General features: G+C 65.8%; 44 protein-coding genes (1 of these 44 only partly in view). 10 read left to right on the top strand and 34 right to left on the bottom strand.

Annotated elements, in window-relative coordinates; translation table 11 throughout:
• From JMF82_RS04805 to JMF82_RS04760, 10 genes are all read right to left on the bottom strand, one after another.
• Positions 1-247, bottom strand: a 247-nt coding sequence (locus JMF82_RS04805) for a cupin domain-containing protein (protein ID WP_201313392.1), incomplete at its 3' end; no start/stop codon positions are given.
• A gap of 13 nt (positions 248-260) precedes the next feature.
• A complete protein-coding gene (argH, locus tag JMF82_RS04800; protein ID WP_201313391.1) occupies positions 261-1556 on the bottom strand; it encodes an argininosuccinate lyase in 1296 nt (431 codons plus the stop codon).
• 71 nt (positions 1557-1627) lie between these two features.
• Positions 1628-2584: an N-acetyl-gamma-glutamyl-phosphate reductase gene (argC, locus tag JMF82_RS04795; protein WP_201313390.1), complete on the bottom strand. Its 957-nt coding sequence runs from the start codon at positions 2582-2584 to the stop codon at positions 1628-1630.
• Between the two features lie 3 nt (positions 2585-2587).
• On the bottom strand, positions 2588-3904 hold the full coding sequence (locus JMF82_RS04790; protein WP_201313389.1) for an acetylglutamate kinase: 1317 nt from the start codon (positions 3902-3904) through the stop codon (positions 2588-2590).
• Between the two features lie 15 nt (positions 3905-3919).
• Positions 3920-5053: an acetylornithine deacetylase gene (locus tag JMF82_RS04785; RefSeq protein WP_201313388.1), complete on the bottom strand. Its 1134-nt coding sequence runs from the start codon at positions 5051-5053 to the stop codon at positions 3920-3922.
• 81 nt (positions 5054-5134) lie between these two features.
• Positions 5135-6328, bottom strand: coding sequence for an argininosuccinate synthase (locus tag JMF82_RS04780; protein WP_201313387.1), 1194 nt, complete (start codon positions 6326-6328; stop codon positions 5135-5137).
• Between the two features lie 40 nt (positions 6329-6368).
• Positions 6369-6848 carry an OsmC family protein gene (locus tag JMF82_RS04775; RefSeq protein ID WP_201313386.1) on the bottom strand — a complete coding sequence of 160 codons (480 nt, stop codon included), beginning with the start codon at positions 6846-6848 and terminating at the stop codon, positions 6369-6371.
• The gene (locus tag JMF82_RS04770; RefSeq protein ID WP_201313385.1) at positions 6845-7486 is read right to left on the bottom strand and encodes an FMN-binding negative transcriptional regulator; all 642 of its coding nucleotides are present in this window, start codon (positions 7484-7486) and stop codon (positions 6845-6847) included. The genes JMF82_RS04775 and JMF82_RS04770 overlap by 4 nt, the downstream gene beginning before the upstream one ends.
• Positions 7487-7493: 7 nt before the next feature.
• Positions 7494-8501 carry an N-acetylornithine carbamoyltransferase gene (locus JMF82_RS04765; RefSeq protein ID WP_201313384.1) on the bottom strand — a complete coding sequence of 336 codons (1008 nt, stop codon included), beginning with the start codon at positions 8499-8501 and terminating at the stop codon, positions 7494-7496.
• A 312-nt stretch (positions 8502-8813) separates the two neighbouring features.
• Positions 8814-9359 carry a glycine zipper 2TM domain-containing protein gene (locus JMF82_RS04760; protein WP_236585293.1) on the bottom strand — a complete coding sequence of 182 codons (546 nt, stop codon included), beginning with the start codon at positions 9357-9359 and terminating at the stop codon, positions 8814-8816.
• Between the two features lie 245 nt (positions 9360-9604).
• Between JMF82_RS04760 and cysS the strand changes: the two genes are divergently transcribed.
• On the top strand, positions 9605-10990 hold the full coding sequence (gene cysS / locus JMF82_RS04755) for a cysteine--tRNA ligase (protein WP_201313383.1): 1386 nt from the start codon (positions 9605-9607) through the stop codon (positions 10988-10990).
• A gap of 64 nt (positions 10991-11054) precedes the next feature.
• On the top strand, positions 11055-11489 hold the full coding sequence (locus JMF82_RS04750; RefSeq protein ID WP_201313382.1) for a SufE family protein: 435 nt from the start codon (positions 11055-11057) through the stop codon (positions 11487-11489).
• Positions 11490-11658: 169 nt separating this feature from the next.
• Here the strand turns inward: JMF82_RS04750 and dksA are convergent, their stop codons facing one another.
• The gene (gene dksA / locus JMF82_RS04745; RefSeq protein WP_201313381.1) at positions 11659-12738 is read right to left on the bottom strand and encodes an RNA polymerase-binding protein DksA; all 1080 of its coding nucleotides are present in this window, start codon (positions 12736-12738) and stop codon (positions 11659-11661) included.
• A 125-nt stretch (positions 12739-12863) separates the two neighbouring features.
• Here dksA and yidD point away from each other — a divergent pair, with 125 nt between their 5' ends.
• Positions 12864-13124, top strand: coding sequence for a membrane protein insertion efficiency factor YidD (yidD, locus tag JMF82_RS04740; RefSeq protein WP_201313380.1), 261 nt, complete (start codon positions 12864-12866; stop codon positions 13122-13124).
• Positions 13114-14451, top strand: coding sequence for a dihydroorotase (locus JMF82_RS04735; RefSeq protein WP_201313379.1), 1338 nt, complete (start codon positions 13114-13116; stop codon positions 14449-14451). The genes yidD and JMF82_RS04735 overlap by 11 nt, the downstream gene beginning before the upstream one ends.
• 21 nt (positions 14452-14472) lie before the next feature.
• Here JMF82_RS04735 and JMF82_RS04730 read toward each other — a convergent pair whose 3' ends face one another.
• From JMF82_RS04730 to efp, 8 genes are all read right to left on the bottom strand, one after another.
• Entirely contained in the window at positions 14473-14931 is a 459-nt protein-coding gene (locus tag JMF82_RS04730; RefSeq protein WP_201313378.1) for a YbaY family lipoprotein, read from the bottom strand.
• Between the two features lie 65 nt (positions 14932-14996).
• Positions 14997-15950, bottom strand: a complete 954-nt coding sequence (gene folE2 / locus JMF82_RS04725; protein ID WP_201313377.1) for a GTP cyclohydrolase FolE2 — start codon at positions 15948-15950, stop codon at positions 14997-14999.
• Positions 15951-16244: 294 nt separating this feature from the next.
• Positions 16245-17084: a squalene/phytoene synthase family protein gene (locus JMF82_RS04720; protein WP_201313376.1), complete on the bottom strand. Its 840-nt coding sequence runs from the start codon at positions 17082-17084 to the stop codon at positions 16245-16247.
• Positions 17081-17752, bottom strand: coding sequence for an HAD-IA family hydrolase (locus tag JMF82_RS04715; RefSeq protein WP_201313375.1), 672 nt, complete (start codon positions 17750-17752; stop codon positions 17081-17083). The genes JMF82_RS04720 and JMF82_RS04715 overlap by 4 nt, the downstream gene beginning before the upstream one ends.
• Positions 17749-18495: a bifunctional 2-polyprenyl-6-hydroxyphenol methylase/3-demethylubiquinol 3-O-methyltransferase UbiG gene (gene ubiG, locus JMF82_RS04710; protein ID WP_201313374.1), complete on the bottom strand. Its 747-nt coding sequence runs from the start codon at positions 18493-18495 to the stop codon at positions 17749-17751. Before ubiG ends, JMF82_RS04715 begins: the two co-directional genes overlap by 4 nt.
• A 31-nt stretch (positions 18496-18526) precedes the next feature.
• The gene (locus JMF82_RS04705) at positions 18527-18781 is read right to left on the bottom strand and encodes a YciI family protein (RefSeq protein ID WP_201313373.1); all 255 of its coding nucleotides are present in this window, start codon (positions 18779-18781) and stop codon (positions 18527-18529) included.
• Positions 18782-18790: 9 nt separating this feature from the next.
• Complete coding sequence (locus JMF82_RS04700; protein ID WP_201313372.1) at positions 18791-20131, bottom strand: TRZ/ATZ family hydrolase; 1341 nt, start codon at positions 20129-20131, stop codon at positions 18791-18793.
• Between the two features lie 262 nt (positions 20132-20393).
• Positions 20394-20963, bottom strand: a complete 570-nt coding sequence (gene efp / locus JMF82_RS04695; RefSeq protein WP_201313371.1) for an elongation factor P — start codon at positions 20961-20963, stop codon at positions 20394-20396.
• An 83-nt stretch (positions 20964-21046) separates the two neighbouring features.
• On the opposite strand from efp, the gene epmB reads away from it, so the two are divergent.
• Positions 21047-22057: an EF-P beta-lysylation protein EpmB gene (epmB, locus tag JMF82_RS04690; protein WP_201313370.1), complete on the top strand. Its 1011-nt coding sequence runs from the start codon at positions 21047-21049 to the stop codon at positions 22055-22057.
• A gap of 163 nt (positions 22058-22220) precedes the next feature.
• On the top strand, positions 22221-24263 hold the full coding sequence (locus JMF82_RS04685) for an EAL domain-containing protein (RefSeq protein WP_201313369.1): 2043 nt from the start codon (positions 22221-22223) through the stop codon (positions 24261-24263).
• Positions 24264-25169: 906 nt separating this feature from the next.
• Here JMF82_RS04685 and rplS read toward each other — a convergent pair.
• From rplS to JMF82_RS04655, 6 genes are all read right to left on the bottom strand, one after another.
• Positions 25170-25559, bottom strand: a complete 390-nt coding sequence (gene rplS, locus JMF82_RS04680; RefSeq protein WP_201313368.1) for a 50S ribosomal protein L19 — start codon at positions 25557-25559, stop codon at positions 25170-25172.
• 26 nt (positions 25560-25585) lie between these two features.
• Complete coding sequence (gene trmD, locus JMF82_RS04675) at positions 25586-26353, bottom strand: tRNA (guanosine(37)-N1)-methyltransferase TrmD (RefSeq protein ID WP_201313367.1); 768 nt, start codon at positions 26351-26353, stop codon at positions 25586-25588.
• A 33-nt stretch (positions 26354-26386) separates the two neighbouring features.
• Positions 26387-26902 carry a ribosome maturation factor RimM gene (rimM, locus tag JMF82_RS04670; RefSeq protein WP_201313366.1) on the bottom strand — a complete coding sequence of 172 codons (516 nt, stop codon included), beginning with the start codon at positions 26900-26902 and terminating at the stop codon, positions 26387-26389.
• Between the two features lie 2 nt (positions 26903-26904).
• On the bottom strand, positions 26905-27159 hold the full coding sequence (rpsP, locus tag JMF82_RS04665; protein WP_038616072.1) for a 30S ribosomal protein S16: 255 nt from the start codon (positions 27157-27159) through the stop codon (positions 26905-26907).
• A gap of 142 nt (positions 27160-27301) precedes the next feature.
• Complete coding sequence (ffh, locus tag JMF82_RS04660) at positions 27302-28684, bottom strand: signal recognition particle protein (RefSeq protein ID WP_201313365.1); 1383 nt, start codon at positions 28682-28684, stop codon at positions 27302-27304.
• 60 nt (positions 28685-28744) lie between these two features.
• Complete coding sequence (locus tag JMF82_RS04655) at positions 28745-30013, bottom strand: alpha/beta fold hydrolase (RefSeq protein ID WP_201313364.1); 1269 nt, start codon at positions 30011-30013, stop codon at positions 28745-28747.
• 187 nt (positions 30014-30200) lie between these two features.
• On the opposite strand from JMF82_RS04655, the gene ccsA reads away from it, so the two are divergent.
• Genes ccsA through JMF82_RS04640 form a run of 3 tightly spaced genes read left to right on the top strand, consistent with a single transcriptional unit; the run spans position 30201 to position 32482 of the window.
• The gene (gene ccsA / locus JMF82_RS04650; RefSeq protein WP_236585292.1) at positions 30201-31004 is read left to right on the top strand and encodes a cytochrome c biogenesis protein CcsA; all 804 of its coding nucleotides are present in this window, start codon (positions 30201-30203) and stop codon (positions 31002-31004) included.
• Positions 31001-31861 carry a formyltetrahydrofolate deformylase gene (gene purU / locus JMF82_RS04645; RefSeq protein ID WP_201313363.1) on the top strand — a complete coding sequence of 287 codons (861 nt, stop codon included), beginning with the start codon at positions 31001-31003 and terminating at the stop codon, positions 31859-31861. The genes ccsA and purU overlap by 4 nt, the downstream gene beginning before the upstream one ends.
• A gap of 12 nt (positions 31862-31873) precedes the next feature.
• Complete coding sequence (locus tag JMF82_RS04640; RefSeq protein WP_201313362.1) at positions 31874-32482, top strand: glutathione S-transferase family protein; 609 nt, start codon at positions 31874-31876, stop codon at positions 32480-32482.
• A 604-nt stretch (positions 32483-33086) separates the two neighbouring features.
• Here the strand turns inward: JMF82_RS04640 and radA are convergent.
• From radA to JMF82_RS04595, 9 genes are all read right to left on the bottom strand, one after another.
• Positions 33087-34466, bottom strand: a complete 1380-nt coding sequence (gene radA / locus JMF82_RS04635; protein WP_201313361.1) for a DNA repair protein RadA — start codon at positions 34464-34466, stop codon at positions 33087-33089.
• 72 nt (positions 34467-34538) lie between these two features.
• Entirely contained in the window at positions 34539-35627 is a 1089-nt protein-coding gene (gene alr / locus JMF82_RS04630) for an alanine racemase (RefSeq protein ID WP_201313360.1), read from the bottom strand.
• 183 nt (positions 35628-35810) lie between these two features.
• On the bottom strand, positions 35811-36032 hold the full coding sequence (locus JMF82_RS04625; protein ID WP_201313359.1) for a hypothetical protein: 222 nt from the start codon (positions 36030-36032) through the stop codon (positions 35811-35813).
• Between the two features lie 10 nt (positions 36033-36042).
• Positions 36043-36195: a DUF3309 family protein gene (locus JMF82_RS04620; RefSeq protein ID WP_038616052.1), complete on the bottom strand. Its 153-nt coding sequence runs from the start codon at positions 36193-36195 to the stop codon at positions 36043-36045.
• Between the two features lie 161 nt (positions 36196-36356).
• The gene (locus JMF82_RS04615; RefSeq protein WP_201313358.1) at positions 36357-37784 is read right to left on the bottom strand and encodes a replicative DNA helicase; all 1428 of its coding nucleotides are present in this window, start codon (positions 37782-37784) and stop codon (positions 36357-36359) included.
• A 209-nt stretch (positions 37785-37993) separates the two neighbouring features.
• Positions 37994-38443 (bottom strand): 50S ribosomal protein L9, encoded by a 450-nt coding sequence (rplI, locus tag JMF82_RS04610; protein WP_038616048.1) that lies wholly within the window; start codon positions 38441-38443, stop codon positions 37994-37996.
• A gap of 221 nt (positions 38444-38664) precedes the next feature.
• On the bottom strand, positions 38665-38895 hold the full coding sequence (rpsR, locus tag JMF82_RS04605; RefSeq protein ID WP_111983860.1) for a 30S ribosomal protein S18: 231 nt from the start codon (positions 38893-38895) through the stop codon (positions 38665-38667).
• A gap of 16 nt (positions 38896-38911) precedes the next feature.
• Complete coding sequence (rpsF, locus tag JMF82_RS04600) at positions 38912-39313, bottom strand: 30S ribosomal protein S6 (RefSeq protein ID WP_111983861.1); 402 nt, start codon at positions 39311-39313, stop codon at positions 38912-38914.
• Positions 39314-39519: 206 nt separating this feature from the next.
• Complete coding sequence (locus JMF82_RS04595) at positions 39520-39846, bottom strand: iron-sulfur cluster assembly accessory protein (protein WP_201313357.1); 327 nt, start codon at positions 39844-39846, stop codon at positions 39520-39522.
• Positions 39847-39980: 134 nt separating this feature from the next.
• On the opposite strand from JMF82_RS04595, the gene asnS reads away from it, so the two are divergent.
• Positions 39981-40658, top strand: partial view of an asparagine--tRNA ligase gene (gene asnS / locus JMF82_RS04590; RefSeq protein ID WP_201313356.1) — the 5' portion only. Its footprint extends 723 nt past the window's final position; 678 of the gene's 1401 nt are visible here — the first part of the coding sequence; the start codon lies at positions 39981-39983; its stop codon lies beyond the right edge, outside the window.

The following is a 40658-nucleotide window of genomic DNA, read 5'->3' as shown; positions in this document are numbered from 1 at the left end:
CGGGAGGAACGTGCAACCCCTCGCCCTTGCGCAACCGGTGCGTATCGCCCGCCAGCTCGATGCTGAGCTCGCCTTCGAGCACGTAGAAAAACTGCCGTGCCCGCGCGTGCCGGTGGCGGACCTCGCTCGCGCCGCCGGGCATGCGCTCCTCGATCACGCTGAGGTCCGCACCGGCCAGCAGATGCCAGCCGTCGCAACCCCGTCCCCACGTGTAGTGCTCGGCATTCCCTGTGCTGACAGTCCCCATGCCGAATCCTCGTTTAGCCGTCCAGATGACTCAGCCGATCGTGCAATTCGCCCAGGCGCAGGTCGTTGCCCGAGCCAGGCGAGACGCGTGCCGCCAGGCTGCCTTCGGGCGTACGCCCCTCGCCTGCCGATGCCGCGGCGTCCGCCGCCGCGCGATAAGCGTCGCGGAAGGGCACGCCGGCCGCGGCCTGCTCGATCGCCACGTCGGTGGCATACATGGCGGGCTCGATCGCCGCGCGCATGGCCGGCTCGTTCCAGGCCAGGCGGGCCAGCAGATCAGGAACCAGCTCCAGCGCGGCCAGGCCGTGGCGGCAGCCGTGGAACAGCGAACCCTTGGAGAACTGCAGGTCACGCTGGTAGCCCGAGGGCAACGACAGCAGTTGTTCGATCTCCGTACGCGCCGCCGCCACGCTGGCGTAGCTGGCGCGCAGCAGTTCCACCACGTCGGGGTTGCGCTTGTTCGGCATGATCGAGCTGCCGGTGGTGTATTCCGAAGGCAGCTTCACGAAATCAAACTCGGCCGTGGTGAACAGCGAGAGATCCCACGCGAGGCGGCGGACGTCCAAAAGCGCACCGGCGATCGCCTCCAGCACGGCCATTTCGAACTTGCCACGCGAGAGCTGCGCGTAGATCGGCGACACCTGCATGCGGGCAAAGCCCAACGCCTGCGTGGTGTGTTCGCGATCGAGCTTCAGGTTGACGCCATAGCCGGCCGCCGTGCCCAGCGGATTGGCATCGATCAGCGCCGCGGTCTGCCGTGCGCGCAGGGCATTGTCGATGAAGCCTTCGGCAAAACCCGCGAACCACATGGCCGTGGACGACACCACGGCGCGTTGCAGGTGCGTATAGCCCGGCAGCGGGATCGATGGCTGCGCTGCGCGATCGAGGCACACCTGGGCGATGGCCTTGCAGTGCTGTTCCAGCGATGCCAGCTGCTCCTTCAGCCACAGGCGCGTGGCAACCAGGATCTGGTCGTTGCGGCTGCGCCCCGTGTGCACGCGACGTCCCGCGTCGCCCAGGCGCTCGGTCAGGCGCGCCTCGATGGCCGAGTGGCCGTCTTCATAGCGCTCATCCAGCACGAAGTTGCCTGCACGGAAGTCCTCGGCCAGCACGTCGAGCTCGCGCTTGAGCGCAGAGGCCTCGTCCGTGCTGACCACGCCGATATTGGCGAGTCCTTCGACATGCGCCTTGCTGGCCGTGATGTCGTGCAGGAAGAACTCACGATCCAGCAGCACGTCATCACCCGCGAGGAACTTCATGATGCGGGCGTCGATCTTGATGTTGGATTTTTGCCAGAGGGGTTGGGTCATGGAAAGTGTCCCGCAAACGTTGGGTAGTGCGACCCGCTTGCCCACCATTCCGGCGCAGGCCGGAATGACGGTCAGGCAAGCGGAATCGCGGTGTACTCGTCCACGCCAATGGCGCGATTGATGTTCTGCATGGCCTGCGTCGCGGCCCCCTTGAGCAGGTTGTCCAAGGTCGCCACCACCACCACGCGCTTGCCATCGTTGGACACGGCGAAGCCGCCGATATCGACATGGTGCTTGTGCGCGATGTGGCTGACCCACGGCGCTTCGTCGACGACATGCACCAGCTTCTCGCCATCATAGGCACCATGGAAGCGCTTGACGATGTCTTCGCGCTTCACCTGGCGGGCGAGATACAAGTTGGTGGTGACGGTGAGGCCACGGAAATGCGGCGCCACGTGCGGCATGAACTCCACCGGCACGCCGAGGTGGCGGCTCGCCTCCTTCTCGTGCATGTGTCCGGTGAGCGAGTACGGCATCAGGTTGTCGCGCAGCTTTTCAGGATCATTGCGATCCGACGGCGTGGTGCCGGCGCCAGAGTAACCCGACACGCCGAAGCTCACCGGCGGCGCAGCCAGCAGGTCCTTCAACGGCGCAATGGAAAGCTGCACGGCAGTGGCGTAGCAGCCCGGGTTGCTGATGCGCTTTTCGCCACGCCAACGTTCGCGAGTCAACTCCGGCAGGCCGTAGTACCACTTCTCGTTGAAGCGATAGTCGGCGGAAAGATCGACGATCAGCGTTTCCGGCCTGGCCTTGTCGATCGCTTCCACGTACGGCGCCGCCTTGCCGTTCGGCAAGGCCAGCACCACCACGTCGGCGCCCTGCGCCGCCACGGCGTCGGCGTCAAGGCTGGCGTAGCGCAGCTCGCCCTGGAAGCCCTCCACCTGATCGGCCACGCGCTGGCCATCGAGTTCGCGCGAGGATACGAAGGCCAGCTCAAGCTCGGGATGCGCCGCCACCAACCGGATCAGTTCGGCGCCGGTATGGCCACGCGCACCGACGATGCCAATGCGATGCTTGGGTCTACTCATGATTCAGTCCACCAAAGTCGGCAGGCGTTGGGCGCAATGCGCCACGCAGCGTGCGATCGTGTCGAAGTCTTCGATGCCATACCAGAACACCTTCCAGCGCGGCTGCTTGAGGCAGCCATCCGATTCGGCATAGTAGAAATGGTTGACGTTGTTGCCATGGCGCGAGCGCCAGAACAGCTGCGGGTTTTCCTCGCGCATCACCTGCCATACGGCGCGGCCGAGGCCTTCGCCCTGCGCGTCGTCCAGCACGGCGAACTTGTCCAGGTACGGCAGCCCGTCTTCCAGGGTGAGGATCATCGCCGTGCGATAGTTCTCGCTCACATACACGCGGAACGGCCTGGTGCGCTCGAAGTAGTCCGCTACCAGGGTGCGGCCGAAGCTGGACTCGATCAAATCGCGCATGCGCGCGAGGTCGATGCCCTCCCACGACTCGAAGCGCTTCACCTTCTCGCCGCGACGCACCAGCGTGCCCGAACCCTTGTGGGTGAACAGCTCCTTGGCCAGTTCCGACGGCTGGGTGATCGACACCGACGAGGTGAGTGGCAGGTCGTTCAACAGGTCGGCGATCTGCTCGATCTTCACGCGCATGCCGCCGTTGATCCACGGCTGCGACATGAGGTGTTCGAACTCGGTGCTGAGGTTGATCGAGTCGATGATGCGCCCCTGGTCGTCCAGCAGGCCACCCGTGCCGGTGAGGAACACGATCTTGTACGGCTGCAGCACGCGCACCAGCTCGTTGGCGGCGAAGTCGGCGTTGACGTTGAGGATCTGGCCTTCTTCCGTCTCGCCCATGCTGGCGATGACCGGGATCGAGCCCGCGCGCAGGCTCGCCTCGATCGGCGCCAGGTTGATGCGGCTGACCTTGCCGACCAGGCCGTAGGTGTCGCGATCCAGGTAGGTCGACGTGAATACGCCCGACAGCACCGAGGTGGCGCGCGTATCCATGGTCTGCAGCGCCTCGACCAGGCGCAGGTTCTGTTCCTGGAACACCTTGCGTACGATGGCCAGCGCCTTCGGCGTGGTCACGCGCAGTCCATTCACCGTGTGTTTCTCGATGCCGGCAGCGGAAAGCTCCTCGTCCAGCTGCGGACCCGCGCCGTGCAGCACGATCGGCGTCAGGCCCACCTGCTGCAGGAAGGTCAGCGACGAGGTCAGCGCCGGCAGGTCGTCGCGCAGCACGGCGCCGCCGACCTTCACCACGGCGAAGCGCTTGGCGTCGAGCTGCGAAAAGCGCTTGAGGTATTGCTGGATCTCCTTCGCGCTGCCCATGCTCGAAAGCAGGCGGACGATGGTTTTCCTGGTGTGCTTGTGGGATTCCATAGTTATCCTTTGCGCTCATCCATGAGCGCGGGAATCAAAAAGTGGCCTTCCCTGGCCACGCTTTCCAACGATGCGGTAAATGGTGTCGGCGTAGTGCTTCAGTTGATCGAGCGAAACCCACTCGTCGGCGGTATGCGCCTGTGCGATGTCGCCAGGGCCGTAGACGAAGCTGATGTAGCCGGCGGCGGAGAACAGCGCCGCTTCCGTCCAGAAGTCCACGGCATTGCCGATCGGGATGTCCAGCTCGTCGGCCAGGTCGCGCGCGGCGAGGCGACGCGCCTCTGCCGTGGCCGTGTCGCCGGCCGGCAGCGAATCGCCGCGGAACAGTTCCTCGAATTCCACCGGCTGCGGCTCGACCAGCGTGCGGAAAGCGTGCAGCAGCTGATCCGGCGCCATGGTCGGCAGCGGACGGAAGCCGAAACGCACATCTGCCGACGGGGCGATCATGTTCGCCTTGATGCCGCCATCCACGCGACCGATGTTGAAACGCAGGCCGGTCAGGCCACCGAAACGTTCGTGCGCCTGCTTCTCCACGTAGTCGAGCGCGGCGCCGCCCCAACGGATGGCCTGGTGAACCGCACTGTCGCTCGGCTTCTGCTCGCCCGATGCGTGCCCGGCACTGCCCTTGAAGCGCATCTGCACCGAATGGATGCCGCGATGCGCAAGCACCGCCTCGCCCTTGGTCGGCTCGGCCACGATCACGGCGTCGTACGACGGCTTGTCCTTGAGGAAGCCGGCGATGCAGCGCGGGTCGTTGGCCTCTTCGTCGGTGGACAGCAGCAAGGCCATGTCACCATCGGTTGCATGGGCCACCGCAAGCAACGCGGCCGCGGCACCCTTGATATCGCAGGCACCCAGGCCGATGGCACGGTCTTCCGTCACGCGCAGCTCGTGCGGATTGGCCGTCCAATGCGGTGAGTCGGGCACGGTATCCAGGTGCACGTTGAACAGTACCCTGGGGTTGCCGCGCACGGCGTACAGGGTCACGGCGCCGGCGCCGTAATCGGTCACGCTGACGTCGAAGCCCGGCAGGTTGTCACGCAGGTAATCGAAAATGCCGCCCGTGCCGATCTCGCGCGGCGGATTGCGCGTGTCATGGCTGACCAGCGCGCGAAGATGTCGGAGGGTGTCGTCCAGTAGTGCGCTCATGCGATCGTCTGTTGAAAGGATGACCTCGAGGGCCAAACCGCCGTCCTTCCGGCTTTCGCCGGAAGGACGATGGCGCCCGGATCAGCTGCGGTTGATTTCCGCCCACAGCGTGCTGCTCATGCCGAACAGCTTGATGAAGCCCTCGGCTTCTTCCACGCCCCAGTCCGCCGACTGCGCGTAGGTAGCGCCCTTCGCGTTGAGGATATGCGGCGAGCGCACTTCCACCGCGGTGACCTGGGCGCCGCTCGTTTCCAGCACGACTTCGCCGTTCACCTGGCTCTGGCTGGAAGCCAGGTACGCCTCGAGATCGGTCTTGATCGGGTCGTGGAAGAAGCCTTCGTACACGACCTCGACCCACTTGCGCGCCACCTCCGGCTTGAAGCGGTTCTGCTGCTTGGTCAGCACCGCCTCTTCCAGCGCGCGGTGCGCGGCAAGCAGCGAGATCAGGCCCGGCGCTTCATACACGATGCGGCCCTTGAGGCCGATGGTGGTGTCCCCGGTGTACATGCCGCGGCCCACGCCGTACGGCGCGAACAGCTCGTTGAGCTTCGCCAGCAGCTTGGCGCCCGGCAGCTTCTGGCCATCGAGCGACACCGCCTCGCCCTTCTCGAAGCCGATCGTCACCGACAGCTTTTCGGACGGCCATTCGGCGCGCGGCTTGCACCAGCCACGGGCGCCGTCGCCCGGCGTCTTCCAATGATCGATCTCGCCACCGGACAGCGTCACGCCCAGCAGGTTCTCGTTGATGGTGTAGCTCTTCTGCTTGGCGCGCACGTCGAAGCCGCGCTCTTCCAGATAGGCCTGCTCGTAGGCGCGGGTCTGGGTGTGCTCCTTCTGGATCTCGCGGATGGGCGCCACGATCTCGTAGTCACCCAGCGCCTTCACGGCCAGGTCGAAACGGACCTGGTCGTTGCCCATGCCGGTGCAGCCGTGCGCGATGGCCTTGGTGCCCAGCTCCTTGGCGCGCGCGATCGCGGCGTCCACGATCAGGTAGCGGTCGGACACCAGCAGCGGATACTGGCCCTGGTAGGCCTCGCCGGCCTGCACGAAGGGCTTCACGAAACCGTTCCAGATGGCCGGGCCGCCGTCCACGGTGACGTGGCTCGCCACGCCCAGTTCCTTGGCGCGCTGCTCGATGTAGGCGCGCTCCTCGGCGTCCACGCCGCCGGTATCGGCGAACACGGTGTGCACGGCCCAGCCGCGCTCCTTGAGGTAGGGCACGCAGAAGCTGGTGTCGAGGCCGCCGGAGAAGGCGAGGACGATGTCTTTGCTCATGGCTTGCAGATCCTGATTTGGATGGCTAAACGGTAGACGGTCAAACCGATTCGACAATGATGCGCGGTTCGCAGCGCACGGGGAAGTTCACGGAATTGGCGATGAAGCAGCCATGGTGGGCGGCGTCGTGCGCTGCCCCGGCCTTGGCCGCATCGCTGCCGGCGGTGATGGTGACGACGGGGCGAAGCACCACTTCGGTGAAGTGGCCGCCGTGCACGTCCGTCTCCATGGTGCCTTCGGCGCTGTCGGCATAGGCGGTGACGACCACGCCGGCGAGCACCGCCTGGTGCAGGTACGACAACATGTGGCAGGTGGACAGCGCGGTGACCAGCATGTCCTCCGGGTTGTACTTGCTCGCATCGCCACGGAACATGGGGTCGGACGAGCCCTCGATGGCCGGCTTGCCCGCGATGCGGATCTCGTGCCCGCGACCGTAACCCTGGTAGGTGCTGGTGCCGGTGCCCTGGTTGCCGGTCCAGGTCACTTCGACCTTGTAGTGATGCTGGTGCGTATGGCTCACGGCCTGCCCCTTTCCTGTGGAGAGATGTGCTGTTGCGACATGAGTTCGGCCAGCGCCCCGTCGGCGCGGCGAGCGCGCTGTTGCAGGCCGGCCATCACGCCCGCGCGATTGGCGGCCGGATGGTTCTGGCTCAGCTTGAACTTGCCTTCGATGCGTTCGATCCGGATTTCCAGGCCGGTGATCGCGTGCAGCATCTTTTCGATGTGATCTTCCGGCGCTTCGGACACGCGCCACGGCTCCGGTTGCCCGGCTTCATGGCGATCGGTCAGCCGCTCCAGCAGGCCGCGCAGCCACGCCGCCTCATGGGTGACGCGCAAGCGGCCATGGACATGCACCACCGCGTAGTTCCAGGTCGGCACCTCGCGGTGGGTTTCCCGCTTGCTCGGGTACCAGTTCGGGCTCACGTAGCCGTCGGGACCACGGAAGACCACCAGGACCTCGGCGCCGTCCAGCTTCGCCAGCTCATTGCCGCGCGCCACGTGGCCGTGCAGCCGTGTCTCGTCGACCAGTTCCAGCGGCAGGTGGTTGGCGCATGGGCCGTCCTCGCCCCACGCGATCACGGTGGCGAACGGATACTCGCGCATCAGCGCGTGCAACTTCTCGCTGCGTGTTTCCTTGAAATGCGCGGGCAGGTACATCCGGGACTCAGCCCCGGCCGATCAGCGAAGCCATCACGGCCTTCTGCACGTGCAGGCGATTCTCGGCTTCATCGATGGCGATGCACGCCGGGGAATCCATCACCGCGTCGGTAGCCTTCACGTTGCGACGCAGCGGCAGGCAGTGGCTGAACAGGCCGTTGTTGGTCAACGCCATCTTCCGCTCATCGACGATGAAGTGCTTGTGCGCGTCGCGGATCGGCTTCTCCTGGTCCCAACGGCCAAAGAACGGCAGCGCGCCCCAGCTCTTCGCATAAACCACGTCGGCGCCGCTGTAGGCTTCCTCGATGTCGTGGCTGACCTTGAGCGAGCCGCCGTTTTCCTTCGCGTTCTGATAGCCGAACTCCATGTAGCGCTCGTCGAGCACGTAGTCCGGCGTCGGGCACAGCAGGGTCACGTCCATGCCCATCTTGGTGGCGATCAGCAGCGCGGAGTTGGCCACCGCGGTGTTGAGCGGCTTGGGGTGATAGGTCCAGGTCAGCACGTACTTCCTGTTCTGCAGGCTGCCCAGGTGTTCCTTCATCGCCATCGCGTGCGCGAGCTCCTGGCACGGATGCGTGATGGTCTCCATGTTGATCACCGGCACCGTGGCGTACCTGGCGAACGCCTTGATGACGTTGTCCTCGCGATCCACCGACCAGTCCTGGAACTTGGGGAAGGCACGCACGGCGATCAGGTCCACATAGCGCGACAGCACGCGCGCCACTTCGGCGATGTGCTCCTCGGTATCGCCATCCATCACGGTGCCCACCTCGAACTCGATCGGCCACGCATCCTTGCCCGGCGCCAGCACAATGGCATGGCCGCCCATATGGAACGCACCGAGTTCGAAACTGGTGCGCGTGCGCATCGACGGGTTGAAGAACATCAGCGCCACCGACTTGCCGGCCAGCTGCTGGCCGCGGGGCGAGCGCTTGAAGGCAGCGGCCTGTTCAAGCAGCGCATCGATCTCGGCGCGGCTGTAGTCCTGGGTGGTCAAGAAGTGGCGAAGAGTCATGATCGTGGATGCCTTTGTCGAATCTCGGATTCCGGAAACAAAAAAACCCGGCTGCAGGCCGGGTTTTGTCGTCGATACACATGAAACGCGTGCGACAGCCTACCCGGCCAGATGTCGGACCAGCGGTCGGCGAGCACGCGACGTCATGCCAGCGGCCATGCGGGCGCTGGTAAGGACAGTGGCGGTATAGACGGCTGCGGACATGGGTGTTCCGGGTGGTAGAACGCTCATCATGACGGGATTTTCGCTGCCATGCAACAACGGATGGGGCCTGGACGTCAAAACGCCGCCCGGAGGCGGCGTTCTGTGATCTCAGTCGGCGGGAGAAACGCTTACCCGCACCCTAAGGCGCTCGCCAGGATCATAGTTGAGGCGCGATACGTAGACCTCGCCGCGATAACGGTATTCCACGTCGTATCCCATGATGCGACGCTGCTCGCTGACCGCGGCGACCTGCCGGCAATGGGTCTCGGTGCTCTCGTATTCGCCGCCGCCCGAACGGGACACGCTGTTGCCGACGGCGCCACCGGCAACCGCGCCGGCGACCGTGGCCGCGGTGCGCCCATCGCCCTTGCCCACGGTGCTGCCCAGCACGCCACCCACCACGGCGCCGAGGATGGTGCCGGCCGCACTGCCCTGCGGCGGCGCCGAACGCACCACCGGCTGGTCGTAGCATTCCTGCCGCGGCACCTCGGTGCGGGCCACGCCATACACAGGATCGACGCGCAGCACATCGGCCCACCCGTAATGGGTGTTGTCGTCATTCTGCTGGTATTGCTGCTGGTACCTCGCATCCTGCGCGGACACGCCGGCGGCCATCAAGGACAGCACCAGCGCGGGGAACAACCATCGGGTCACTGCGGCCTCCGCTTAAGGCAATCGGGCGCATCTTTGCGCCTCTTACCATCCATTGCAGCAAATTCACTCTGAATCGACGCTTAGAACCTCGCCTCAAGCCTGACCGTTTCCCGGCGCGGTTCACCCCCCAGCCTGGCGGGGAGGCGACCGGGGCGCCGGCCTGCGCGGCGCCCGGCGGCTTGTTAAGATGCGCGACCGGCTTGCGCTGCCTGGCGCCTGCTTCCACCGTCCGGACCTCCTGACCGATGCCCATTTCGCTCCACAACAGCCTGACGCGCCGCGTCGAACCGTTTGCCCCGCTCGATCCGAACCGGGTGACGATGTACCTGTGTGGACCGACGGTCTACAACTACGTGCACATTGGCAACGCTCGCGGCCCGGTGGTCTTCGACGTGCTGGTCCGGCTGCTGCGCCGCCACTATCCGCACGTGGTGTACGCCCGCAACATCACCGACGTGGACGACAAGATCAATGCCGCCGCCCAGCAGCTGGGCGTGGGCATCGAGAGCATTACCGGCCGCTATGCCGAGGCATATCGCGAAGACATGGCCGCGCTGGGCATTGCGCCGCCGGACGTGGAACCGCACGCCACGACGCATGTCCCGCAGATCATCGCGATGATCGAGCGGCTCATCGCCAGCGGCCACGCCTATGCCGCGGAAGGCCATGTGCTGTTCGAAGTGGAGTCCTACCCCGCCTATGGCGCCCTCTCGGGCCGCGACCCGGAAGAGCTGCTGGCCGGCGCACGCGTCGAAGTGGCGCCGTACAAGAAGAACCCGGGCGACTTCGTGCTGTGGAAGCCCTCCACGCCCGAACTGCCCGGCTGGGACAGCCCCTGGGGCCGCGGCCGCCCCGGCTGGCACATCGAATGCTCGGCGATGAGCGAGGCCCACCTCGGCGAGACCATCGACATCCACGCCGGCGGCGTGGACCTGCAGTTCCCGCACCACGAAAACGAAATTGCCCAGTCCACCTGCGCCCACGGCGGCAAGGTGTTCGCGCGCTACTGGCTGCACAACGGCATGCTGACCTTCAGCGGTCGCAAGATGTCCAAGTCGCTGGGCAACGTGATGCTGGTGCACGAGCTGCTCAAGATGCACCCGCCGGAAGCGCTGCGCCTGTTGCTGCTGCGCGGGCACTATCGTCAGCCACTGGACTGGTCCGACGCCGCCGTCGCCCAGTCGATCAGCACGCTTGATGGCTGGTACCGCGTGCTGCGCGATCTGGCGGACGTCGAGGTGGACAACGATCTTCCGGTACCGGAGGCGGTCGAAGCCGCACTGTGCGACGACCTCAACACGCCCCAGGCACTGGCCGAGCTGTCCCAGCTTGCGGACCTGGCTCGCCAGGCCGGCGATGCGCAGGCGCGGCGCGCCGCCAAATCCGCGCTGCTGGGGGCAGGCGCGATCCTGGGCCTGCTTCAGCAGGATCCGGAGTCGTGGTTCAAGCAGGCATCTGGCGCCACCGAGGTCGACGAGGCGCGCATCGAGGCCTTGCTCGAGGAGCGCCGTGCCGCGCGCGCCGCGCGCGACTTCAAGCGCGCCGATGCGATCCGCGATGAATTGACGTTGATGGGCATCGTCATCGAGGACGGCGCACAGGGCACGCGATGGAGCGTAGCGAAAGGTTGAACAGGCACGCCTTGTCGCCATGACGTGAAAAGCGGCGATCCGGCAAACGCGCGATAATGAAAGCATGAACGCTATTGCCACATCGAGCGCCGAGCAGGCGCAGCAGGACATCGTCGAGGAATTCGGCTTCTTTGGTGACTGGACCGAGCGCTACCAGTACCTCATCGACCTGGGCAAGCAATTGCCGCCCTTTCCCGAGGAGCTGAAGACCGAGGATTACCGCGTGCACGGCTGCCAGTCGCTGGTCTGGCTGGTGCCCAGCGGAAATGTGGAGAAGCTGCATTTTCAGGCGGCCAGCGATTCAGCCATCGTTTCCGGCCTTATCGCGCTGGTGCTGCGCGTCTACTCGGACCGTTCCGCCCGCGAGATCGTCGCCACCGAGCCGCGATTCATCGAAGCCATCGGCCTGGCCAAGCACCTGTCGCCCACGCGCTCGAACGGCCTTGCCGCCATGCTCGCGAAGCTCAAGGCATACGCAGCGGCAACGCTGAACGCCTGAATCCCGGCCGCCGCTGCTTTCGGAACGACCGCGACATGCACGGTTGCGCATGCGGCCGGCGGCATCCGCGACCCTGGCTGCGGACGATGCGCCGGCAAGGGTCGGCCACAAGACAAAAAACAAAGCCCCGCCATGAGCGGGGCTTTGCCTGTCCGGATGTCCGGGCTGATCAGTCGCCCATCTGCTTCTGCAGATGTTCACGGCGCTCCTGCGCGTCCAGCGACAGCGTGGCGATCGGACGGGCGTCGAGACGCTCCAGGCCGATTTCCTCGTCCGTTTCTTCGCAGTAGCCGTACCGGCCTTCTTCGATACGACGCAGGGCCTTGTCGATCTTGGAGATCAGCTTGCGGTAGCGGTCGCGCGTGCGCAGTTCCAGCGAATTTTCTGTTTCGCGGGTGGCGCGCTCGGCCTCGTCGCCCACGTCACGAACTTCGTCACGCAGGTTTTCCATGGTCTGGCGCGACTCTTCCACCAGCTGTTCGCGCCATTCGCGAAGCTTGTTGCGGAAGTAGGCCAGGTGCTTGGGGTTCATGTACTCCTCGTCATTCGAGGGGCGATAACCCTTGGGCAGGTCGATCGTGGTGGTCGAAGGCAGCGCGTAGCGACCGTCTTCCCGTGTAATGCCGTTATCGAGGGTTGCGGATTTGTTCATCGAGGACTGCTGGGCTTTCTGCTTCTTGAGGGGGGTATGACGGGCGGTGGCACTGGCCACCTTGCCGGCAAAGGGTGGAGCTGCCGGCTTGGCCGGCGCCGGAGGTGGCGCCTTGGCCGGTGCCGGCGCCGCGACCTTGGCGGCAACGGGTTGCTGCTTGGCCGGAGCCTCCTTGGCAGCCGGCTTGGCCGGCGCCGCCTTGGCGGGCTTGGCCGGTGCCGCGACCGCCTTGGGCGGCTGCTTCTTGGCCGGAGGGGCCGCCTTCTTGGCGACCGGCTTGGCTACGTGCTTTACCACGGCCGGCTTCTTGGCCGGTGCGGCTTTCTTCGCCGGCGGCTTGGGAGCGGCCTTCTTGACTGCCACGGGCTTGGCGGGGGCCTTGGCGACCTTCTTGGCGACGGCCTTCTTTGCCACCACCTTCTTGGGCGCAGCCTTCTTGGCGACCGGCTTCTTGGCCGGGGCCGCTTTGGCTGTCGCAGCCGGCTTCGCCGCGCGCGCAGTCGCAGTCTTCTTGCTGGTCTTGACGTCCTTCACCTTACCGGCAGGCTTTCCCTTCTGCGGCTTGGTGGCTGTCGCACTACGCGTCGTTTTCGCCATTTCCCTTCACCATTTTGGCCTTGGCGGCCGGGTGTTATAGCCCATGTATCTAACACCGGCAACCTTGCTTCTGGAATACTTGCGACACTACATGCCGCAAACTGTTTCGGCAGCGTAAAACCGTCGTGACCCGACTAATACTTCTACTGCTCGGCTTCTACAAGCGCTGGCTAAGCCCCCTGCTGGGTCAGCACTGCCGCTTCCACCCCAGCTGCTCCGATTATGCACGGATTGCCGTTGCACGCTTCGGACCGCTGCGTGGCGGCATGCTGACCGGCTGGCGCCTGCTGCGCTGCCAGCCATTGTGCGAGGGGGGCGAAGACCCCGTACCCGAGCAGTTCACCTTCCGCCGTTGCGGTTCCGCTGGAGCAAACCATGTCCACTGAGTGGCTGATCAAGAACGCCGAACTGGTCAATGAGGGCCGTCGTTTCCATGCCGACGTGCGGGTCAAGCAGGGCCGCATCGACGCCATAGGCGGCGACCTCGACGCCCGTCCCGGCGAGCAGGTGATCGATGCCAGCGGCCTGTGGCTGTTTCCCGGCATGATCGACGACCAGGTGCATTTCCGCGAACCGGGCCTGACCCAGAAAGCCGACATCGCCCATGAATCGCGCGCCTGCGCCGCCGGCGGCATCACCAGCTTCATGGAGATGCCCAACACCAAGCCGCCGGCACTCGATCGCGACACGCTGGAGGCCAAGTACGCCCGCGCGGCGGAAACCTCGGCCGTGAACTACGCCTTCTACATGGGCGCGAGCAACGACAACCTGGAAGCCATCCGGCGCCTCGACCCGCTGGCGGCGCCGGGCATCAAGGTGTTCATGGGCGCCTCCACCGGCAACATGCTGGTGGACAACCCCGAGGTGCTGGACGGGATCTTCCGCGAGGCGCCCACGCCGATCATCACGCATTGCGAAGACACGCCGATGATCGACGCGAACCTGGCCAAGGCGCATGAGAAGTACGGCGACGACATTCCTGCCCGCGAGCATCCGCTGATCCGCTCGCGCGAGGCATGCATCAAGTCGACCCGCCTGGCCATCGAGCTGGCCCGGCGCCACAACAGCCGGCTGCACGTGCTGCACATCTCCACGGCGGACGAGCTGGCGCTGTTCGAGCCGGGCCCGGTCAAGGGCAAGCGCATCACCGCCGAAACCTGCGTGCACTTCCTGCACTTCGACGACCGCGACTACGAACGCCTGGGTTTCCTGATCAAGTGCAACCCGGCGATCAAGACGGCTGCCGACCGCGAGGCGATCACCCGGGCGCTCGCCGAAGGCCGCCTGGATGTGCTGGCCACCGACCATGCCCCGCACCTGCTGGACGAAAAGGGGCAGCTCTACGACAAGGCGCCGAGCGGCCTGCCGCTGGTGCAGTTCGCCTTGCAGGCGGCGCTGCAGCGCGTGTTCGAGGGCAAGCTGACGCTAGAGCGCGTGGTGGAGGCCGTCACTCATGCGCCGGCCACCCTGTTCGACGTGAAGGAGCGCGGCTTCCTGCGCGAGGGCTACGCCGCCGACCTGGTGCTGGTCGATCCGAACAAGCCGCACACCGTGCGTCGCGAGGAGGTGCTGTCCAAGTGCGCCTGGTCGCCGTTCGAGGGCTATACGTTCAACAGCTCCATTGCCGCCACGTTCGTCAACGGACAGCGCGTATGGGACGGCCAGAACGTGGATGGCAGCGTGCGCGGCCAGCGACTGGCCTTCGCGCGCTGATTTCCCTGCAGGGGCAGTAAATTACGGAACGGCCTTGAGCGTGATGCTCACCGGTCCGTTCTCGCCCGACCGCCCCAACACGCTCGTGCGCGTGTCGTTGATGGCCAGCAGCTTGTCGCCCTGTTGCAGCCGCACGTTGATGGCAAAATCCACGCCATCGCGCAGCTCGGACGGGTCGTAGCTGATCAGGAAATCCACCGGCGAAGCGCCGACAGGCTGGATGCGCTCCTCGGACACGGTACGCGCGGGTGCGTCCTGCCGGCTGACATCGGCCAGCGTCACCAGCAGGTAGGCGTCAGCGGGCACCGCCTGCGGCAGTTCGTAGCGGATGTCGCCCGTGATCGACTTCATCAGCGACTGGTGCACGGGCGCGGGCGTCGCCTTCGCGGCGGGCGCCTCGTCCTTGGCATGACGGGAAAACATCGAACAGCCAGCGAGCGCGAGGACGGCAACGGCCAGCAACGAAAGACGGGACAGCATGAAAATCTCCTGCGGAGCTCGATGAGAGCTCCGGGAATGCTAACAGGCGACGGCGGAACCCTGGCTCAGGCGCAACCCTTGCCCGCGTAGCCGCCTTCGACACCCTTGCTGGCATAGGCCACGGCGTCGTGCGGGTGCAGGCTCTCCTGATGTTCCACGCGGATGTGGAAATCGCTGAGCGCGTCATCGGCATCGAGCGCCTTCTGGATGCGGCGGGCCGCGTCTTCGCAGAACATCAGGTTGCCGCCGTTGGCGAGCGCAAAGGCCTGTTCGTCCTCGCGCTTCACCGCGGTCTGTACCGGCGTACCGAGCGCCTGCTCGGTACGATCGATCAGGTCGATGAGATCGAACTTCGCGCCCTCCGCGGGCCGCACGCGAAGACGCGCGACGCTGCGTTGCGCATGCGGCGTGGCGACGATGCCCTTCTCGCTGCCCAACCACGCAAGCACGGCGGCGTGGTCGATCGGCCGCCCGGCATCGAAATCCTTCGAGAACTGCTCCTGGATCAGCTGGCGCGACAAGGCGGCGGACGCGGGACAGGTCGACGAGTAGACCACTTCGGTGCCCAGCTCGAGCAGGAACGCATCGCCCACCAGGCTGGCCTCGATCGAGACCGGATACGCGCGCCAACCACTGTTGCCGCTGCGCAAGGCCGGGCGCCGCACCAGGTGCTCGAAGCGGATGCTCAGGCAGGCGCGATCGGAAAGATCCTTGTGCGAGTCGAGGAAGCCGCGCAGCAGCTCCCGCAACGACGTGGCGCTCAAGGTCTGCGTGCTCAACGCCTGCTCCACCTGCAGGTACAGGCGGGACATATGGATGCCGCGCTTGTCGGGACGGCGCAGGTTGACGAAGGCGCCGACACGGGCGCTGGCGCGCTGCACGTCGCCGTCTCCTGCATCGAAGCGCACGGGCACTTCGATGCCATCCATGCCGACCCAGTCCAGTTCGCCCGCCAGGTGCGGCTGGGCATGGACGGCCACGTCGGGCATCAGGCGGGCGGTGTTTTCCTCGGTATACATGGTGAATCCTGTGATCCGGCAGGCGCCTGGGCGCCGTGGCCCATCAATCTTGGGGCAGGCTGGTGCCGCCGCAATAGTGGCGTGGGAGAAACGCTGCGTCTTCAAGGATGCCCTGCCCCATGCCACGGGGGCGGCATGTGGCCCAGGAAGCCCGCACGATGCGGGGTGTGACGCCGTCCACGCCGGCCAGCAGTGCCCCGCGACCCGTGGGCTTTCTGGACATCATCCGAAAGGCCGTGCTACCCATCCGCGGACAGCATCGGCGATGCCCCTGCGGCATGGAACGGGGCATCCCTATTCGACCTGCTTTCGCCAGGCCCGCGCCGCCTGCCACGCCTGCCAGACCACGGCCGGACCCTGACGGCCCTGGCCCTGCCGCAGCACGGCCAGCGGGTCCGCCGCCTTGCGTGCCTTGGCGACGAGCGCGCGGCCATGGCGGGATTCCAATCCGCGAAAGGCGCTGAGCGGCCCCGGCAGGCGGTCAGCCTCCCGCCACGCCGCGTGCAGGTCTTCAAGCTGGGCCCGAATGGCGTCCTCGCGTGCGGGGCTGGCCATGCGCAGCTCGTTGCGACTCAGGCCGTGACGAGCCAGGCGCGCCATGGGCAGCGCCAGGCGATCGCGTTCGGCGTCTTCTTCCAGCCGCAGCAGCGAAAACAACAGGTGGGACAAGGTGGCAACACGCGCCGCCCGTGCCGAGAACGCGCCATTGCCGAACCACCACGTGGTTTCCAGTTCGGCGATCGCGCCGTGCAGCAAGGAAGCCGCAGCCACCTGCGCCTCGAAATCGGCGGCGGTGCCCTCCTCCAGCTGAGCCATTGCGCCCAGCACGGGCGCGACCCAGAACTCGGTGGGCAATGCGTGCGCCCGGTCGTCATCGAACAACACCTGGGTCAGCGGATGACGCCCGCCGCTGGCCGCGGCGCCCGAAAGCTCCTCGGCCCACCAGTTCAACTTGGTTGCCGCCACATGGGGCTCGCGAATGCCATACGCGGCGGCGAGCCACTCCTGCTCGAGCGCCGCCAGCGCGATATGGCCGGGGTACTTCTTCGAATCGACGAAGGCCAGCGCAATGCGCTGCTGCGGCTGCACTGCCAACCACTTGTCGATGTAGCTCTGCAGCGCGGTATCGCTCATGCCGCCACCCGGAGCCGGTGGGTGAGATCGGCCGGATGATCGATCACCAGGTCGGCGCCCCACTCTGCCGGATCGCCACCGTCGAGGTACCCCCAGCGCACGGCAACGGTATAAGCCCCCGCCGCACCACCGGCCAGCACGTCGCGACGATCGTCGCCGACGAACAGGCAGCGCGCCGGATCGAGACCCGCGCGTTCGCAGGCAAGCAGCACCGGCGCGGGATCGGGTTTCTTCACCGGCAGCGTGTCGCCCGACACCACGGCGACCATGCGATCGGCCCAGCCAATCCGCTTCACCAGGTCATCGGTGAGGAAGCCGGGCTTGTTGGTGACGATGCCCCAGGCGATGCCCTGGGCTTCGAGCACGGCAAGCAGTTCGTCGACGCCGTCGAACGGACGCGTGTGCTCGGCCATCACGGCCTGGTAGAGCTCGAGATAGCGAGGCAACAGCGGAGCCAGCGCGTCGTCGTCCAGGCCGGGAAACGCGCAGCGCAGGATCGCGCGCGAACCACGCGACACGACTTCGCGCACCATCGCAAAGGGCGGCGCAGGCACCTGCATTTCGTCGCACTGCTTTACCAGGGCGATATACAGGTCCATGGCGCTGTCGAGCAGCGTGCCATCGAGATCGAACAGCACGCCCTGGATGTCTTGGGGGAAAGGCTTCATGCGGGCTTGCGATCGAAGGGCGTCCCCGTGGAACGGGCGCTGATCAGGTAATTCACCGACGTGAAGCGGCTGATCCACGCCTTGCGATTGACCGGGTTGTAGCCAAGGCCGGAAACGTCTTCCACTTCGAGCCCTGCGTGGCGCAGCAGGCGCCCCAGTTCGGACGGCTTGAGGAATTGCGCGTAGTGATGCGTGCCGCGCGGCAGCATGCGCATGAGGTATTCGGCGCCGAGGATCGCTGCGCCGAACGCGGCCGGCGTGCGGTTGAGCGTGGACATCACCACCACGCCGCCCGGCTTCACCATGCGCGCCAGGTCGTTGACCAGCGCGGCGGGATCGGGCACATGCTCGATCAGCTCCATGCAACAGACCGCGTCGAAACCCTCCGGCTCGGACGATGCGAGTTCAGCCGAGGATTGCACGCGATAGTCGACGTGCAGGTTCGGGGCTTCCAATTTCGATTCATGCAGATGCAGGCGCGCGATCTCGATCACCTTCTCGCCCATGTCGATGCCGGTGACCTGTGCGCCCGACTTCGCCAGCGCTTCGCTGAGCAGCCCGCCGCCACAGCCGACATCGGCTACGCGCGCGCCCGGCAGCTTCACGCGTGCCGCCACATAGGCAGCGCGCACGGGATTGAGGTCATGCAACGGACGAGATTCGCCGTCCGGATCCCACCAGCGCGCGGCAAGCTTGCCAAAACGCGCGATTTCCTCGGGGCTGACATTCGCAGCTGCTTGCATCGGTTGCATCCTCAATGACTGACGACAGAGCTTAACGCGCCTGCCATTCGTAGACCGTGATTTCCCAGCCGCCGCTGGTATGGGCCGGATCCTGGTGAGCGATCGAAAGCGCTTCAGCCATGCTCTGCGCGAGCAAGAGATAAGCTCCACCGGACTTGTCGCTGAAACCGCCCGACAGTTCCAGGCGGCCACCCGCGCGCAATCCCTGCAGGAAGTCCACGTGCGGCTGCACCATCGCCGGATCGAAATCCGGGCGGCGCATCGCCATGACGAGATAACGGTTCATGTCGTTGCCTCAGTCCGCATCGATCGCCGCGATGCGCTCGCGCCACGCATGCGTCTTCGCCAGCACGGCGCCGGTGTCGATATCGGTGAGCACGCGTCCCGCGAGCTTGCGCACGCCATGGATCCACACGTCGGTGACCTGGTGGCGGCCCGTCGCATAGGCCAGCTGCGATGCGATGTGGAACAGGGGCTGGGTTTCGAGATCGGACAAGCGGATGGCCGCGAGATCGGCGTGCTTGCCTGTCTCGATGGAGCCGATCTTGTCCTCCAGGCCCATCGCACGGGCGCCATTGAGCGTCGCTGCACGCAAGGCATAGGCGGCATCGAAGGCTGCCGCGTCGTTCGCCACGGCCTTGGCCAGCAGCGCCGCGGTGCGCATCTCGCCGAACATGTCCAGGTCGTTGTTGGACGCGCAGCCATCGGTGCCGATGGCGACGTTCACGCCGGCCTGGCGCAGCTTTTCGGCCGGGCAGAAGCCCGAGGCGAGCTTGAGGTTGGATTCGGGGCAATGCACGACCGATACGCCCGCCTCCGCACACGCGGCGATTTCCGCGTCGGTCAGCTGGGTCATGTGCACGGCAATCAGGCGATCGTTGACGATGCCGAGCTTCTGCAGGCGCTGGAACGGGCGCAGGCCGCTCTTGGCCTTCTCCTCATCCACCTCGTGCGCGGTTTCGTGCGTATGCAGGTGCACCTGGATGTCGAGCTGGTCGGAGAGCACGCGGATGCGCTCGAAGCTCTCGTCCGACACGGTATAAGGGGCGTGCGGGGCGAACGAGGTGCCGATCAGCGCATCACCGAGGAAGCTGTCATGCACTTCGATGGCGCGGTCGAAATATTCGTCCTGCGTCTTCGCCCACGCCGTGGGGAATTCGATCACCGGCAGGCCGACCACCGCGCGGAAGCCCATGCGCTTGTAGGTCGCGCCGATGACGTCCGGGAAGAAGTAGTTCTCGTTGGCGCAGGTGGTGCCGCCGCGGATCATCTCCGCCACCGCCAGCTCGACGCCATCGCGCACGAACTCATGGCCGATCACCTGGCCCTCGACCGGCCAGATGTGCTTCTGCAGCCACACCATCAATGGCAGGTCATCGGCCAGGCCGCGCAGCAAGGTCATCGGGTTGTGCGTGTGGGTGTTGACCAGGCCTGGAATCAGCACGTGCTCGCCCAACTCGGCGCGTTCGCGCGGGGCGTACCTGGCGCGGGCCTCGCTGATGGGCAGCAACGCCACGATCGCGCCCTGGTCGACGGCCACGGCGTGATGCTCGAGCACGACGCCATGCGGTTCCACCGGCACGACCCAGCGGGCTTCGATCAACAGGTCGATGGTTTGCGGATCGGTCTGGCTCATCCTCAGGCTCGCTTTTTCGATGATGGATACGACATGGGGCGGATCACCTCGCGGTGGCCGCCCCATGATGCTCAACCTCTACGTCTCAATCACGTCATTCCGGCGTCGGCCGGAATCCAGCGCTCTGCCGTATGAGGGCGCGAAAGCGGATTCGTGTGCTTCGCACGGCGTATTTCACTGGATGACTCGCTGCGCCTGCCCCTTCGGGGCCGTCCCAGGGACGTTCTTCGCGCTGCGCGCTCGTCCTGCCTTCGCCGGTTCGTCACTTGCCGACGCGGCTGACGTACTCGCCCGTGCGGGTGTCGACCTTGATCACTTCCTCGGTGCTGACGAACAGCGGCACGCGCACCACGGCACCGGTTTCCAGCGTGGCCGGCTTGCCGCCGCCGCCGGAGGTGTCGCCGCGCAGGCCCGGGTCGGTCTCGGTGATCTTCAGTTCGACGAAGTTCGGCGGCTGCACGGCGATGATTTCGCCGTTGAATAGCGTCACCACGCACTCTTCCTCGCCCTTCAGCCACTTGGCGGCATCGCCCATGCCGACCTTGCCGGCCTGGTGCTGCTCGAAGCTTTCCTGGTGCATGAAGTGCCAGAACTCGCCGTCCGAATACAGGTACTGCATGTCGGTATCCACGACGTCGGCGACTTCGAAGCTGTCGCTGGACTTCATGGTCTGCTCGGTGGTGCGGCCGTTCTTCAGGTTGCGGATGAAGATGCGGGTGAACGCCTGGCCCTTGCCGGGCTTGATGAAGTCGGCGTCGGTAATGACCCACGGGTCATTATTGTGAAGGATCTTCATACCCTTCTTGACGTCGTTGAGACCGACGGTGGCCATGCGCTCTGCTCCAGATGTAGCGCCGCCCACGGGCGGCTAGAATAGGGGGTTTCCCGGGCCGTGGGCCCGATTCAAGACCCACTATGATAACCGCAAGCCAAGCCGCCCGCCTATCTCCGCCTGGAACCGACTGGCGCACGCTGTGGCGCGAGGCCGTCACGGACGCCCGCCAATTGCTGGCATGGGTAGGCCTGGAACACCTGGGCGATGCGCTGCCTGCCGGTGACGCCGGCTTCAACGTGCGCGTTCCGCATGGCTTCGTGGCCCGCATGCGGCACGGCGATGCCCGCGATCCCCTCCTGCTGCAGGTCCTGCCGCAGCTGGCGGAAACGCAGCGGGTCCCTGGCTACAGCATCGATGCGGTGGGCGACATGGCTGCGCGCTCGGCCCAGGGCGTGCTGCACAAGTACGAGGGCCGCGCCCTGCTGATCGCCAGCGGCAGCTGCGCCATCAACTGCCGGTACTGCTTCCGACGCCATTTCCCCTACGGCGACGAGATGGCCGCCGCCGGCCAGTGGCGCAAGGCGCTGGACCATGTGCGACAGGATGCATCGATCGGCGAGCTGATCCTCTCCGGCGGCGACCCGCTGTCATTGGCCACGGCCAAGCTGGAAGAGCTGAGCCGCGGCCTGGAAGCCATCCCGCACGTCACCCGCCTGCGCATCCACACCCGCCTCCCGGTGGTGCTGCCCGAACGCGTCGATGACGGCCTCGTCGATTGGCTGGCCAGCCTGCCGCTGCAGAAAGTGGTGGTGCTGCACGCCAACCACGCCAATGAATTCGATGCCTCCGTGGACGCCGCCTGTGCTCGCCTGCGCGAGGCCGGCGTGACGCTGCTCAACCAATCGGTCCTGCTCCGGGGCATCAACGACGAGGCGGACACCTTGGTGGCGCTGTCCGAGCGCCTGTTCGCCGCCGGCGTGCTGCCCTACTACCTGCACCAGCTCGATCGGGTGCAAGGCTCGGCCCATTTCGAAGTGGACGACGCGCGCGCCCTGGCCCTGGTGGAAGCCGTACGCCACCGGCTTCCCGGCTACCTCGTGCCCAGGCTGGTGCGCGAGGTGGGCGGCGAGGCATCCAAGCGGCCGCTGTGATGCAGCCGGCATCTGCGCCGGCGCGCAGTGTGGGCAGGGTCACTGCAGGAATATTTTACGCTAGCCGTAACCGGCGGAATCCGCTAAAACCACGAATGGCCCGCGCCCTGCTGTCCCGGCAGGTTCCACAGCAGCGGCGAACAATGGATAGCTCGACGTGCCCATGAAAACTGACCAGGTCATCAAGATCCTTTTCATCGAAAAGTCAGTCGAAGACGCGGAACAGATCATCAGCCTGCTGCGCAACAACGGCATTGCCGTCCGTCCCGCGCGGGCGACCACCGCGGAACAGATCACCGCCGCGCTGGACGAACTGGGCCCTGACATCGTGCTGTTCGACCCCGCCGTGGGCACGCTGGAGCTGCGCGAAGTGTCCCGCATGCTCGACGCCCACGGCCGCGATCTTTCGCTGGTCGCCCTGGTCGGGCAGGTGGACAACACGGGGGTCACCGAGCTTTTCGTCAACGGCGCGCGCAGCGTGGCCCTGCGCTCGCAACCGCGCCAGCTGATGGCGGTGATCCAGCGCGAGTTCGATGCCCTCAACACGCGGCGCCAGCTGCGCCGCCTGGAAATGGCGCTGCGCGAATCGGAGCGCCGCTGCGACGCCCTGCTCGACTCTTCGACCGACGCCATCGCCTATGTGCACGAAGGCATGCACGTGCGCGCCAACCAGGCCTACCTGGATACCTTCGGCTATACCGAATTCGACGACCTGCTCGGCCTGCCCGTGCTGGACATGGTCGGGCCCACCGACGCCGACGAGTTCAAGAACACGCTCAAGGGGCTCTCCCGCGGCGAGAAGCCCAGCGGTCCGATCGAGCTCCAGGCCCGTCGCGCCGATGCCACCAGCTTCAAGGCAAGCGTCGAGTTCGCCCATGCCACGTTCGAGGGCGAGCCCTGCCTGCAGGTGGTGTTCCGTCGCCAGCAGGTCGACGCCAGCGTGATCGAGCAGTTGCAGCGCGATCCCGTCACCGGCCTGTTCAACCGTTCCCGCATGCTCGAGTGCATCGACCAGGCGGTGGCCGCGGCGACCGAAGGCACCAAGGGCCAGTCGCTGCTGCTGATCGAGCCGGACAACTGGCAGGCGATCGTGGGCGGCGTCGGCCTGGCCAAGGCCGACGAATTGCTCGCCGCCTTCGCCAACCGGGTGGAAGGCCAGCTTGGCGCCCACGACACCGCCGGCCTGCTGGCGGAGCACACGGTCGGCGTGCTGCTGCATACGCGCAACGACGAGGCGATCAAGCAGTGGATCACCGGCCTGCAGCAGGCCATCGCCGGTGGCATCTTCGACCTGGGCAGCCATTCGATCACGGTCACCGCCAGCATCGGCGGCAGCCTGCTGGGCGAGCGCAACGCGAACACCGAGCTGCTGCTCAACCAGGCCAGCCAGTCGTTGCGCAATGCGCAGAGCCAGGGCGGCAACCGCAGCGAGCTGCACGACCCGGCCGCTCGCGAGAAGGCCGAGGAAGAGCGCGAGCGTTACTGGCTGGGCGTGCTCAAGCAGGCGCTCACGCAGGACGACTTCGTGCTGTACCACCAGCAGACCATCAGCCTGCAGGACGCCGAAGGCGAGTTCTCGGAAATCCTGCTGCGCCTCAACGGCCCGCAGGGCGAGGTGCTGCCGGGCTTCTTCATGCCCATCGCCGAGAAGCACAACCTCACCCCGGCAATCGACCGCTGGGTGCTGAACCAGGCCATCGAACACCTGCGCGCCCGCGACCGCAGCGGTTCGCCCAGCACCTTCTTCGTCAAGCTCACCTCCCGCTCGCTGGAAGACACCAAGCTGTTGCCGTGGCTGGGCGAACGCCTCAAACAGGCGGGCCTGAAGAACGGCAAGCTGGTGCTGGAGACCACCGAGAGCAAGGTGGTCACGGCGCTGCGCCCCGCACAGGAGTTCATCAAGGCCTGGAAGGAGCTGGGCGGGCAGTTCGCGCTGGAACAATTCGGTTCGGGCCTCAACTCGTTCCAGCTGCTCAACCATATCGACGCCGACTACCTGAAGATCGACCGCAGCTACATGGCCGACCTGCCGCAACAGGCGGAAAGCCAGAAGAAGGTGGCGGAGATCTGCCGCCAGGCGCGCGAGCTGAAGAAGCAGACCATCGCCGAGTGGGTGGAGGATGCCGCGAGCACGTCGCTGTTGTTTGCCTGCGGGGTGGACTTCGTGCAGGGCAACTTCCTGCAGGAGCCGCAGCGGTTGGCGTGATGGGGCCCTGCCCTGACGCTGGCGTTGGAAGGTTTTTTTGCGGCTGGATGCCTGGCCCCAGGCCGGATGGCCTCGTCTCGCTCCTGCTCCCATCGAGGGACGCGGTTTTGAGGAGCGAGGAAATGGCTGGGGTGAGCACGACGACGTTACCTACTGCCTGCAGGAGCGCACCCAGTACGCGACCGCCGCGTTGCGACGCAGGTTGACCCTGCGCCGTCGCGACCACCGCAGGCGGAGGCGACCATGTCAGCCTGCGGTCGCGCACTGGGTGCGCTCCTACAACGGACGACGGCTTTGAGCTCCTCCGAGCGAAGTGCCGCGTAGCGGCACGAGCCTTCAACCATCCCCTGTGTGGCGGTGAAGGGGGCGATCAGGCCCCAGGGTCCCCGACAGGACGTCATCTTTCGTCCGGACAGGAGCCCTGTCGAAAAGCCCGGCCAGCCCTCACGGACTCGCTAGGCATAGCCAGACAGCGCCCTTTCTCCTTGGCATTGCCACCATCTCGGTGGTTACGTTCTCTTGGGCAAGCAAGAGAACGTGACCGGGCCTTTCCACGGGGACTAGCTACGCGTCGCCCCACGGGACTAGCTACGCGTCGCCCCACGGGACTAGCTACGCGTCGCCGGCATGAGGCCGGAACACCCGCCGCGTAGGCGGCCTGGTCGCTGGAGCGCATGAGGCGGCAACCGGCCACTCACGCTGCTGGATGACCAGTCTTCTACTGTCGTGAAGAGCCCCGGCCTGCGCCGGCATGACGGCAGAGAGGGAGCCATGAGGCAAGCATTCGCCCCTCATCCCACCCCTCCCTTCGAAGGGGAGAGTGAGAAAACCCCGAGCGCACGCCCAAAAGAAAACCCCGCGGATCGCTCCGCGGGGTTTCCAGCAAACCGATAAGAGGCGACCGGGTTACTCGGCAGCAGCCTTCTTCGCAGCCTTGGCGGCGGAGACGGCGGCGACGTCTTCCTTGATGCGGGCAGCCTTGCCTTCCAGGTTGCGCAGGTAGTACAGCTTGGCGCCGCGCACCTTGCCCTTGCGCTTCACTTCGACCGAATCGATGGCCGGGCTGTGGGCCTGGAACACGCGCTCCACGCCGGTGCCGTGCGAGATCTTGCGCACGGTGAAGGCCGAATGCAGGCCGCGGCTGCGCTTGGCGATGACGACGCCCTCGAACGCCTGGACGCGCTCGCGGTTACCTTCCTTCACCTTCACGTTGACCACCACGGTGTCACCAGGGCCGAATTCCGGCAGCTGGCGGGTGATCTGCTCGGCTTCGAACTGTTCGATGATCTTGTTCATGGCAACACCTGTCTAATTTCTCGCCCTTAGTGGGCCGTATCGTCGTGCCGCGACTGCTGAGCATGTTCGCGGCGGAATTCATCCAACAGCGCTCGGGATTCCGCATCCAGCGCGCGCTGCGCCAAAAGATCGGGACGCCGCAACCAGGTCCGTCCCAGCGATTGCTTCAGGCGCCAACGGCGGATCGCCGCGTGGTCACCGGAAAGCAGTACGTCCGGTACGTCGCCCAGTGCGTCATGCACCGGTTTTGCATAGTGCGGGCAATCCAGCAGTCCGTCCGAAAACGAATCCTGCTGCGCCGACTGCGCGTCGTTCAACGCGCCGTCCTGCAAGCGGCCCACGGCATCGATGATCACTGCCGCACCCAGCTCGCCGCCGGACAACACATAATCGCCGATGGAAATCTCCTCGTCGACCTCGTGCGCCAGCAGACGCTCGTCCACACCCTCGTAACGCCCACAGAGCAAGGCGATGCGCGGCAGCTTCGCCAGCGCTTCCACCCTGCCCTGCGTCAGCCGCGCTCCCTGCGGACTGAGGTAAATCACGTGCACCGGTTCCGGTGCGGCCTCGCGCACGGCCTTGAGGGCCTCGCGCAAAGGCTGGATCAGCATCACCATCCCGGGCCCGCCGCCGCAGGTGCGGCCGTCCACGGTGCGGTAATTGTCGGTGGCGAAGTCGCGCGGGTTCCAGGTTTCCACCTGCAGCAACTCACGCTGCTGCGCACGTCCCACGACACCAACGGCAGCACACTGGCGCATGAAGTCGGGAAACAACGTGACGACGTCGATGCGCATGATCCTCAACCCTTGTGGCGGCGCTTGGCGCGCTCAGAATTCAGGATCCCAGTCCACCACCATGCGTTCACCGGACAAGTCCACCGAACGCACATACGAACCCTGGATAAAAGGAATCAGCCGCTCGCGCGTACCGTCCTTCACCACCACGACATCGTTGGCGCCGGTCGCGAACAGATGACTGACCCGTCCCAGTGCCACGCCTTCCGTGGTGACGACCTCCAGACCCTCGAGGTCGACCCAGTAATACTCATCCTTGCCGGGAGGCGGCAGCAGTTCGCGGGCGACATGGATGTCACGTCCCACCAATGCTGCTGCGGCGTCTCGATCGTCGACTCCAGGCAGTTGGGCAACGAGCCCCTTGCCTTGCGGACGACCTTTGACTCCCGTGATCTCCGTTTCCACACCCGGCGCCGATGTGAGCAGCCAGGGTTGGTAGGTGAAGATCTTCGTGCGGGGCTCGGTCCAGGATTCGATCTTGAGCCAGCCCTGCACGCCATACAGCCCGACGATGCGTCCCACGAGGACGCGCCGGCCGGCTGCCGTCATGCTCAGGCAGCCTGCTGCTTGCCGGCTTCCTTGACGAGGGACGCGACCTTGTCGGTCAGCTGCGCACCCTTGCCAATCCACTCCTGCACGCGGGCGACGTTCAGCTCAAGGCGCTTGTCCTTGCCCGAAGCCACCGGATTGTAGAAACCCACGTTCTCGATGCTGCGACCGTCGCGCTTGTTGCGCTGATCGGTGACAACGATGTGGTAGAACGGACGGCCCTTGGCGCCGCCGCGCGAAAGACGAATCTTGACCATAAATAAAAGCTCCAGAGTTGCCGGAATGCCGGCAGCACGCACGTGGCCGTGCGCGGTGAACGCGACATTTTAATGAATTTTGGGGAAAAAGGAAGAGCTGACAGGCAGATCCGACCGAAGTCGCCGGCCGGGGCGTTCAGCCTCAGCGCATCGGCGGGAAACCGCCGCCCATGCCGCCCATGCCCTTCATGGCGCCACGCATCTGCCGCAGGAGACCCTTGGTGCCTCCCTTGGAAAGCTTGGACATCATCTTTTCCATCTGCATGTACTGCTTGAGCAGACGGTTCACGTCGGCCGGCTGCGTGCCCGAACCGCGTGCGACGCGGGCGCGACGCGAGCCATTGAGCAGATCCGGGTGGCGACGCTCCTTCTTGGTCATCGACTGGATGATCGCGACCATGCGCTTGATCTCGCCGTCATTGACCTTGGATTTCACGTTCTCGGGCAGCGCGGACACGCCGGGCAGCTTGTCCATCAGGCCGGCCAGGCCACCCATGTTGCTCATCTGCTCGAGCTGGTCGCGCATGTCGTTGAGATCGAAGCGCTTGCCCTTGATGACCTTCTCGGCGAGCTTCTGTGCCTTCTCCTGGTCGACCTTGCGCTCCACTTCCTCGACCAGCGACAGCACGTCGCCCATGCCGAGGATGCGCTGCGCGACGCGGTCGGGATGGAAGGGTTCCAGCGCATCGGTCTTCTCGCCCGCACCGAGGAACTTGATCGGGCGACCGGTGACATAACGCACCGACAACGCCGCGCCACCGCGCGCATCGCCGTCGGTCTTGGTCAGCACCACGCCAGTGAGCGGCAGCGCCTCGGCGAAGGCCTTGGCGGTGTTGGCCGCATCCTGGCCGGTCATGGAGTCCACCACGAACAGCGTTTCGACCGGCGTGATCGCGGCGTGCAGCGCCTTGATCTCCGCCATCATCGCCTCGTCCACGTGCAGGCGGCCGGCGGTGTCGACCAGCAGCACGTCGACCACTTCGCGGCGGGCGGCCGCGATCGCGTTCTTCGCGATGTCGACCGGGTTCTGGCCCGCCTCGGACGGGAAGAACTTCACGCCGACCTGCTCGGCCAGCGTACGCAGCTGCTCGATGGCGGCCGGACGGTACACGTCGCAGCTCACCACCATTACCTTTTTCTTCTTGCGCTCGGTGAGGAAGCGGGCGAGCTTGGCCACCGTGGTGGTCTTGCCGGCGCCCTGCAGGCCCGCCATCAGCACCACGGCCGGCGGCTGCTGGGCAAGATTGAGTTCCGTATTGGCCGTGCCCATCAGCGCGGTCAGCTCATCGCTGACCACCTTCACCAGGGCCTGGCCCGGCGAGAGGCTCTTGAGCACTTCCTGGCCCACCGCGCGCACCTTCACGCGCTCGACCAGCGCCTGCACCACCGGCAGCGCCACATCGGCCTCGAGCAGGGCGATGCGCACTTCGCGCAACGATTCGCGGATGTTTTCCTCGGTCAGGCGACCGCGGCCACGCAGGCGGTTGACGGTGGCGGAAAGGCGTTGGCTGAGCGATTCGAACATGGCAGACAGGAGTCCAGGGACAAGCCAGTAAATATAGCAGAGGCACGGATCACCACGGGATCAGCCCCGCGGGGGCTGGGCCTTGATCCAGTTCGCGATGTCCTGGATGACCTTCCCGTCCACGTGCGCCGGCGCCTGATAGTCGGCCGGCGTGCCGCTGCTGCCCGAGGGCATGAACAGGTGGCTGAGACCGTCGTAACGGCGGAAGGCCACGTGCTTCTGCCCCGCCAGCGCGGTTTGCCAGCGGGCAAAGTCCTGTTCGGGCGACACCTGGAAATCGCGGCCGCCCTGGAGCAGCAACATGGGCATGCCTGACGATTTGGCCACCGCCACCGCGTCGTAGTCGCGCAAGCTCAGCCGATAGCTCTGCGGGGCGCCGCCGAACGTCCCGGCAAGAGCCGCGCCAGGCCCGGCCAGCGCCAACCGCTGCTTCTCTTCCGCGATGGCCTGCTCGCGGCGGGCGATCCGCTCATCGCTCAAGCCCTCCCGCTGGCCCAGGTCCCGTACCTGCTGGGCCTGCACGTCCAGCAGCGATCGCGCAGGTGCCGCCAGCAGGACCAGCCCGGCCAGCGAAGGATCGCGCTGGCCGATGCGTGGCGCCATGTAAGCGCCCAGGCTGTGGCCGAGCACGAACACGCGATGCGGATCGATGCCTGGCTGTGCACGCGCCAGCCTGATCGCCGCCTGGGCATCGTCGGTCACCTCATCGTCGATGGTGAGGTCAGCGCGCCCCGCCATCTGCGCCGCATACGTCAAGGTGCGCTTGTCGTAGCGGAGAGTGGCGATGCCGTCCGCGGCCAAGCCACGCGCGATGTCGCGGAAAGGCTTGTTCGGCCCGATGGTCTCGTCGCCATCATGCGGGCCCGAACCTGCCACCAGCACCGCGACAGGGAACGGCCCCTGCCCCGGCGGCACGGTGAGGATGCCGGGAAGTGGGCCGAGGGGTGTCGGCACATCGACGCGTCGCGCGCCGTCGTCCAGCGGCGCCGTGGAGACGGAGGCCGACACCGGCGCGAAGCGCAGCCCGGCAATCTCGCCCCCGGCATTGCAGGCCACCCGCATGACGAGTTGGCCCCGCGCGAAATGCAGGGGCGTCTCGACCAGCGCACCGTTGCCCGGCGAGCCGAACCTCGGCGCTTCGGCATGATCAAACGCGCCGAATTTGGCCGGCAGCATGTGTTGCCACACGGCCTGCAGTTTCTGCGCATCCACCGCGGCCTTGACGGACGCATCGAAATGACCGGTCGCCGCGGCGAAATCGCCCTTGCGCAACGCGTCGAGCAGGTCCGTCGATCGCGTCGTGCAGGTATCCGCTGCGGCGTGGGCCATGGACGCCCACCCGATGAGGCCTGCACACAGCACCTGGCTCATCCGACGCTTCATCGCTGCTGCTTCCCAAGGCAAGTGGATCGGCCCGCGGGCGACCACCCCATGAGCGGGGCGAACCTTGGGCAAACCGTCGCGTCCCCGCAAGTGCCGTTCACGCGCTGACGGCCCTGTGCCACACTTCCCCGCCATGCTGACCGCCGCCGCACTGATCGCCATCGTCGACTACCTGCTCGCCGCGGGTCTTCCCACCTGGCCGCTGTTCGCTCGCCACAATACGTCGTCGGTGCTTCAGCGCGTGGCGTTGGCCGCGGCCACGGTGGCGGTACTCACGCACGCAACCATCCTGCTCAGCCTGCATAGCGGCAAACTGGACCTGCATTTCTTCGCGGCGCTCTCCCTGGTGGCCTGCGTGGTATCGGCGCTGACCCTGGTGGTGAACATCTGGCGCCCGGTGGCGGCACTGGGCGGCATCGTCTTTCCGTTGTCCGCGCTGCTGCTCGCCATCGACACATTCGCCGCTCCGCCCACCGCCCCACAACCGCTGGAGTGGCAGATCAAGCTGCATGTCACGGTGGCGCTGCTCGCTTTCAGCGTGCTCTCCATCGCCGCCGTGCTCGCCATTCTGCTGGCCATCCAGGAGCGAGCGCTGCGCCATCGCCAATTCGGCCCCTGGCTGCGCTCGCTGCCCCCGCTGACGCTGACTGAAACCCTGTTGTTCCGCCTGATCGGTGCAGGCTTCCTGCTGCTCACGCTCACGCTGCTGACCGGCATCCTGTTCGTCGACAACCTGTTCGGGCAGCATCTGGTGCACAAGACGGTATTGTCGATCATCGCCTGGCTCGTGTTCGGCGCGCTCCTGTTCGGACGCTGGCGTTATGGCTGGCGCGGCCGCAGCGCGGTCAACCTCACCCTGGTCGGCATGGGCGTGCTGTTGCTTGCCTTCTTCGGCACCAAGGCGGTGCTGGAACTGATCCTGCATCGCATGCCATGAGCGCTGCCGGCCAGTTCGTGATCACCCTGTCCTGTCCGGATCGTGCCGGTATCGTGGCGGCGGTCTCGAACCACCTGGCGGCGAACCAATGCAACATAGTGGAAGCCCAGCAGTTCGGTGATGCCGAAACCGGGCGTTTCTTCATGCGGCTGGTGTTCGAGAGCGCACAGCATGGCCTGGAGCCGCTGCGCACCAGCTTTGACGACTTCGCTCCCTCGCTGAAGATGCAATGGACGCTGCGCGACCGCTCTCGGCGCCGGCGCGTGATGCTGCTGGTGTCCAAGTTCGATCATTGCCTGGCGGACACCTTGTACCGCTGGCGCATCGGCGAACTGGCAATGGATATCGTGGGCGTGGTGGCCAACCATCCGATCGAGACCTATCGCCACCTGGACTTCGACGGCATCCCGTTCCACTACCTGCCGGTCGAGCGCGACGGCAAGGTTCAGCAGGAAGCCGAACTGTGGTCGCTGATCGGGCAGTCGGGCGCCGAACTGGTCGTCCTTGCGCGCTACATGCAGGTGCTGTCCAGCGAACTCGCCGGTCGCCTCGCCGGCCGCTGCATCAATATCCATCATTCCTTCCTGCCTGGATTCAAGGGCGCCCGCCCCTATCACCAGGCGCACCGGCGCGGCGTCAAGCTGATCGGCGCCACGGCCCACTTCGTGACCGGCGATCTCGACGAAGGCCCGATCATCGAGCAGGACATCGAGCGCGTGACGCACGCGGACACGCCCGATGACCTGATCCGCATCGGCCGCGACATCGAACGCCGCGTGCTGGCCCGCACGCTTCGCCTTTATCTCGACGACCGTGTATTGCTCAACGGCAGCAAGACCGTGGTTTTCCATTCCTGACGGGAGATGCTCGTGGAATTGATCGGCATGCTCGACTCGCCCTATGTACGCCGCACGGCCATTTCGCTGCGCCTGCTGGGCATTCCATTCACGCACCGCAACTGGTCGGTCTTTCGCAACTTCGACGAGTTCCGACGGGTGAACCCGCTGGTCAAGGCGCCCACGCTGGTGCTGGACGACGGCACGCTGCTCACCGAGTCCAGCCTGATCATCGACTGGGCGCAATCCATCAGCAGCAACGCGCCGTTGATGCCCGACGATGCCGCGCAACGCCTGCGCGCCACGCGCCTCATCGGCATCGCCATCGCCGCCAGCGAGAAGAGCGTGCAGATCGTGTACGAGCACAAGCGCGACGAAGACAAGCGCGATGCGGGCTGGCTGCACCGCGTGCAAGGACAGCTGCGCTCGGCCTATGACCTGCTTGAGCGCGAGGTGGATGGCGCGAATGGATGGCTGTTCGGCAACACGCCGACGCAGGCGGACGTGTCGATTGCCGTGGCCTGGGGCTTCACCCAGATCGTCGCCGCCGACGTGATCGACGCAGAGGCCTATCCGAACCTGGCGCGGTTCGCCCGACAGGCGGAACAGCACCCGGACTTTGCGGCCCTGCCGCCGGTGTAGGCGACGGACGACTTCCTTGTGGCCCAGTGCGCGATGGCAGAGTCTCGGCGTCATTGCTCTGTAGGCTTTTCGCGCACAGGGTGCGCTCCTACAGAGGTAGGGAGGAATTTCGCGAGCCCCACCCCTCACCCCCGCCCTCTCCTCGCTCCTCAAAGCCGCGACCATCCATGGCCGCTCCCCGCGTGCCCCGGAGGGGAGAGGGAGGAAGGGTGCGGCACCCCATAGACTTCATTGCGGCTCAGCGAAGTGGCCTTAAGTCCTCTTCGCGACGGCGCGTGGCGGTGTAGCCGCTTCGTTCGAGGTAATAACGAGCCCTTCCCGGTTGACCTCAGTCGTCCGACGCTCCTATCCCCCGTACTGCTAAGAGCCTTGGCTCTGAAGGCCATTTTCTTTGGGTTACTTTTCTTTTGGGCCAGCAAAAGAAAAGTGACTCGGCGGCCGGCAGGACGTCGAAACGCCCGCTGCGTAAGCGGCACTCTTGCGACAGCGTGGCTACCGAAGGCAACATCCCGCTCTCACAAGAACCACAACCATGCCGCCCACCGCGAAAGGCTGTCGCGCACAGGGTGCGCTCCTACACGCGGGGTGGTGTGGATGGGGTTTGCTAGCGGCAGGCTTCCAGCGCCTGCGAGAGGCGCTCCACCGCCACCACTTCCATCTCCCCGACCTTGCCCTTCTTGGGCGCATTCGCCTTGGGCACAATGGCCTTCTGGAAGCCGTGATGCGCGGCCTCCTTCAGACGCTCCTCGCCATTGGGCACCGGACGGATCTCGCCCGACAGGCCCACTTCGCCGAATGCGATGGTCTTCTCGGGCAACGGACGATCGCGCAGCGAGGACAGCACCGCCAGCAACACCGGCAGATCGGCGGCGGTTTCCTGCACGCGGATGCCACCCACCACGTTGACGAACACGTCCTGGTCGTAGGCCGCCACGCCACCGTGCCGGTGCAACACCGCCAGCAGCATGGCCAGGCGGTTCTGCTCCAGGCCCAGCGCAACGCGGCGCGGATTGCCCAGCGACGATTGATCCACCAGCGCCTGCACTTCCACCAGCAACGGGCGCGTACCTTCGCGTGTCACCATCACGGCGCTGCCGGAAGTCGGCCCGCTGTGCGCGGAGAGGAAGATCGCCGACGGGTTGGTCACTTCGCGCAGCCCCTTCTCGGACATGGCGAACACGCCCAGCTCGTTCACCGCGCCAAAGCGGTTCTTGAACGCGCGCAGCACGCGGAAGCGGCTGCCGGATTCGCCTTCGAAGTACAGCACCGCGTCCACCATGTGCTCGAGCACGCGCGGACCGGCGATGCCACCTTCCTTGGTGACGTGGCCGACCAGGAATACCGAGGTGCCGGTTTCCTTGGCGAAACGCGTGAGCTTCGCCGCCGACTCCCTCACCTGGCTCACCGACCCCGGTGCCGCGGCAAGCAGTTCGGTCCAGATGGTCTGTATGGAATCGATCACCAGCACGCGCGGACGGCTGTTCAATGCCTGCTCGATGATGCGCTCGATGCAGGTTTCCGCCAGCGCGTGCAGCGGGCCCAGCGGAAGGTCCAGGCGCTGCGCGCGTGCGGCCACCTGCGCCAGCGACTCTTCGCCCGTGACGTAGACGCTGGGGACCTGCGTGCCCAGCGTGCCCAGCATTTGCAGCAACAAGGTGGACTTGCCGATACCGGGATCGCCGCCGATCAGCACCACCGAGCCGTCCACGAGGCCGCCGCCCAGCACGCGATCGAGCTCACCGATGCCGGTCAACGTGCGCGTCTCCGCGCTCAGCGCCACGGCCGTCAACGGCGTGACCTTCGGCGAGCCCGCGGCCGCGCCGGCATAGCCGGTCGTGCGTGCCGCGGCTACCGATTTCACGGCAGGCTGCACCACGAATTCGCTCAGCGTGTTCCACGCGTTGCACTCGATGCATTGGCCCTGCCATTTGGAGTGCTCTGCGCCGCAGTCGGCGCAGACGTAGGCGGTCTTGGCTTTGGCCATGCGGATTCCCTGGAAACCGTTGCTTGATGCGGTGAGCTTAACGGGCCGCCATCGCAGGCGGCGAGACGCGGATCAGTGCTCGTCCTCGACGAACAGTACGCGACGGGTCATGCCGCAGGTCAGGTCATAGGAGATGGTGCCCGCCTGCGCGGCGATGATTTCCACGGGAAGCTCCGGACCCCACAGCGTCACGCGGTCACCCACCCTGGCTTCGGGCGCCTGACGCAGATCGAGCGTGATCAGGTCCATGGAGACCCGGCCGATCAGCGGTACGCGCTGCTCCCCGACCAGCACCGGCGTACCTGCCACGGCGCTGCGCGGATAGCCGTCGCCGTAGCCTACGGCGGCGACGCCCACCGGCATGTCTTCCGGGCAGGTCCAGGTGCCGTTGTAGCCGATGCGCTCACCCTTGCCGATGCGGTTGATGGCGATCAGGCGCGTACTCAGGGTCATCGCGGGGCGGAAGCCGAAGTCTGCGCCGGTCTTGCCGTCCACCACCGAAAGACCGTAAAGCAACCCGCCCGTGCGCACCCAGTCGCCCTTGGCCTCGGTCCAGCCCAGCACGGCAGCGGAGTTGGACAGCGAGCGAGGCCCGCGCAAGCCTTGCGTGGCTTTGGCGAAACGCGCGATCTGCGCGAGCGTTTCGGTGCCATCGAACACTTCCGACTCCGCGAAATGGGTCAGCAGCCCGATCTCCGGATCGATGCCTGGCATCGCCGCGAGTTGCGCATGGACGAAAGCCACTGCCTCCGGCGCGAAGCCGAGGCGATGCATGCCGCTGTCGACCTTCAGCCACACGCGCAACGGGCCACGCGCGGGCGAGGCCTCCTTGAGCCACTGCAACTGGTCCTCGTGATGGATCGCGGCATCGAGGCTGAGGCGTTGCATCTCGGCGATGTCGCTGGCGCGATCCGGGCCCGACAGCACCACGATGCGTTGCCGGTGCCCGGCCGCCCGCAGGCGCAGGCCGTCTCCCAATGCCGCCACGGCAAACGCATCGGCGTCGCCATCCAGCGCCCGCGCGACACGTTCCAACCCATGGCCATAGGCATCGGCCTTCACCACGGCCATGACCTTGGCAGGAGCCGCCAGTTGCTTGATGCGGGCGAGATTGTGGCGCAAGGCGCCGAGATGGATGGTAGCGACGGTGGTGCGGCTCATGCCTGCTCGGCGCCGGCTGTGGCGCGTGACGGAAGGAGTGGAAGCATACGGACCGGCTGGTCCCGGACAAGGCTGCCAGCTTAGCAGCCTTGTCCGGGACCAGCCGGCTTTGCGTGTTTCACCCTAGCGCCAGGCCACGTCGACCGCGGGCCATTGGCATGGCATTTCGAGGGCGGACGACCGCTAGTCGCGATCGTCGCGCCTCGTGCAGCGCTCCATGGCCGCGCGATGAGCCTTGTTGTACTCGTGCTGGGTCATCGCTCCGGAAGCAAGCGCGTCCTGCAGATCGCTCATTTGCTTGCCGCAGGTTTCATTGTTGGTCTGCACCACGTGAGTGCGACCGCCGCAACCACCCAACGCCAGGCAAGCGGTTGCCAGCAACGCAGGGATCACGACTCGGGTCATGGCAGCATCCTCAGATAACACCCAGGACCAGCAGAACGATCAGGATGATCAGGATCAGCCCCAGACCGCCGCTGGGCCCATACCCCCATGCGCGGCTATAGGGCCAGGTAGGCAGCGCACCGAGCAACAGCAATACGATGATGAGCAGAAGGATCAGCGACATGCGTTGTGCCTCTTGCGATGGAGACGGCACGAGGTTGCGCCCGCGGATGTGAACCCGCCACCGGTTTTACGTGCAAGAAACGCATACGGACGCGATCGGTACAGGCACCATTCGCAAAGCGGAACGGTGCCTTAAGTGCGGCGTGCTTGCCCTGGGCCGCGTCAATCGAACGCGCCGACGAACGAATCGGGCGCGTAGTTCTCGAACTTGGTGTAATGACCCAGGAAGGTCAGCTTCACCGTATCGGTAGGGCCGTTACGCTGCTTGCCGATGATGATTTCGGCCAGGCCTTTGTCCGGCGATTCCTTGTTGTAGTACTCGTCGCGGTAGATGAACATGATCACGTCCGCGTCCTGCTCGATAGCGCCGGATTCGCGCAGGTCCGACATCATCGGGCGCTTGTCGGCGCGCTGTTCCAGCGAGCGGTTCAACTGCGACAGGGCGATCACCGGACAGTTGAGTTCCTTGGCCAGGCCCTTCAACGAGCGCGAGATTTCCGAGATTTCCGTCGCGCGGTTTTCCTTCATGCCCGGCACCTGCATCAGCTGCAGGTAGTCGATCACGATGAGTCCGAGGCCGCCGTGTTCGCGATGCAGGCGGCGGGCGCGCGAACGCATCTCCACCGGCGACAGGCCCGGCGTGTCATCGATGAAGATCTTGGCTTCGGACAGCAGCGCGATGGCGTTGGTGACGCGCGGCCAGTCTTCTTCAGCGAGGTCGCCATTGCGCAGGTGCTGCGCGTGGATGCGACCCACCGAGGAAATCATGCGGAAGGCCAGCTGCGAGGCCGACATTTCCATCGAGAAGATCGCCACGGCCTTCTTGCCGCGCATCGCCACCGCTTCGGCCATGTTCACCGAGAAAGCGGTCTTGCCCATCGACGGGCGCGCCGCGACGATGATCAGGTCGGAGGGCTGCAGGCCCGAGGTGAGCTCGTCCAGATCGGAAAAGCCGGTGGATACGCCGGTGAGCTGGCCCTTGTTCTCGAAACGCTCGGAGAGAATGCGGAAGGCATCCTTCACCGCCTCGCGCATCGACACCGTGTCCTTCTTGCCGCGCGCGCCGGACTCGGCGATCTTGAACACGGCCTGCTCGGCGCGCTCCAGTACTTCCTGCACGCCCATGCCATCGGGCTGGTAGCCGTCTTCGGTGATACCCACGCCGGCATCGATGAGCTGGCGCAGCACCGACTTCTCGCGCACGATTTCCGCGTAGGCGCCAATGTTCGCGGCGCTGGGCGTGGTGTTGGCCAGTTCGATCAGGTAGGCGGCGCCGCCGACCATTTCGGCCAGGCCATTGGCCTCGAACCAGTCGCCCAGGGTCACCGCATCGCAGGGCATGCCCTTGCCGGCCAGCTCGGTGATGGCGCGCCAGATCAGGCGATGGTCCTTGCGGTAGAAGTCCTGCTCGCTCAGGCGGTCGGCCACCTTGTCCAGCGAATCGGGCGAGAGCATGAGGCCGCCCAGCACGGCCTGCTCCGCGTCGATCGAGTGCGGCGGCACGCGCAGCGCATCGATGGCCGGCGACGGCTTGCGCTCGGTACGGCGGCGGCGCCCGGATTCTTCGGAGCGGTCGGAAACGAAGGACATCGCGGTTCCTCGGAGCGAACCGGCGGCGGCGCCGACGGCATGGCAATGACCACAGAGCATACGCGGCGCCATCTCAGGCGACGAGACAATAACCCTGTGGAAAAGCTGTGGTTATCTGTGGATAAGGCGGTGGAAAACGCCACGCGCCAGACCAAAAGCAAACGGGCGCCCGGAGGCGCCCGTCTGGGTATCGCAAGCGATGATCCGGCTTACTTTTCGCCGACCACGATCACCTTGACCTGGGTCTGCACGTCGGCGTGCAGCGCGATCACGGCTTCGAATTCGCCGGTGTGGCGGATCGGGCCTTCGCCCTGGATCACTTCGTTCTTGTGCACGTCATGGCCGGCAGCCTGGAGGGCTTCGGAAATTTCCCGCGGACCGACCGAGCCGTACAGCTTGCCTTCCGGGCTGGCATTGACGGTGAGGGTCACCTCGACGCCTTCCAGCTTGGCCTTGCGGCCTTCGGCGCCGGACAGCTGCGACGCAGCCTTGGCTTCGTACTCGGCGCGGCGCTTCTCGAAGGCTTCGAGGTTGGCGGCGTTGACCGGCACGGCCTTGCCCTGCGGCAACAGGTAGTTACGGCCGTAACCCGGCTTCACCTTGACCTTGTCGCCCAGGTTGCCGAGGTTGCGGACTTTCTCGAGAAGAATCAGTTCCATGGTGGTTCCTTTTCGTTAGCGCCGGTGTGGCCCGACGCAGCCGTGGACGGTTGTCCGAATTTGGTTTTCCACTCCTTCTCCCCTTTGGGGGAGAAGGCTGGGATGAGGGGTCAATCCAGCGAGCACCTTCGACCGGAGCCCGCCTGCAGATGCCCTGTCGCGAGCACCCACCCCTCACCTCAGTCCTCTCCCCGGAGGGGAGAGGAAGCTGAAGACGTTGCTTAGACGTCGTGGTTGTCGGTGTACGGCAGCAGGGCCAGGAAGCGGGCGCGCTTGATCGCGGTCGCCAGCTGACGCTGGTAGCGGGCCTTGGTGCCGGTGATGCGGCTCGGCACGATCTTGCCGTTCTCGGTGACGTACTGGCGCAGCGTGTTGAGATCCTTGTAATCGATCTCCTTCACGTTTTCAGCCGTGAAGCGGCAGAACTTGCGGCGGCGGAAGAACTTGGACATGGCTTAGTGCTCCTGATCAGTCGTCGCTGTCGCGATCGTTGTCGTCACGGGCTTCGTCGTCGCGGCGGCGCGAGGACTTGGCGTCATCCTTTTCCTTGGACTTCAGGATGAAGGACTGCTCGGTGTCGGCAGCGTCACGCTTGATGACGAGGTGGCGCAGGACGGCGTCGTTGAAGCGGAAGCCCGACTCCAGCTCGTTCAGCACGTTCTGGCTCACTTCGATGTTGAGCATGACGTAGTGAGCCTTGGCCAGGTTCACGATCGGGTAAGCCAGCTGGCGGCGGCCCCAGTCTTCCAGGCGGTGGATCTTGCCGCCGTCGGTCTCGATCAGCGCCTTGTAGCGCTCGATCATCGCCGGGACCTGCTCGCTCTGGTCAGGGTGGACCAGGAACACGACTTCGTAATGTCGCAGGGACATTGGTGGATAACTCCTTGTGGATGCGGCCTTTTTGGGGCCTGGCAGCCTCCCGCCCTATGCGGTGAGGCAAGGTTCCATCCGAGCCTTTGGGGCGCGGACAGAAGCGGAAGTGTAAGGGAATTCAGGGGTTTGGGGCAAGCGGGTCAGCCAGGGCGCCACATCGGGCGAGGCGCGGCCTCGCGGGGCCCGGCGCCAGTCCAAGGCGTTCAGCCGACCGTAAAGCTCTCGCCGCAACCGCATTCGCCGGTGGCGTTGGGGTTGTGGAACACGAAGCTGGCGTTGAGGCCCTGACGCTGGAAGTCGATGACGGTGCCATCGATGAGGGGCAGGCTCTTGCCGTCCACGATCAGGGGAACGCCGTCGACGTTCAGCGTCTCATCGCCCTCACCCACGCTCTCGGCCAGGTCCACCACGTAGCCGAACCCGGAGCAGCCGGTCTTCTTCACGCCAAAACGCACGCCCGCGGCACCGGGGGTGCCGGCTAGGAAGGCGCGCATGCGCTCGCTGGCGGCGGGAGTAATGGTGATGGTCATGGGCAATGCAACTACCAGAGGGTTTTGGTGGTCGGAAAACGGGCGCCAGGGTCGCGACCTGAACGGAACGTCGATTATGATGCCAGATTCGTCTTATGCGTCCGATATGCGGCGCCCAGCAGGAGTTTCAATCCATGGCGGTGGTTAGCGTCAAGCAGGCTCTTTCCGGCAGCATCGAAGCCGGCAGCATCGTGACCGTGCGCGGCTGGGTCCGCACGCGGCGCGACTCGAAGGCGGGCCTGTCCTTCGTCAATGTCAGCGACGGCTCCTGCTTCGACCCCATCCAGGCGGTGGTCACCGGCGACGTCGCCAACTACGAGAACGAGGTGAAGCACCTCACTGCCGGCGCCGGCGTGATCGTCACGGGCACGCTGGTGGCTTCGCAGGGCAAGGGCCAGAGCTTCGAGATCCAGGCGACGGAAGTGACCGTCACCGGTTTCGTGGACGATCCGGAAACCTATCCGATCCAGCCCAAGCAGCACTCGATGGAGTTCCTGCGCGAAGTGGCGCACCTGCGCCCGCGCACCAACCTGTTCGGCGCCGTGACCCGCGTGCGCCACACGATGATGACGGCGATCCACCGCTGGCTCACCGAGCAGGGCTTCTTCTGGATCAACACGCCGATCATCACCACCTCCGACGCCGAGGGCGCGGGCGACATGTTCCGCCTGTCCACGCTGGACCTGGCCAACCTGCCGCGCACGCCCGAGGGCAAGGTCGACTTCCGCAAGGACTTCTTCGGCCGCGAGGCTTTCCTCACCGTGTCCGGCCAGCTCAACGTCGAGGCCTACTGCCTGGCGATGAGCAAGGTG

It is taken from the genome of Dyella sp. EPa41 (assembly GCF_016586165.1).
Taxonomy (GTDB): Bacteria; Pseudomonadota; Gammaproteobacteria; order Xanthomonadales; family Rhodanobacteraceae; genus Dyella.
The sequence above is the reverse complement of the archived record's forward strand: the minus strand, read 5'-3'. Positions and strand labels throughout refer to the sequence as shown.

Bases quoted from the DNA above. Each gene is read 5' to 3' on its own strand.
- JMF82_RS04625 (WP_201313359.1), bottom strand. From the start codon at position 36,032: ATGACCCGAGTCGTGATCCCTGCGTTGCTGGCAACCGCTTGCCTGGCG.
- rpsP (WP_038616072.1), bottom strand. From the start codon at position 27,159: ATGGTCAAGATTCGTCTTTCGCGCGGCGGCGCCAAGGGCCGTCCGTTC.
- JMF82_RS04705 (WP_201313373.1), bottom strand. From the start codon at position 18,781: ATGAACCGTTATCTCGTCATGGCGATGCGCCGCCCGGATTTCGATCCG.
- argC (WP_201313390.1), bottom strand. From the start codon at position 2,584: ATGAGTAGACCCAAGCATCGCATTGGCATCGTCGGTGCGCGTGGCCAT.
- epmB (WP_201313370.1), top strand. From the start codon at position 21,047: ATGATAACCGCAAGCCAAGCCGCCCGCCTATCTCCGCCTGGAACCGAC.
- radA (WP_201313361.1), bottom strand. From the start codon at position 34,466: ATGGCCAAAGCCAAGACCGCCTACGTCTGCGCCGACTGCGGCGCAGAG.
- rplS (WP_201313368.1), bottom strand. From the start codon at position 25,559: ATGAACAAGATCATCGAACAGTTCGAAGCCGAGCAGATCACCCGCCAG.
- JMF82_RS04765 (WP_201313384.1), bottom strand. From the start codon at position 8,501: ATGACTCTTCGCCACTTCTTGACCACCCAGGACTACAGCCGCGCCGAG.
- efp (WP_201313371.1), bottom strand. From the start codon at position 20,963: ATGGCCACCGTCGGTCTCAACGACGTCAAGAAGGGTATGAAGATCCTT.
- JMF82_RS04780 (WP_201313387.1), bottom strand. From the start codon at position 6,328: ATGAGCAAAGACATCGTCCTCGCCTTCTCCGGCGGCCTCGACACCAGC.
- JMF82_RS04685 (WP_201313369.1), top strand. From the start codon at position 22,221: ATGAAAACTGACCAGGTCATCAAGATCCTTTTCATCGAAAAGTCAGTC.
- trmD (WP_201313367.1), bottom strand. From the start codon at position 26,353: ATGCGCATCGACGTCGTCACGTTGTTTCCCGACTTCATGCGCCAGTGT.
- ccsA (WP_236585292.1), top strand. From the start codon at position 30,201: ATGCTGACCGCCGCCGCACTGATCGCCATCGTCGACTACCTGCTCGCC.
- JMF82_RS04655 (WP_201313364.1), bottom strand. From the start codon at position 30,013: ATGGCCCACGCCGCAGCGGATACCTGCACGACGCGATCGACGGACCTG.
- rpsF (WP_111983861.1), bottom strand. From the start codon at position 39,313: ATGTCCCTGCGACATTACGAAGTCGTGTTCCTGGTCCACCCTGACCAG.
- alr (WP_201313360.1), bottom strand. From the start codon at position 35,627: ATGAGCCGCACCACCGTCGCTACCATCCATCTCGGCGCCTTGCGCCAC.
- JMF82_RS04785 (WP_201313388.1), bottom strand. From the start codon at position 5,053: ATGAGCGCACTACTGGACGACACCCTCCGACATCTTCGCGCGCTGGTC.
- JMF82_RS04790 (WP_201313389.1), bottom strand. From the start codon at position 3,904: ATGGAATCCCACAAGCACACCAGGAAAACCATCGTCCGCCTGCTTTCG.
- JMF82_RS04730 (WP_201313378.1), bottom strand. From the start codon at position 14,931: ATGCTGTCCCGTCTTTCGTTGCTGGCCGTTGCCGTCCTCGCGCTCGCT.
- JMF82_RS04720 (WP_201313376.1), bottom strand. From the start codon at position 17,084: ATGAGCGATACCGCGCTGCAGAGCTACATCGACAAGTGGTTGGCAGTG.
- dksA (WP_201313381.1), bottom strand. From the start codon at position 12,738: ATGGCGAAAACGACGCGTAGTGCGACAGCCACCAAGCCGCAGAAGGGA.
- ubiG (WP_201313374.1), bottom strand. From the start codon at position 18,495: ATGCAAGCAGCTGCGAATGTCAGCCCCGAGGAAATCGCGCGTTTTGGC.
- rpsR (WP_111983860.1), bottom strand. From the start codon at position 38,895: ATGTCCAAGTTCTTCCGCCGCCGCAAGTTCTGCCGCTTCACGGCTGAA.
- JMF82_RS04615 (WP_201313358.1), bottom strand. From the start codon at position 37,784: ATGTCCTTCGTTTCCGACCGCTCCGAAGAATCCGGGCGCCGCCGCCGT.
- purU (WP_201313363.1), top strand. From the start codon at position 31,001: ATGAGCGCTGCCGGCCAGTTCGTGATCACCCTGTCCTGTCCGGATCGT.
- JMF82_RS04620 (WP_038616052.1), bottom strand. From the start codon at position 36,195: ATGTCGCTGATCCTTCTGCTCATCATCGTATTGCTGTTGCTCGGTGCG.
- argH (WP_201313391.1), bottom strand. From the start codon at position 1,556: ATGACCCAACCCCTCTGGCAAAAATCCAACATCAAGATCGACGCCCGC.
- JMF82_RS04715 (WP_201313375.1), bottom strand. From the start codon at position 17,752: ATGAAGCCTTTCCCCCAAGACATCCAGGGCGTGCTGTTCGATCTCGAT.
- folE2 (WP_201313377.1), bottom strand. From the start codon at position 15,950: ATGTATACCGAGGAAAACACCGCCCGCCTGATGCCCGACGTGGCCGTC.
- rimM (WP_201313366.1), bottom strand. From the start codon at position 26,902: ATGACGGCAGCCGGCCGGCGCGTCCTCGTGGGACGCATCGTCGGGCTG.
- JMF82_RS04735 (WP_201313379.1), top strand. From the start codon at position 13,114: ATGTCCACTGAGTGGCTGATCAAGAACGCCGAACTGGTCAATGAGGGC.
- cysS (WP_201313383.1), top strand. From the start codon at position 9,605: ATGCCCATTTCGCTCCACAACAGCCTGACGCGCCGCGTCGAACCGTTT.
- ffh (WP_201313365.1), bottom strand. From the start codon at position 28,684: ATGTTCGAATCGCTCAGCCAACGCCTTTCCGCCACCGTCAACCGCCTG.
- JMF82_RS04750 (WP_201313382.1), top strand. From the start codon at position 11,055: ATGAACGCTATTGCCACATCGAGCGCCGAGCAGGCGCAGCAGGACATC.
- JMF82_RS04700 (WP_201313372.1), bottom strand. From the start codon at position 20,131: ATGAGCCAGACCGATCCGCAAACCATCGACCTGTTGATCGAAGCCCGC.
- rplI (WP_038616048.1), bottom strand. From the start codon at position 38,443: ATGGAACTGATTCTTCTCGAGAAAGTCCGCAACCTCGGCAACCTGGGC.
- JMF82_RS04770 (WP_201313385.1), bottom strand. From the start codon at position 7,486: ATGTACCTGCCCGCGCATTTCAAGGAAACACGCAGCGAGAAGTTGCAC.
- JMF82_RS04595 (WP_201313357.1), bottom strand. From the start codon at position 39,846: ATGACCATCACCATTACTCCCGCCGCCAGCGAGCGCATGCGCGCCTTC.